The following is a 54,844-nucleotide window of genomic DNA, read 5'->3' as shown; positions in this document are numbered from 1 at the left end:
AGCCAAGCATCGATTGAGAACGCCCTTAAATATCAATACTCAAATGGGCCTTTGGAAGGGACAAATAATAAAATCAAGGTCTTAAAACACACCGCCTATGGTTTTGGCAACTTCAATAACTTCAGATTACGGATACATTTAATGTTTAAATTGAAAAAAGGTGCTTAGCCGTTGCGCGGCTAAGCACCCATAAAAATATTACCAACAACAGTTGACAGAGAACCCTTAATTAATCTCCCATACTAATGTGAAATCAATCATGTTGGTATGGGATAATTTTTATTTTATGAAGGGGTGGTAAATTCTATAATTAGTCCGAATAAAAATCCCAGATTTAAAATTGAAGTGCAACACATAAAAGACTAGACCCAAAAGGCCATGAAGACCTATTCTTAAATCACCACAAGATAAGAAAGAGATGTCTTCATGACCCATAACCAGAATACCATTACTAATCATTACCAACAACTTCAATCTTACGAACGCGGCCTAATTATGGCCCGTCAATCCGATGGCTGGTCTTGCCGCCGAATTGCGCGTGAACTTCATCGCAACCCTAGCACGATCAGTCGTTAATTGAAGCGTGGCACCGGTCGTCAAATTGGTGCTAATCACAAACCCTTTAAGGCGTACTTCGTGGATACCGCGCAGATGGTCTATGACACCCATCGTACGGCCTGTCATGCGGTAAGTTGGGTGTTAAAGGCACCCGAATTCTTCCGTCAACTAGTGATTGAGTTGCGCCGTAAACCACGCGTTTACAGTGTTGATTCCTTTGTACACTGGTTTAAAATGAGCCAACCAGAATTACCATGTCCGTCGACGCCCACGGTCTATCGCGACATTGACGACGGCCGCTTAGGATTAACTAACAGTGAACTGCCAATGAAATTGCGCCGGCGGGTAAAATCATCCCGCAATCCTCACAACCGCATGAATAAGCATGTTTTAGGTCAATCCATTGAAGACCGTCCAAACATCGCCAACGACCGGACTGAAGTCGGTTATTGGGAAGGCGATTTGGTCAAGGGCAAACGGGTCGCTAGTGAGCCAGCCATCATGACATTGACCGAGCGAACTAGTCGCTATGAAATCATTGTTAAAATTGCGAATTATCATGCCGAGACTTGTCGCCAAGCGCTTCAAAGCGTTATCGATGACTATGGGTCTGAACACTTTAAAACTGTGACCTTTGATAATGGTTCGGAGTTTGCAAACCTGTCCCAAGTGACTGGTACAACGGTCTATTTTGCGCACCCATACTCACCCTGGGAACGAGGTGCCAATGAAAATCAGAACCAACTAATCCGGGAGTTTATTCCCCAAGGCCGGTCCATGCGATCCTTAACTATCGCTGGAATTCAAGCTATCCAGAATGTCTTAAATCAACGGCCACGACAGATTCTTGGCTACCAATCAGCTATGGATGTTCTGCCAGACTTTGATTAACTAGACCACGGTTTAGGAATAGGTCGGCGGTGTTGCACTTGATTTGACAATTCGGGTCCGAATAAAAATTTAAAAAAGCCCAAAGCAATCTCTCTTTGTTATGATCCCTTTATGGTTGTCAGATGAAATAATATAATTCATCTGACAACCATAAAGGGATTTTCGTATGCCAAGATCTAGATATTCAGCAGTTGAAAAGTTAGTGCTAATTACTGAGTTCCAGAACTCTAATCTTAGACGAGATCCAGAAGTCACCGAATCAGTGGCGTTAAAGCAGGTCAAACGGATTATGAATAAGCTTGGAATCCGTTGTCAGGTCCGTCAGAAGAAACGTTCACGCATCCAGCAACAGGAACAGTATTTACAAGACAATGTTTTAGACCAACAGTTTAATGCCAGTCGGCCAAATCAGGCCTGGTTGGCCGATTCGACTGAGTTGGTCTATGATGTTAATGGCCAATACAAAATGCGTCTAAGTGGCGTGCTAGATCTTTATGGTCGGCATTTAATTGCCCATAAGTTAAGCGAGAGCAAAACTTCAAATGCGGAGATTCAGATTTTTCAACGAGCCGTTAATTTCGCGGGTGATGTCCATCCCTTAGTGCATACTGACAGAGGCTCAGCGTACACTTCGAGAGCATTTAATCAGTTTTTGATACAGCATGAAGTTACACGCAGTATGTCACGGCCGGGAACGCCATATGATAACGCACCAATGGAACGTTGGTGGAATGAATTTAAGGTACGCTGGATAGAGCGGCGCGCCAGACCGGCCACCTATAAGGAGCTGGTCGCTTTAGTCGAAGAAGGCATCACCTATTTTAATCAATTAGGCCGTTCACCAGCAGGAAACGACCTCACCCCAGTAGAATACTGGAATAAGGCCGTTTAAAATGAATCAAAACTTATATTATTTTAAATGACAACTTGACAGGGACTGATACATTTGACAAATGATTTTATTATAAATAGTTAACCAAGTACAATACAAGTGGAAGCTAAGTTTTCTAAGCTAAAATTCAAATGTTTGTTATCGATTGTTTAGAAATCGAAGGTCTTGATACTTTCGATGGTTAAATCGGCAAACCATTGGCGATCAATATGAAACAATACTTCAGCGTTGGGCTTACGGTTGGTAATGTGATAATAATCGATAATGGTCTCCCCAGTAGTGAGCTCTCCTTTAGTCTCTACTTCAACATTACAACGTTTACTTGTAAACTTCGAAGGATCGATGAGCCAGGCAACTGTACAAGGGTCGTATAATGGGAGACCTTTAAATCCCCAACGGTGACGACCAAATGAAATTCCATAGAAGTCCATAAGGCCACTAATTGTCTGAGCTACTGAATTATCAATGTTATGAATTTTTTCGATTTCGTTAGGAAGTAGCTGTGCTTCAAATGCGACATTTAGCGGTGCTAAAATAATCGGTATTCCGGAATCTAAGACAATTTTCGCAGCTTCTGGATCCACTTGGATATTGAACTCAGTGGTTGGTCCCCAGTTTCCTAGCCCCATACCACCGCCTAAAATAACAATTTGCTTGATGCGAGAACGTAATTCAGGATGCACAGATAGAAATAATGCGATATTTGTGCAAGGCCCTGTGACAACTAGGGTGACTTTCTGTGGATGCTCAGTGAGGATCTTAGCGATTAGCTCGATAGCTGGTATTCCTTGAGAAAAGAAATCGGGGGATGGTAAATCTGCACCATCTAACCCTGTAACACCATGCATACTAACGCCGGAGATTAGGGAGCGCATTAAAGGCTTCGTATTTCCTGAAGCAACTGGAATATCTTGACGTTTCATTAAAGTGAGAAGTGACATCGCGTTGCGTAATGTTTGACTATGACGCTGATTCCCGGCTGAAGTCGTTACGGCGAGTAGGTTAATGTCCTTTGATGCAATGGCAATCATTAAGGCTACAGCGTCATCATGTCCTGGATCACAATCTAAAATAATATCTTCCAAAATTATCAACTCCGATTTATTTTATCTAAAGGAAAACCGAAAACGCTTTTCAACGTAGGCGAAATAAAAAAATATCTAGGTTAGTTCACCATATTAAAAAGATAATCTGCAGCTTCTCTCGTTAATAATTATAATATAATAATCATTTTATGCTAAATGTTATTGATTTAAAATTTTACGATGGTTGTTGTATTGCAACTAATTTAATATACTTCACAGTTTGCGTTAGAAGAACTAAAAAGCATCCAAGTCTACTAAATCAAAAATGATAAATTGATTTAGGATGACCCGGATGCTTCCAATGTTTGTTCGTAATAAATGTATTTACAAAGTGACAATTATTTTACCATTGGGATTACCAATTTCAACACCCAACTGTCCTTTACGAATACCGTCAAGCGTGAAAGACTCCAAGAGATCAATCGGAACATGTAACTGATTGTTCCGAATCATTAAGGAAATGGTGGTGAATGCGTCACTATCGCGATATTCACGTCGAGAGATAACTTGTCTGTAAATAACGTCTGGTTTTAATGTGCGGTCCTTAGGCAAGGTTGTTAGTGAGACGTAGGTGCCAGTAGGCTTAACGATTTGTACTCCAGCAATTGAAGCGCCAAGATTAGTAGCATCGATTAGAATGTCGGCCATGCTTTTGAATTTGGAACTGACGCGTTCGGTATCATACGCGCCAAATTCAGAAGCACCAAGATTTAAAACAGTTTCTCGAGCCGACTCGGCGTCCGTTCCAATAACGTATAATCCTAAAGCGTGTGCCATTTGAACAAGCATTGACCCAACGCCACCAGAAGAGCCCAGAATAACGACTGTTTGCCCCTGTTTAACATGGGCTATGTGGACGAGTGTGTTATATGCGGTAATTCCAGATAGAGGGAGTCCTGCAGCCTCATAAGGGCTATAATTGCTTGGACGTGAGCCAAGATGATCAACTGAAACTTTAAAGTATTCGGCATATGTTCCAATCCCTGGCCGTGCTAAAACGTCGTCGCCGATACTATAATCATGAACTCCTGCTCCCAGCTTAACAATGCGACCAACGCCATCGGTTCCTAAAATTGTCGGAAAAAGTAGCGTCACGTTATTCCGAAATTGTCCATTTCTGACAGCAATATCAAATGCGTTAATGGCAAAGGCAGTTGTTTTGACCAATACTTCTCCAGGCTTAATTTTTGGAATAGGGATATTTAGTTCTTCCATAACGTTGGAATTACCATATTGATTAAGGCCAAATGCTTTCACAAAAGATTACCTCCTAGCCTAGCTTTGTTGAGATTGAATATCTAATAGTGCTTGATAAGCAAGATCATGATCTTCCGTATCGGTTAGACCAGATACGATTAAGCTACCGATTATCCCAGTACTTTCAAGTCCGATTGGGAATCCACCGCCGACAATTGCATAGTCACATCGACTTAATCCATTATTGATGTAGAATTCGTCAGGATTTTCTTCATAAATTGCTTTTTCAAGCAAAGAACTGTGATCAAATTTATCGACAACGTTTGACTTTTTGTGGATCCAGAGGTTGTTCTCGTTCGTCGTTTGGGTTCCGGCGTGGAAGAAAACGACCCGTTTATTTATTTTGATCAGAATGCAAACCTTATCGAAATTTTCTCGACCGACCTTTTTCAAGCTAATGACTAATTTGTCAACGTCATCCAAGTTAAAGTGTGTAAGCAACGCATTTTTCTCTTGTCCAATAATCTTGTTCTGATCAATCATCAAATGACCTCTTTCTATCTTAATTAATCTAAAGGATAAGTAGTGTCAACTTTTTGCGGCAGGCCAGTTTCTAGTGATTTTTTAGCTGCAATTGCGGCCCGCTGTGCCATGATTACATCGCGACCCTGAGCAACCAGTGGTTCATCTTCTAGAATTGCACGAACAAAGGCGTGCATTTCGGCTAAATAAGCTTCATGATAGCGTTGTTTGAAGATTGGTAATGGCTTTGCTAACTCCTCATGCTTATTGTTGTATAACTCAACAGTGCTGTTGCTGACGTTTTCAGCTTTTAGCATCCCCTCAGAGCCGAAAACTTCGACACGTTGGTCGTAGCCGTATACTGCACGCCGACTATTATCGATTAATCCATAAGTGCCGTTTTCAAACTGGAGAACAAGTGCAAGAGTATCAATATCATCAATATCCTTTAATGTTGGATCGATGAGGGTGCCACCCTTAGCGTAAACTTCAGTAATGTTGCTGTTCATCATATAACGAGCCATATCAAAATCATGCATTGTAAAGTCAAACAACAAACCACCAATTCGTTGAATTAAATCATGAGGTAAAAGATCCGGGTCCCGTGAAGTAATCTTAACTACTTGGGGAGTGCCAATCTTCCCCATACGAACATTTTCGTAAATATTCCGAAATTGAGGATCCATCCGGCGATTGAAACCAATTTGAAGTTTAACGCCGGCTTTTTTGACTTCTCGTAAAACGTTTAAGCTGGCTTCTTCTACAAGATTCATGCTTAATGGTTTCTCACAAAAGATATTCTTTCCTGCTTTAGCAGCGGCAGTTACGATTTCTTCGTGAGTGTTGGTAGAAGTGAAAATGAAAACGGTGTCAACTTTTGGATTGTTTAAAATATCGTGATAATCGCGAGTTTGATTTGTAATACCGATGTCATTTAAATGACTTGAAACGTTTTCAATAAAGACATCAGCAACCTGTTCAATTTCAATTTCTGGAATTGTCATCAAATTTTTTAAATGCATTTGTCCTGCGCGACCTAATCCAATGATACCTGCATGTACTTTTTTCATAAATAAAGACCACCTTTAATATTTTTATTAATTAATACACAAGTTAATATTTATCTTCGGGGTTGATCCCACTGGTATCACCATATTTAAACTCCATTTGGATCAACTCAAGTGATTTTCCACGAGTTTCAGGTGCATATTTATACGCGAAGATAAATGACAGAATATTGAAAAATACGAAGATCAAGAATGTCCATGTCATGCCGACTGCACTTAACAGTATTGGAAAAAAATAGCCCACGAGAAAGTTTGCAAACCACAGGAAAAAGGTCGAGACACCCATTCCCAGTCCACGTAGGTTCTGTGGAAATATTTCAGAGAGTAAGAGCCAAACTAATGGTGAGATAAAACCTTGGAAAAACCCCAAAAACATCATGGTGCAAAGAACGACAAGTATTGGTAACAGCGGGCTCTGGCTAAGAAATGCAGAGACACCAACGATTAAGATAAGTGAAGTGGTAGTGCCGATAATACCAGCGATTAGCATGCTTCGTCTATTCACGCGATTCATAATTGACATGCCGATAAAAGTAGCGATAACCGACACTAGACCATTACCTATATTTGCAATTAGAGCGGCATTATGTGCGAATCCGGAATTCGTCAGGATTGTTGTTCCGTAATACATCATGATATTAATGCCAATAAATTGCTGCATTACGCCAAGACCGATTCCAATAAAGACCAGGCGTCGAATCCATGGTGTTGATAGGTCCTTGAAAGTGGCCTGCTTAATCTCGCTTTCTTGATTCAAGGTATCCTGAATCTGGGTGATTTCTTCGTTACATGTTTCGGGATGGGAGCGGATTTTCCTCAGAGAATCAAAGGCATTATCAAGCTGATTGACCATTACTAGCCACCGCGGTGATTCTGGTACAACCATCATACCGAAGAAGAGTGCAACAGCTGGAATCATGCCAAAGCCAATCATATAACGCCAAATATTAGAAATATGGCCAAACCAGTTACCTAAAATAGCATTTACGATAAAGGCTAATAGTTGTCCGGTAACAATCATTAACTCGTTTTGTGTTACTAGACGTCCTCTTATTTCAGGGGTGGATATTTCTGATAGATATGTTGGCACTATAACGGAGGCACCACCCACAGCTAGCCCGAGTAGGACCCGGGAAATGATCATAAACAGTGCGTTCGGCGCAAGAGAACAAGCTAATGTGCAAATAAAGAAAAGCAAGGCTAGGTACTTTAAAAGTCGTTTTCGACCAATTCGGTCTGAGAGGTGTCCTGCGAAGACTGCACCGAATGCAGCACCAAGAGTGATGCCACTCGTGACTAGTCCTTCATTATTAGGCGAGAGGTTTAATTCCGCGGGGGTCGCCATATATCCGATTGCACCGTTAATGACACCGGTATCAACCCCGAATAATAACCCACCGAGTGTTGAAATAAATGCAATATGATTCAGATTACGCCTGGCATTTCGATTAATGGTATTTAAAGTTGGATCTGATAGCGGTACATGATCAGATGAAATACTCTTTTCAACAGACATACGAGTCCCTCCAGTGCTAGATAAGATACTATGATGAATAAATTAAATAGAATCAGCTAACGATAAATTTCAAAGTTAATTACTGAACAAGTGATGATTTGAATTCATTTGCTATTATTTCACTATGGATTGTGAATGTCAACGCTTTTAAAGAAAGCGCTTTTTTATTTTTGAATTTTTGAAAAAATGTGGTTGACAATCCCTTTAATAGTGAGTATTCTTTAAGCGAACACAAAGGTGAGAATTGCTATTAATTAATACAATTTTAGACAAAATTGTATTAATTTCACAAGCGTTTGCTCACTTAAAGAATGCTAATATAAAGGGGCGTCAATATGGATAAAAGCACAAAAATCACAAGCCAAAATATCACAATCGGTATTATCGGTATGGGCCGAATTGGCAATGTACATTATAAAAATTTAATGCGTATTCCTAATGTCACAGTCAAATATATTTGTGATTTAGTTGCAGCCACAGAATGGGCAACCAAATACAAGGCGGCTGGACACATTGTTACAGATTATCATGACGTTTTAGCTGATTCAGAAGTAGAGGCTGTATTAATTTGTGTCCCCACCGATCTACATCCACAGATCACAATGGAGGCTGCCGAAGCGGGAAAAGATATTTTCTGTGAGAAACCCGTTGGATTTGATGATCACGATATTTTGAAAGCGCTTGATACAGTTAAGCGCTGCGGTGTGAAATTTGAAGTTGGGTTTAATCGACGATTTGATAAAAACTTTCGCCGAATCGTAGATCATCGTATCAATGGAGACATCGGTGATGAACAAATTTTAAAGATTACCTCACGTGATCCTGAGCCACCATCGTTGGACTATATCAATCATTCAGGTGGTATTTTCATGGATATGACCATTCATGATTTTGATATGGCACGGTACATTACAGATGCCGAAGTTGATCAAGTCTATGTTACTGGGAACGTATTAGTAGATCCTAAAATTGGAAGTGCTGGTGATATTGATACTGCCATCATTAATTTATCTTTTAAAAATGGCATGATGGGGGTTATTGATAATAGTCGGCAAGCGGTCTATGGATATGATCAACGAATAGAGCTATTTGGATCGAAAGGCATGGCACACGCCGATAATGTTGTTGATAGTACAACGACATATGCTGGAGAAAAGGATGTTAGCGGTGATAAGCCAATGTTTTTCTTCCTTCAACGGTATATTGACGCCTATAGAGATGAAATCGAATCGTTCTTGGATGCTGTTCGCGGGAATCACGAAATCGAGTGTACGTTTGAGGATGGTATTAAGGCGATTCGATTAGCTCAGGCAGCTAAAAAATCATTAGAAACTGGGCAGCCAGCAACTGTAGCAGATATTTAAACTTTACTAGGAGGTTATGGATATGAGTTCAAAAGCAGAAAAAGATATTAAATGGGGAATTGCACCAATCGGTTGGCGAAATGATGATATCCCTTCGATTGGAAAAGACAATAATCTACAACAATTATTGAGTGATATTGTAGTGGCTGGATTTCAAGGGACCGAAGTAGGCGGGTTCTTCCCAGGGCCAGAAAAATTAAATTATGAATTAAAATTGCGTAATCTTGAGATTGCTGGGCAATGGTTTAGCAGCTATATTATTCGAGATGGTATTGAAAAGGCGAGTGAAGCTTTTGAGAAGCATTGTCAGTATTTGAAAGCGATTAACGCTCCAGTAGCGGTGGTTTCAGAGCAAACGTATACCATCCAACGTTCAGATACGGCCAATATTTTTAAGGATAAACCATACTTTACAGATAAAGAATGGGATGAAGTCTGCAAAGGCCTCAATCATTATGGTGAGATTGCCGCCAAATATGGGCTGAAGGTTGCATATCATCATCATATGGGGACTGGTATTCAAACCAAAAAGGAGACAGACCGATTGATGGCGAATACTGATCCAAAGTTAGTTGGATTACTTTATGATACCGGCCATATTGCAGTATCAGATGGTGACTATATGGCATTACTTAATGCGCATATTGACCGAGTTGTCCATGTTCACTTTAAAGATGTTCGGCGATCAAAAGAAGAAGAATGTCGTGCAAAAGGACTAACATTCCAAGGGTCCTTCTTGAATGGGATGTTTACAGTTCCTGGCGATGGTGATTTGGACTTCAAACCTGTCTATGACAAGTTGATTGCTAATAACTACAAAGGTTGGATTGTTGTTGAAGCTGAGCAGGATCCATCAAAAGCCAATCCCTTGGAAATGGCACAAATCGCACATCGATATATCAAACAGCATTTAATTGAAAATTAGCACAGTTAAACGCTGATATCTAGCATTTACTTAGATGATATTTAATCAAAAATGAAGAGGAGATTATTATTATGGCTGAAGCACATGTAACTAAAGTAGGTATTGTTGGTATTGGATTTATTGGATCTGACCATTTACATCGACTAACCAAAACTGTGGCTAATGTCGATGTCACTGCTGTATGTGATATCGTACCTGGCAAAGCACAAAAAGCATTGGACCAACAAGGGTTAACCGCAACAACATACGAAGATTATCATGATCTTGTCAATGATCCTAATGTCGAAGTGGTCGTATGTACGGCGAATAATGAGGCCCATTACGAAATTGTTATGGCTGCACTGAAGGCTGGTAAGTTTACGTTCTGTGAAAAGCCTTTAGCACTTGATGCTAAACAATGCATGGATATTATTGATTCTGAAAAGAAACTTGGGCGTCGGATGTTGCAAGTTGGTTTTATGCGTCACTACGCACCAGAATATGTCCAGATGAAGAAAATGATTGATGATGGTGTCATTGGAAAGCCATTGATGATGGATCAGCGTCACTACAATCAAACACAACCTGAGGAATATGATTCATCACGTTCCATTATTGAAACTGCAATCCATGAAATTGATATCGACCATTGGTTAGTTAACGATGATTATGCCAATATCCGTGTCTTCAGTCCAAAGCAAACCCGGCATGTTCAAAACGCAAAAATTCAAGATCCACAAATTGTAATGATTGAGACTAAATCTGGCATCAACATTATCAATGAAGTTTTTGTCCGCTGCCAATATGGTTATGATATTAAATGCGATGTTATTGGTGAAGAAGGCGTTCTTGAATTGCCAACAGTTCCACAGGTGGCGACCCGCTTGAATGCGCAATACAGTACGGCAATTTTAACGGATTGGAAAGCTCGATTTGAAAGTGCATACGATATTGAATTCCGAGATTTTATTAATCATGTATCGCAAAATGAATCACCAGTAGGTCCATCTGCTTGGGATGGATACATCGCTGCTGTGACTGCAGATGCTGCCTTGAAATCACTTGCCGAAGATGGTGCCAAACAAGACTTAGACTTCCCATCAACACCAGCATTTTATACGGAAAGTGAGAAAGTCTCAGAGTAACTGGGTGACACTGCATTCACTGATGAGGTTCAGGATTTTGTGAATAATGTTATTGTGGGAAAGCAACCTGAAGTAACGGTAGATGACGGTATCAAAGCATTGAAGATTGCCAAGGCTTGTCAACAGTCTGCGAATGTAGGAAAACTAGTTGATATTCAGCTATAGAAGGATGGATGATGGCCTGGTTAGAAAGAAGGTACCATAATGTACGTTAGCGAAAGTACAAACAAAAAGAGCAACTCGCACACAGGTTTCCTCTGGTTGGCGACATTCATAGCCGCAATGGGGTCGTTACTCTTTGGGTATGACACAGGGATCGTTAATGGATCTCTTGAGTTTATGGCGGTAAAAGGACAACTTGATTTAACTGCATTTCAACAAGGAATTGTTTCTTCAGGATTGACTCTTGGGGCCGCTTTTGGTGCGATTATTGGCGGACCATTTGCAGACAAAATTGGGCGAAAAAAGATTTTAACTATCTTAGGTATTATCTTTTCAGTCGGTGCCCTAGGATGTGCATTTGCCACAAACATTAATATTTTAATCGTATTTCGGTTTGTTTTAGGTTTAGCGGTAGGCTCTGCATCGGCTAATGTACCAGTATATATTGCCGAAATTGCACCAACCGAATTACGAGGGAAAATGGTAACAACTGCGCAAGTTATGATTGTTTCTGGCCAATTTGTTGCTTTTGGTGTTAATGCTGCTCTAACGCCATTGGGTGCTCAAAATGCTGCAATTTGGCGCTGGATGTTAGGATTAGGAACTATTCCTGGCATTATCCTTTGGATCGGAATGTACCTTATCCCAGAATCACCAAGATGGTTGGTTTCGCAGGGAAAGATGGATAAGGCATTGGGTGTGTTACGGAGAATTCGTTCGGCTGCCAGTGTGGAATCTGAAATGAAGGAGATTCAGGATAAGGATAAGGCCGATAAGGAACTAAATGCTGAACAAGCAACGTTTAAGGAGCTAATTAGTAAACGCTGGGTTGTACAAATTCTGATTACTGGTGCAATGTTGGGTATCATTCAACAATTTGCCGGAATTAATTCTATTATGTATTATGGTGGTAAAATCATTCAAGAATCTGGATTTGATACAACTGTCGCGGCAATATTAAATGCCGGTAATGGATTCTTGTCGATTGTTGGAGCTGTCTTAGGAATGTTCACGATTGATTGGTTAGGTAGAAGAAAATTAGAGTTTGCAGGCCTAACAATTTGTGGTATTACGCTGGTTTCTGCTGGTGTTATCCATACTGTTGCGCCTAATGCTAGCTGGGCTGGCATTACGATTGTTGTTTTAGTTTATCTTTATATTATTTTCTTCCAGGGTACATTAGGCCCCGTCACCTGGCTGATTAATTCAGAGATTTTCCCACAAAGATATCGTGGAATTGGTACTGGTATTACAATCTTTGTATTATGGATCGGTAATTTTATTGTTGGTCTGTTATCCCCGGTATTATTGGAATGGAATATGTCGAATACGTTTTATATTTTTGCTGTGTGCTGTGTATTAGGTATTATCTTTGTTGCGTTACGAGTACCTGAGACGAAAGGCGTACCGCTAGAAGAAATTGAAAAATACTTCCGGACTAAGTATGATAAATGATTATTTTGCCGGATTTAAAATCTAAGTGCAACACCTAAAAAACTGGAACAAAAAGGCCACGAGGGTATACTCCTACCAAGGTAGACAAGCAAATAATTAAAGCTTGTCTACCTTGGTAGGAGTATACCCTTTATCAGTAAAAGTGGTTGAAGCATTTCTGGAAATTTTCAGAGATGCTTTTATTTGAAACAAAATAATTTTTGAGCGCACTAATCTAAAGCACTCGAAAGTGTTGAAAAAAACTTAAATACTAAAGCTACTAGCTAGTATTTAAGTTTGTGGGATCAACGTAATTGCCTTGCGTTGGTCCTTTTTATAGTCTACATAAGTGGTGCCTTCATCAATCATGACGTAGATAATTCGTAATAATTTATGAGCCAGTGCGACTAGCGCTTTTTGCGCGGTCATGCGACCGTGCAATCGCCAAAAGTAGTCTTTTAAACCGGTTTCCTTGGACTGTTTGGCGGTAAGCGCCGCGCTTACCATGGCTGATTTGAGATAAACATTGCCATGTAAGATATGAGCACCATGTTTGATACCAGCAGATTCATAATTCTCCGGACAGAGACCGGCCCAAGAAGCTAAATGATGAGCATCTGGAAATGGACTTACATCTGAACCAACTTCGGCAATGATTATCTGAGCAATCCGTTGACTGATACCAGGAATGTCTTGTAGGCGAAGATACAAATCATTAAATTCCATAATTTGTTCATCAATTTGAGCATCCAGTTCAGCCAATACCCGCCTAAAATCAGCGAGTAGTTCCATATTCAAGCCCAACAATCTCCGATCGTTGTGTGTCAGAATGCCATCGATCGCAGCAAATAATTGTTCAACACTAGCCTTTATGCGGGTGTGGCGACATTTTGTGATGGCCTGTAAAGTGATGACTTCACCATCTATGAGTAACTTCAGCAGTTTAAGTCCAGTTCCGTTAAAAATATCGGAAATATAGGTCGTTAATTTAATATTTGAGCGTTGTAAAAGATTATGCACTTCATTTTTGGTTGCGGTCATAGATTGGGTAATCTTTTTACGTAATCTAATTGATTCACGTAGTGCTTGGATTGATTTTGGGGGCACAAAACTGGCCGAAACCAGGCCATAACGCGCCAATTCGGATAGCCATTCAGAATCCTTCTGATCAGTTTTTTTACCCGGAATATTTTTGACAATCCGCGGGTTACATAAAATCATCTTGAAGCCGAAAGACTCTAAAATTTGCCAAACCGGTCGCCAATACTGACCGGTGCTTTCCATTAAAACTTGTTCAACATGGTGTTCTTTAAGCCACTCACCACAATTTTTAAGCCGACCAGTAATGGTTTCAAAGCGCTTCGAGATTTTCTTGGGTTTGGTGTTAGCTAAACCCACTAGAACTGGAACCATGATTTGCTTTTGGCGGACATCAATGCCAGCAACACTTTCAGCAACGATTTCCATAAAACTCACCTCCTAATAATCTTGAAAACAGTACCTTCAGTCATTGAGGGTTGAAATTTTATTTACGTGTACGAAACGGCAATTGATTAATCTCATGAACTGAAAGCCATCGGTTTTTTGTACGGGCTAAAGCGAGCACCAATAAGCACACGATGAACACGAAACCGCCTTCGCAGTCATTATAACTGAGAAGGCGGTTGTTTCATATCATGATTACGAGGGTAGAGCGAAGCGGCACCCTCAGATAGTTTTTTGTGCTGAATAGGCAAAAATATAAATATTGGACGTTATGGGCCAAGTTTGCAGGGTTTAAGTGTAAAACTTATAAACATAGTGAAATAATTAACTTTAAATTGATTTTGATATCAAGCAAAAAATGAAACCGATAACCTAAAAACTTTTAACATAAGCTGTATTATCTATATTGCTTATACAAAAGCGTTTTAAACAATTTTAACAAATTTTTTAATAGGGTTGATTTTATTTAGGTAATCGGTTACCATGTAATTGTTGAAAGGGCTTACATAAAAAGGAGGAATATTTAATGACAGATCGAACATTGATTGATCCCAAAAGATTTGCAGAGGGGTTTGCAAGTGCTGTGGCTTCACCAATAGGCGAAAAAGATGATGTTGTGAAAGAAGCTAAGCAGTATTTACTTAATTATTTGACTGCTTTGTATCTTGTAGAAGATTTTAATGCCACTGAGAAGACTAATTTTAATAGCAAAACGGATGTTCATTTTGAAGATATGACTTTTCCTGAATTAATGAAACGTGTACAAAACATGAATAAATACTAGAAATCAATAATTTTTGGAGGAAATTAATTATGACACTTATTTTAAATACTTGGATTTTTGAAGCAGACGTACAAAACGGTGCAAAACAAGAGGATTTAGTTGATCGCGTAGCTGCATTGGGTGCAGATGGTATTGAAGTTCGCCGCGAGTATTTTAAAGACTTTGAAAGCGAACTACCAGAAGTAGCGAAACGTGCTACAGAGCATAATTTAATTGTTAATTATAGTGTTCCAGATGTTTTGTTTGAAGATAATGGCAGTTTAAATCCTAAGCTAGGAGATTACTTTAAAGAAGGTCAGATTTTAGGGCTGGAAAAAATAAAATTTAATATTGGGCACTTTGATAAGTTTACTGGTGATTTGAAAACGGCATTTAGTAATTTACCGTTAAATGAAATTCAATTAAATGTTGAAAATGATCAAACGCAGGTTTCAGGTACTGTTGTAGCTATTAAAACGTTCCTAGACGCTGCACATAAAGCGGGGTTGACAGGATTAGGGTATGTTTATGACCTTGGTAATTGGGCATTTACAGGTGGTGATGCTGTAGCTGCTGCCAAGGAACTTGCACCATATACACACTATATTCATTTGAAGAACACTACAGTAGATAATGGAAAGTTGGGGACCCCCGATGATTTGGATACCGGTATCTTCGACTGGCGTGATTTAATTAACATTTTGCCGTCTGACCAGTCTTATGCATTAGAATATCCGATGGATAGTGATGAAAAAATCAGTAACCAAATTCAACTTTTTAAAAATGAGGTAGGTGCATAAAGTATGAATTCAACGATAATTGCAATACTTTTATTAGTTACGTTTGCACTTTTTATCGGTTACATTCTTAAAGGTGGAAACTTGATGATTGGTTTTTTTGTGATGGCAATTCTATGGGCCATTATTGGGATGGTACCTTTCAGTACAGCTATCCAGAAGATTTTTGCTGAGCCTGCTACAAATTACGGACCTACAATAATTTACATTGTATTTGGTTCATGGTTTGGTAGAGTTTTAGTGGATTCAGGGATTGCTCCCGCTATTTCGGAGACTACCAATAAAGTTGGCCGTAAGAAACCATTACTTGCCGCTGTTTTAGTTTTAATTGTTACAGCATTTATCTTCGTTTCAGCCTATGGGGTTGGCTCAGTTATTGCTATCGGTGTTATTCTTTTACCGATTATGTTATCTGTTGGTGTGCCGCGGGATATTGCATTAGTAGCCTTTTCCATGGCTATCGGTGCACCAATGTATATTAACGTTGTATTGTATAATCAAATTAAGGTGTTTTTTCCAAAGGCAGCTTATAATGCATCATACTTACACTTTGGAATTATCGCTATGGCAGTACAATTGTTAGCTGTTATTTTGTTCTTATTTATTGTCCGTAAGAAGATTAATCCTAGTCAAGCAGCAGAAAATTTGAACACAATTGGAGCTGGGATGGGTGATGATAAAGAAGTTAAATCTGTTCCTAAAATCGCATTTGTTATTCCGATTGTGCCTGTGTTAATGAATATGCTATTCCATTGGGATGCCGTTCCTGCACTGACTTTAGCAACCCTACTAGGTGCATTGTTGACAGGCAATATGAAGAATTATAAACACTTTGTTAACTTCATGAATGAGACTGTTAAACATGCTATTGCTGATATTGCTGGTTTGGTGATGTTTTTGATGTCATTGGCAATGTTTACTGGAGCAGCTTCGTTAAATGCTGCCCGTTTCAAACCTATTTTCGAAGCCATTTTGCCAAGTAGTCACTTAATTTTAGCTATTGCATTAGGTGTTTTAGCGCCATTAGCATTATTCCGTGGTCCATTGCATGTTTGGGGAGCCGGAGCTGCTACGGCTGCAGTGCTCTCTGGAACAGGACTGTTTTCCGATATTTTCTTGTTACCGCTATTATATGTACCAACATTAATGGCAGTTTCTGTAGATATTACCCAATCATGGAATGTTTGGGGATTAGATTATATGAAAGTGCAATCTAAGGACTTCCTAAAATACGGAGTTCCAGTAATGTGGATTGTATCAATCATAAACGAGTTTTTAGTATTCAAATTCTTTGGTTAACAAAGCACAGAAGATAGAAAAAGGAGATTATTAATATGAGTGAAGTTATTACTATCGGCGAACCATTAACGACCTTTGCATCTAGCGAACCAGATATCCCATTAGTAGATGTTGAAAAGTGGCATAAGATTATGGGAGGGGCGGAATTAAATGTTGCCATCGGTGTTCAACGCCTAGGGCACTCTACTCAATATATTTCTCGAGTTGGCGAGGATCCTTTTGGTGAGTATGTTATTAAAACCATTAATAGTCATAATGTTGGTACTGACTATATTTCCAGTGATTCAGACTACTTCACTGGTCACCAGCTGAAAGCATTAGTAACTAAGGGTGATCCAGCAACTTTCAATTTTAGAAAAAATTCTGCGGCGTCACATTTGTCATCTAAAGTAATTGATAAAGTTAACTTGGATGATGTGAAATTTGCACATATGTCGGGTATTTTTCCAGCTATTTCTGATACTGCAGAAGCCAGTTTTAGAAAGTTGTATCAACGGTTAAATGATGCTAATATTCCAACCACGTTTGATCCTAATTTACGACCGACACTTTGGAAAAGCAAAGAGTATATGATCAAAACGATTAATGAACTTGCTGGATATGCTGATATTGTCCTACCGGGTATTGAAGAAGGAAAGATACTGATGGGCTCTGATGACCCAGAGACTGTTGCAGACTTTTATTTGAAAGGTAAACGTACTAAGACAGTAATTGTTAAGATTGGGCCTGAAGGCGCGTTTGTTAAGAATAAAGATGGCGAAAGCTACGTGGTTAAAGGCTTTAAAGTCGAAAAGGTTGTCGATACTGTTGGTGCGGGCGATGGCTTTGCACTAGGTGTTATCACAGCGCTTTTGGAAGGCAAATCGATGAGAAGTGCTGCTTTGCGTGGAAATGCTGTGGGTGCTTTACAAGTACAGACTTTGGGGGATAATGATGGTTATCCGGATCATGATGGTCTGGCGGCATTCTATGCAAAAGAAGGAGTTTCTGAGGATTAATGAAATTACAAGCTGCAATTGATCGTGTTACGTTGGATAGTGCACTTACACTAGCAAAACAACTAGATCCAGTTGTTGATGTTCTCGAATTTGGTACATCGTTGGTAAAAGATTATGGACTAATTGAGTTACAAAAAACAGCAATCAATCTTCAACATGCACAACTACTATTAGATTTAAAAACTAATGATGAAGGTATGTATGAATTTACGCAAGGTTTCAAAACTGAGGCGGATATTTTGACAGCAATGGCTGCTAGTTCTCGAGCAACGCTTGAACAGGTTTATGGTGAGACAATGCGGCAAAAGAAACAAATCTTAATTGATTTATTAGAAGTTGACGATCAGCGAATTGCTCAGCTTACTGATTTAAAGCATGCAATTTTTGGGCTTCATCACTCTAAGGATTCAGGTGCTGGTTTTGACGCTGTTGGTACTGTTGCGCGTTTTCATGAACGGTTTCCACAAGTCAAGCATATTGCAGTGGCGGGTGGAATAGATATTGATCAGGCGAAAGCATTGTCGCATCAAGGGATTGCAGAGGTTATTATCGTTGGTGGTAAAATAAGTGGGGCAAATGATCCACTGATGGCTGCAAAAAAATTTATGGAGGCAATACAATGACTTTGATTGATGAAGTAGTAAAAGAAGTTAGTACAGTGATGGCAAAGGTTAAATCTGAACAGATTGCTCAGGCAGAAGCATTGATTACTAAGGATAAACGAATTTTCATTCTTGGTGCTGGCCGTTCTGGTTTAATGGCTAAAGGTTTTGCAATGCGTTTAATGCACATTGGCTATACTGTTTTTGTGATTGGAGAAACTATTACGCCGTCGATTCAAGCTGGGGATGTTTTAGTCTCTGTCTCTGGCTCTGGTAAGACGGGGAGTGTTTTAGAACTGACTGAGAAGGCAAAACAAGACAGTGTTCGGGTTGTTGCTGTTACAAGTAACGGCGAATCGCCACTAGGAAAATTAGGTGATGCGACAATTGTTGTTCCGGGAGCTACCAAGAGCGGCGATGGAGTTAAATCGATTCAATTACTTAGCACATTGTTTGATCAAAGTGTGCACTTGACGCTGGATGTATTGTGTTTACAGCTTAGTCGAAGAGATCATATTTCAAATGATTCGGCAAAAGCAACACACAGTAATATGGAATAGGGGATGAGAAGTTGACATTACAAAAGCTAGAGTATCTAAATAAAGTTGTTAATTCGGGCGTTGTTTCAGTGGTTCGAGGAGCTACTAAGGACGAAGCTTACAAAACAGCGGAAGCCTGTATTGAAGGGGGGGTTAAAGCAATTGAACTAACTTTTACTGCCCCTCATGCAGATCAGATTATTGGTGAGTTAACTGAAAAATATCACAATGACTCGGAAGTTGTAATTGGGGCAGGAACAGTGCTGGATCAAGCGACAGCACGTATTGCCATAATTGCAGGTGCACAATTTATTGTGAGCCCATCGTTTAATTCAGAAGTTGCTAAACTATGTAATTTATATGCGATCCCTTATGTACCTGGGTGTATGACACCAAATGATGTTCAAGACGCTTTAAGCTATGGGGCAGATGTAATTAAGGTGTTTCCAGGCTCAGTTGTTGGGCAAGGAATGGTGTCGGCTCTTCATGGTCCATTCCCGCAGGCTAATTTTATGATTACCGGTGGTGTTAATCTTGAGAATATGCAAGAATGGTTTGCTAAGGGAGCTGCAGTGCTGGGTGCAGGAAGTAATTTGACCGGTGCTGCAAGTGATGGTGACTACGATACTGTTATTAAAAATGCACAAAAATATCGTGCAGAAATTCGTCGAATTAAAGGATAGTTAAGTAATAAATATTAAAAATCACTCGTATGTTATTGTTGCTGATAAGCAACGGTGCGCAGCGAGTGATTTTTTGATAGAATACATTAGGTAATAAATTATATGTTAGGGATGTAAGGGTAATGCAAAATGATAAACATTCGGCTAACATTAAGGATGTAGCGGCACTAGCGCATGTTTCTACGGCAACTGTATCGCGGTTTCTTAATGGGAATCTTAATAGAATGTCTGAGGCCACTGCAGGGCGTGTTAAAGTTGCTATAGATAAATTAAAATATGTACCAAATTCAGCGGCACGACAAATGACGACTAAATCAAGTAAACTAATCGCGTTAATTGTGGCTAATACAGATGATTATTTCTCTACCGAGTTGTTTAAGGGTGTGAGTTCGATTCTTGAGAGCAATGGGTATATTGGAACCATGTTAGATTCAGATTCAGATTTTCAAAGAGAAAAGAAGTTAATTAGTGCAGTTAACAGCCATACGTTTGATGGCTTGATCATCCAACCCTTTAGCACGATAACAACTATTAATAACATTATGAGAAGAGAAGTTCCGATTGTTATTGTGGATCGGGAAACCCCTCAGGCACCCTGGCCACAGGTAGTTACAAATAATTTTGATGCAGCAAGAGAGGCGACAACTTATTTTGTTGAACACGGTTTTGCACATTTTATTGTACTAACCTCTAACTTATCAGCAGCAACCAATCGGCGAGAACGCTATCGAGGAATATTAGCAGCTGCTAATGATGTGGATGTTTTGGAGGTTTCAGAATCATCCTACAATCATAAAGATATTCATGAACAACTAATTAAATTATTGACAAAATCAAATAATCGAACAGTGATCTTTGCTCTTAAAGAACGATGGTTGCTTGAGTTTGTTCCAAATTTAGTTTTACAAGGCTATATAGATAATGTTAAAGCAACCGCTACGGGGTTTGCGGATACGGCTATGTCAAGACGTTTAGAACCTAGGATGAAGTTAATCTCACAGAACCCTTTTTTGTTGGGAGCAAGTGCGGCTGAAGTTATGGTTGATTCTTTGGCTAAGGAAACTATACAAAGCGATGATGTGATTGTAGTACCAGCGAAGTTTGGATAGGTAACTATTAGTTTCAAAAAAGACCGTTATATATAAGTTTAGTGTCAACGTCAGCGCTTTAAAGTGAATCCCCTGAGTTGGATTAAATCCAAACTCAGGGGGTTTTACTATGTTTCCATATGAAATTAAACAAGAAATATTAACCAAATTCGTACAAGGCGTTTCAATCTCAAAACTCATGAAAGCTTATCATATTAAGGGCCCAGCGATCATCTACCATTGGTATGAACGCTTTAAACTGTTTGAGATTCAAGACTTGATGAATTCATCAAAGAAGACAAGCTATGACTATTCCTTTAAAATCAAGGTAATCAAATGGCGTCAGGAGCAACAAGCTTCTTATCCCGTAACGGCTAAACGTTTCAAAATTAAGAACCCTGTAGCTGTTTGGGATTGGGAGAAGTAATTAATTTCCGGTTGCCTTAATCCTAGGAAAAGATGGTCTTCAAACATGACAAATAAATCAATACCTAAGACCCTTAAGCAGCTTCAAGATGAGAACGAGATCTTACGAGCACGGGTGACTTACTTGGGAAAACTCGAAGTCTTAGTACAGAAAAAATCTCAAACCAAGAGAAAGCCCAAATAATTACTGGGCTAAGACAAGAATTAAGAATTAAACTAGTGGTGGCACTAAAGGCCGCTCAAATGTCTAGTAGTAGCTATCACGACGCTTTAAAACGAAACTATCAACAGCTTTCAACCGACCTCGTTGAAGATATCCGTAAGATTCGGCAGACTAACCCAGACTATGGGTATCGAACTGTAACTTTGAAACTGTGTCGCCAGGGTAAGATCGTGAATCATAAAGCCGTTTTGAGAATTATGAAGGCGAATGGTCTACTATGTCATGTGTTTGATCGACGAACAGCAAAATATAACTCTTACCATGGCAATGTGGGTAAAATCACCCCAAATTCAATCAATCGTCGATTCAAAACAGACCTATCCTTTCAAAAGGTCGTTACCGACGTGACAGAAATGCGCTGGGGTCAGCAGACAACTAAAGAACGGGCCTATTTTACCGGTTACGTGGATCTTTACAGCAGTGAAGTCTTGGAATGGAACTTTTAGTCTCAGTCCAACCGTTGAATTCGTTACAAAGCCATTAGAACGCCTGATTGAAAATCGTTCGGAACTATCATATCGAATGACAATCCATTCAGATCAAGGATTTCAGTATCAAAATAAGCGATACACCAACTTGCTTAAATACGCGAAAGTATTTCAAAGTATGAGTCGAAAGGTCACATGTTTGGACAACGCATCGGCCGAAAGCTTTTTCCATATTTTAAAAGCCGGTACGGTTCATAATAATCATTGAAATTCACTCCAACTATTATTGGGGTTCACTTCAGAATTACTGGCAGCTATCTCTTTTTTGACAATTTGCCATACATAAAAATAGTATTGAGGTTTTTACCCATTAATACCAAATATCATAAACCCAGTTATCAGAAAGTACTGTTTCACCGGCTTGAACTATTATGAAGTGTTTGAGAGTATACGTGTTTATCGTTTCTTTGGTAAACAATTAACAATCTATTACCAAGCCTGAATTGGTATAGTCATTAAAAAAGATAGATATTTAGTTAATAGTAATCATATGCATAATTTTACAACAATGATTTGAGTGGGCTTTAATCAGTTTATAATGAACAAAAGCCTATCAATCAATGCTATTAACGAATTAAACAATAATGATGAAAGGTTTTTCAACGAGTGAAATTTTTCCTTTATACTGAAATGTCTTTCTAAGTGGGCTAACTGTATTGCGAATCATGAGTATGCATGTAATAATAAATTCAATCAATTGATGAAAGCGCTTTAATTAAGGCTACAACAACGTTTGGAGGATGTTATTATGACTCTCGCTAAAGATGATCGTAAATTTTCAGTTTTAATTGCTGGTGGTGGTAGCACTTACACTCCTGGAATTGTTCTTACCTTATTGGATGGACTTGATAAGTTCCCACTCCGTAAATTAAAATTTTACGATAATGATGCTGAACGTCAAAAGAAGATTGCGGATGCAACGGCAATCCTTGTTAAAGAACGTGCACCAGAAATTGAGTTTGAAGCAACAACCAATCCTGCTGAGGCTTTTACGGATGTTGACTTCGTGATGGCACAAATTCGAGTTGGTAAGTATGCAATGCGTAGCCAAGATGAAAAAATCCCATTAAAACATGGTGTAGTTGGTCAAGAAACTACTGGGCCTGGGGGAATTGCATATGGTCTTCGGTCAATTCCAGGAGTAATTGAACTAGTTGATTACATGGAAAAATATTCACCAAATGCTTGGATGTTGAACTATTCAAATCCAGCAGCAATTGTTGCTGAAGCAACTCGCCGTTTACGTCCAAATTCTAGAATTATTAATATCTGTGACATGCCAATCGGCATCATGGATCGGATGGCTGAAATTGTTGGATTAAAGGATCGTAACGAACTTGTCTTCCGTTATTATGGGTTAAATCATTTTGGCTGGTGGACTGATGTACGAGACAAGCAAGGTAACGACTTAATGCCACAATTAAAGAAGTATGTTGCCAAGGACGGCTATTGGATTGGCGGTAAGTATGATGAAGGCACCGAAGAAAGTTGGGAACAGACCTTCAAAAAGGCTGCTGATGTTTATGCATTAGACCCGACTACGTTGCCGAACACTTACTTGAAGTACTACATGTACCCATCATGGGTTGTTGACCATTCAGATCCAAATTGGACTCGTACGGATGAAGTTGAAGCTCATCGTCAAAAATTAGTTTTCGGGGAATGCGCGCGAATTGTTAAGAATGGAACTGCAAAGGACACTGGTTTTAAACCGGATGACCATTCAACCTACATTGTTGATTTGTGTACTGCAATCGCCTATGACACGAAGCAACGGATGTTAGCTATTATTCCCAACGAAGGAGCAATTTCTAACATTGATCCAACTGCAATGGTTGAAGTTCCAGTTCTGTTCGGGGCAAATGGACCAGAACGTTTGGCAATGGGAAAGGCAGCGACGTATCAAACAGGTATGATTACGGAACAAAATAGTGTTGAAAAATTAGCTGTTGATGCCTTACTAGAAAAGTCTTATACGAAATTATGGCAAGCATTTAGCCTGTGCAAGATTGTCCCTGATGCAGGTATCGCAAAAGATATTTTGGATGATATGATCGTTGCAAATAAGGACTACTGGCCAGAACTTAAATAAATTTGGAAAGTAGTGACTAAAGAAAGACTATTGCAATGCTAACGTAGTCTTTCTTTTTATTATAAAAAAGTGAGATGAATAATCATGATGCAGAAACTACAGAAATTTGGGGCTGCAATGTTTGTACCAGTTTTGCTTTTCTCGTTTGCTGGTTTAATTGTTGCCTTTGGTTCTTTGTTTACTAATGTTGCTATTTTTCCAAATTTGGCCAAGACAACGACTACTTGGTATGGAATTTGGTACACCGTTGAAGAAGGCGGGTGGACTATCTTCCGCCAAGTACCATTACTTTTCGTTGTCGGGCTACCAATTGGTTTAGCAAAAAAATCCCAAGGCCGGGCCGCGTTGGAATCATTGGTCACATATTTGACTTTTAATTACTTTGTAGGTGCCATTTTAAGTTTATGGGGCCCAACCTTTGGGGTCGACCACTATGCTGCACCACTTGCAGACAACTCAACCAACGGTGGTTTAACAATGATTGCAGGGATTAAGACACTAGATACTAGTATTGTGGGTGCCTTAGTCGTTGCCGGAGTTGTTGTTTGGCTACACAATAAATATTTTGATAAGAAATTGCCAGAATGGCTAGGTACTTTCCAAGGTTCTTCATTTGTTGTTATTCTTGGATTTATTTCAATGTTTTTATTAGCTTTTGTAACTTGTTTAGTTTGGCCTAAAATACAACTAGGTATTTCAGGATTACAAGGATTTATGAAGAGTTCCGGCGTGATTGGTGTTTGGATCTATTGTTTCTTACAACGGATTCTTATTCCAACAGGCCTACATCACTTTATCTATATTCCATTCCAATACGGCCCAGCAGCCGTTGCTGGTGGGTTGGAACCATATTGGTTAAAGCATTTGTCAGAATTTGCAACAAGTACTGCTCCTATCAAGTCACTGGCTCCAACCATGGGCTTTGAGTTATTTGGCAATGAAAAAGTCTTTGGTATTCCGGCTATTTGTTACGCATTTTACGTTACTGCCAAAAAGAGTCGGAAAAAACAAACTGCTGCTTTATTGATTCCTGCAGGTTTAACGTCAATTGCTGCTGGGATTACTGAGCCAGTTGAATTCACCTTCTTGTTTGCAGCTCCAGTGCTTTGGGTAATTCATTCACTTCTTGCGGCAACGATGGATGCAACAATGTTCGCGTTTGGGATTGTTGGTCAATTTGACGGTGGTTTAATTAACTTCTTAAGTATGAACTGGATTCCGCTTTGGGCTAACCATTGGCATACATGGATGCTTCAAATTGGAATTGGGCTAATCTTCTCAGTGATTTACTTCTTTGTATTCAAGTTTATGATCCAAAACTTCAATTACGCTACTCCAGGTCGCGAAGCTGAAGGTGAAGATACGGTTTTGATCAATAAGAAAGAATATAAGCAAAAAACTGGAAACAATCCCTCTAACCCTTATATCGAACGTGCACAAGCGTACCTCGAAGGTTTGGGCGGCTCAGGTAACATTGAAGATATGACTAGTTGCGCGACTCGTCTTCGTGTTACGGTTAAGGACCCAGAAAAGCTTGCATCTGATGCCATGTTTAAGGCAAATAAAGCTGTAGGTGTGGTTCATCATGGAAAAGCAATTCAAGTTATTGTCGGACTCGATGTTGCACAAGTTCTTGAAAAAATGCAGGATTTGTCAAGCGGACCAATTTCAACCGATGCTAGTGAACAGCCAACGGTTAAAGAATTGACGCCAATTCAGCAAAATGCAACATTAGTAATGGACTCGTTAGGTACGGATCAAAACATTGAAAATGTCGAGGATATTTCAGGTGAATTATTAGTTACAGTTGTTAATCCTGCCGAGGTGGATAATGAACAAATTTTCAAAGACCTTAACTTAGGGATTGAAAAGGTTGTTCTTGATGGAAAAAAAGTAACAATTAGCATGCCAGACTATGAAAAGTATGTGCAAGCAATACTCTCACTGATTTAAAAAATAACTGATGATAAAGATTTGACAGTAGGAGGTCAGGCATTATGGTTGCAAAGAATGGAATATCGCGTTTTCTTAACAAGGTTATCACGGGACTGCATTATGATTTAAAAAAGGCGCTTAATATATATATTGCAGTCTTGATGATTGTGCCAATTGCTTACTTTGCATACATTGCACTGGCACTTACCATGAATAGTACTGGATTAGAAGCGTATTTTAAGCGAAGTCCAATAACGACGGTAATGTTTATCGTTAGTTTAATGGATCTAATCGTGGCATACGTTTTGGCATTTCGTAAGAAGGTACTGCTGTCTAATCGGTTAACGCTAGTTGTTGTATTTGGTATTTTAACGGTAATTCAGTTGCTAGTTGGTAATATGGTTTCCGTTTTTCTCGGGTTGATAGTTCTTTATTTATCAAAATCAATTGAGACCAGCACTAAGCAACACGTAGATCGGCAGTCTTTAACTGTGCTAGTTTGTAGTGTGCCAATTTACTTGATTTGTACCTGGTTGTTCCTAACGATTGGGTTAAAATAGGCAAGGCGAAAAAATTGTAACCTAATCAGCACGGTAATGTTGTGATGATTGGGCTACAATTTTATTTTATGTATGTTCGTAACAAAGTCAAAGAATCTCAAGTTATAAACTAAATTGTCATCATAAGCCTTAACTGAAATCCAGTCATACTATGACCAAAACTACTTTCAATACTATATTGTTATGTGAAAATGGTAAATCGACTTTCAATCGTTCTTTTGAGGACTTTTAGATGGCGGCAGTTAAAAACATTGACGTAATAGTCCGTCAGCGCTTATCGTGTTCGGTATTGAGACGTTCATTATTGAGAATGGAGTAGGATAAAAATGATAAATACAATAATCTTTGATTTTAACGGTACGATGTTTTTTGACGGTAGAATTCAAAAAGAATCTTGGGGTGAATTTTTAAAAGAAGAATTTACTCGTATAATGACTGAATCTGAATTCGAAAAGCATGTTGCTGGGCGCAATAATCGTGACACCTTAGAGTACTATTCTGGGCGAAAAATATCAGATGAAGAATTAGAGGTATTAACGAATAAAAAGGAACAGATCTATCGTGATATGTGCTTGAGCCGTCCTAAAGAGTTTCATCTTGTAGATGGGCTAACAGATTTTTTAAGTGTATGTCTTAAAAATGGGATTAAATTAAACATCGCAACGGCTTCAGAACGACCCAATGTCGAGTTCTTTTTTAAACATTTAGATCTAGAAAAATGGTTTGATGTTGAATCTGTCTCGTTAAATGATGGCACACTTCCAGGGAAGCCCGCGCCAGATATGTTTTTACGGGCTATAGAAAATATTGATTCAAGTCCGTATAATAGTGCAATATTTGAAGATTCTGTTTCAGGAATTCAGGCCGCAAATAGTGCAAATGTGGGAAAAGTTATCTTGGTGGAAGATCCGGACTTAGACGTAGTTAATATGCCATCTAATTTAAGAGCAGATGAAGCAATTCAAAACTACTTTCGTGTTAGCGAAACGCTTATGAAACGTAAGTAGGTTTATTTCAGCGAAAAAACTTCTTTTTTCGCATATTTCGGGCTTTTTGTCTTGCGAAATATATTTCATTAATTGAAACGTGGGATGACTTCTGAAACCGCTTCCGATTGAGAGCGGAACTATTGAAAGCGCTTAAATTGAGAGTAGTATGAAATACGTAATCAAGTGAAATACAAATTGTTCTAGGAGGAATTACTCATGGATGATAGGAAGTTTTCCGTATTAATTGCCGGTGGTGGTAGCACTTACACTCCAGGTATCGTACTGACGTTATTGGACCACATTAAGAAATTTCCATTACGGAAACTAAAGTTTTACGATAACGATGGTGACCGCCAAAAGAAAGTTGCTGATGCATGTCGAATCTTAGTTAAAGAACGCGCTCCTGAAGTTGAATTCGAAGCAACGACCAATCCAGAAGAAGCTTTTACAGATGTTGACTTCGTTATGGCACAAATTCGGGTCGGCAAATACGCGATGCGTAGCCAAGATGAAAAAATTCCTTTAGCACACGGTGTGGTTGGTCAGGAAACTACTGGCCCCGGTGGTATTGCATATGGACTTCGTTCCATCCCTGGTGTTATTGAATTAGTGGATTACATGGAAAAGTATTCACCAAACGCTTGGATGCTTAACTATTCTAACCCAGCGGCGATTGTTGCGGAAGCGACCCGTCGTTTACGTCCAAATTCCAAGATCATTAATATTTGTGATATGCCGATTGACATCATGGATCGGATGGCAGCTATTCTTAAGTTAAAGGATCGTAACGAATTAGTTTTCCGTTATTATGGGTTAAACCACTTTGGGTGGTGGACTGATATCCGTGACAAACAAGGCAATGATCTAATGCCAGCATTGAAAGAATATGTTTCAAAGAATGGCTACTGGGTTGGCGGTGATTACGACAAGAATACCGAATCAAGTTGGGAAGAAACCTTTAAAAAGGCCGCTGATGTTTACGCATTGGATCCAACTACCTTACCAAATACTTACCTGAAGTATTATCTATATCCATCATGGGTTGTAAAACATTCAGATCCTAAATATACACGGACCGATGAAGTTGAAGCATATCGTGAAAAGAATGTCTTTGGTGAGTGTGCTCGAATTGTTAAGAATAAGTCAGCTAAGGACACTAATTTCACGTCAGATCAACATTCAACATATATTGTCGATTTATGTACTGCGATTGCTTATGATACAAAACAACGGATGTTGGCAATTATTCCTAACGAGGGTGCTATTTCAAACATTGATCCAACGGCTACTGTTGAGGTTCCCTGCTTATTCGGGTCAACTGGTGCTGAACGAATTGCCATGGGTAAAGCAGCAACCTTCCAGAAGGGGCTTATTACAGAACAAAATAGTGTTGAAAAATTAGCTGTTGATGCATGGGAACAACACTCATATACCAAACTTTGGGAAGCATTTAGCTTATGCAAGATTGTTCCTGACGCAGGAGTTGCAAAAGACATTCTTGATGACATGATTGTTGCTAACAAAGAATTTTGGCCAGAATTAAAGTAATTCGATAAAAGAGAATAAGTGAAATGGAAAGAGAGCAAACTTAATAGAACTGTGGGTTGCTCTCTTTCTTGTTTTTAGCAATTATTAAAGTGAGATGAATTATTATGATGCAAAAGTTACAACGTTTTGGAGCCGCAATGTTTACGCCAGTATTACTTTTCTCTTTTGCTGGTATTATGACTGCCGTCTGTATCTTAATGACGAACCAACAAATTTTTGGCTCATTAGCAGCACCGACAACAACTTGGTATGGTATTTGGAGTACATTGCAAGCGGGAGCCTTTACAGTCTTTGACATTATCCCGTTACTGTTCGTTGTTGGATTACCCATTGGACTTGCTAAGAAGTCTGGTGGTCGAGCTGCAATGGAGGCAGTTGTTATTTATGCTTCTTGGAACTTTATGATTAATGCCATGTTAACTCATTGGGGTCCGTTATTTGGGGTTAAGAACTTTGTAAAAACTCAGATTGTGGCTAACTCGACTAACAGTGGGTTGACGAATATTATTGGGATTAAGACTCTGGATACTAGTATTGTGGGTGCATTAGTTGTTGCTGGGATCACCGTTTGGCTGCACAATAAGTATTTTGATAAGAAGTTACCAGATTGGTTAGGAACTTTTCAGGGTTCAGCATACATTGTTATCTTAGGATACGTTGCCATGATTCCATTGGCTTTAGTTACTTGCATGGTATGGCCTAAGATTCAGTTAGAAATCGCAGCATTGCAAGGATTTATGAAGACTTCGGGAGTTATTGGTGTGTGGGTGTACTGCTTCTTGGAGCGGGTTCTTATCCCAACCGGGTTACATCACTTTATTTACATTCCATTCATGTATGGACCAGCTGCTGTCGCTGGAGGCTTACAGCCATGGTGGTTTGCTCACTTATCAGCGTTTGCCGCTTCGACAAAACCATTGAAAGTTCTGGCACCACAAATGGGATTTGCAATGTACGGTAATGAAAAAGTGTTTGGTATTTTGGGTATCTGTTTAGCATTTTATGCGACTGCTCGTCCGTCAAAGAAGAAAGCTACTGCTGCCTTATTAATCCCTGCAGGCTTAACTGCGTTGATGGCTGGAATTACCGAACCAGTTGAGCTCACGTTCTTGTTTGCAGCACCAGTACTCTGGGGTGTTCATGCTGTATTGGCCGCCACGATGGATGCATTGATGTATGCATTTGGGATCGTCGGTGAATTTAGTTTAGGTTTGATTGGATTTGCATCAGAGAATTGGATTCCGCTATGGCAACACCACTGGAGTATGTATGTCCTGCAAATTGTTATTGGACTTATATTCTCTGGAATTTATTTCATTGTTTTCAAATTTCTGATTGAGAAGTTTAATTATGCTACTCCGGGTCGTGAAGCAGATACTGAAACTGCCGCTTTAATGACTAAGAAAGAGTATAAGAGTATTAGAGCCGGTGAGAAAAAAGAAAGTACTAAAGCGAATAGTACCGTTGACCCGTACGTTGAACGTGCTACTGCATATTTAGATGCATTAGGTGGTACTGACAATGTTGCTGAAATTACAAGTTGTGCCACACGGTTGCGAATTACAGTTAACGATGAAAGTAAGGTTGCGAGTGACGCTGTATTCAAGGCCAATAAAGCAGTTGGCGTTGTTCGACATGGCAAAGCGTTACAAGTTATTGTTGGATTGGATGTTCCCCAGGTCCTTGAATCAATTCAAGAACTAATGTTTGGTGACAGTGCTGATGAAAAAAATATTCAACAGGCTGCGCCGCAAGTTGCTATGGATCCGATTAGTCAAAATGCTGCATTATTGATGGATTCGATGGGGACTAATGAAAATGTTATTGAGGCAAGTGGTGATGGCTCGAATCTTCAAGTGAAGGTTAAAGATATCAAATTTGTTGATCAGGAATCGGTATTTAAAAGCTTAAATATTGGAGTTCATAATGTTCAAATTGCAATAGATATCGTGACTATATCAATTGAAGGAGCCAATAAGTTAGCTACTAAAATTAATGCACAAGTAAAGTAAAACATCTAATTGACATGTTATGATTATCGTTGTAAATAGACTAGTTAGCAATTAGATTGAGGGATGCGATTTGAACTTAGAAACTCTGGAAAACGAACACTTTAGCGAATTAAATGAAACTGATAAAGAAATTATTCAGTTCATTAATCGAAATCGAGCGATGGTACGGGAATCGAGTTTAGCAGCAGTTGCCACAGAATCATTGTTTTCAAAGTCGTCCATATTTAGAGTTTGTCAAAAATTGGGGTTAACAGGTTTTAGTCAGCTTAAGTATTTATTGCAAGAGGAAGCAAACCAGGTACAAGATGTAAATATTGATTTTGTTTCTCAGACAGTTAAATCAGTATTGTGGATGTCAAATCAATTTAAAAGTACAAAATTGGAAGATATATACAAAATTTTAAGTGATGCTAGTAATGTGTTTATTTATTCAACTGGCTGGGAGCAACAAATTGTTGCACAACAGTTACAACGCAATCTATATTTAGCAGGTAAAATGGCCTTTAGTTTTCCGAGTGCAGTAGATGAAATGAGTTTACAACGAACACACATTGATGCAAATGATGCCTTGATCGTTATTTCTTATAGTGGTATGAATGAAACTGTGCTTAAAATGGTCCAAAATTTTAACTTGCAGGGAGTGAAGACCATTGCATTTACATCATTCCGACAAAATAGACTGTCACAAATAGCCAGCTATAATTTGTATTACGATACAGTGGCTAAAAATGTACAGTATCAGAATCGAAAAGAGCAGTTCTTTTCGGATTTACACGTATTAATTGATTTATTCACTATGGGGCTGATTAACTACATTAGTAAAGCTGATAGTGAATTAGAAAATTAAAGAGGAGCGATGATGATGACTGGTACTCTAAGTAAGAAAATAGCACATTTAATTGCGGAAGGATTTAAGATTGCTCATCTCAATCTTAAACGTTCATATACGGCCTTCATTGCGATTCTTGGAATTATACCAGTTGCCTATTTCTTGTACGTTCTTATGAATGCTAATCAAAAAAGTCAAAGTGTAATTACTGCGTTAAGCAGTAGTCCGTATGCAACGGTAATGTTGATTGTCGCTTTGCTTGATGTAGTATGTGCCTACACGATGTGGAACTTTAAAAAAGTAATATTGCAGCACCATGATGTATTTTGTAGCGTGATGATTGTACTGACAACTATTCAACTGTTGTTAGGAAACGTGATCTTGTTTGTTGTAGGATTGGCCTGTTTGTATTTTTCAAATCAAGTTCCAAAGAAAAAATTTGTTAAGTTTAATAAGGTCAGAGTAATGTTAGGCGTGACGAGTATCTCTTACTTGTTCTGCCTGGCAATCATAATTAAACTATTGGTTCGCTAGGTGTCAAGGGGAGCCAAGTGACTAATGTTTCAGGAGGACGCCTTAATGGGAAAAAGAAATACTTTCTCACAACAGGCCGTGGATTACCTGAGGGATTTGGGTGGATGTTCTAATGTTGATGCGATTATTAATTGTGCATCACGTATACGAGTGACTGTTAAGGATATTGAACTTGTTGCAAATAATCGACAATTTATTGCCGATGGTGCAGTTAATGTCGTTCGACATGGCAAAGCAATTCAAGTAATTGTAGGTCTAGACGTCCCCCAGATACTTAGTGTAATGCGACAACTTATATCAGGACTTGATATATATGATGCTGAGTTAGATGAATATGGATTAACCCCCATTGGGGAAAAAGCGACGATGTTGTATGAATGTTTTGGATTAGATGGTAATGTTCAGCAGATTACAGTAAGCAATAGTCAAATTATTGTCCAAGTTAGGGACGTTTCCTGGGTTGATCCGTTTGATATAATGATGCAATTAGGTATTGGTGTAACAGCAGTGAAAACAATTGAGAATAGAATTTTTGTTGATATCGCTGATGCGACTGATATCGCGCGGCAAATGTTGATGATCAATATGTATAAATCGAAAGAATCTATGCGTAATGACAATAATTAAAAAATTAATTAAAATTACGCCACCAATGGCTGGTGTTTATCACGTGATGTGTAGCAATAGCCATTTAGTTATTGTTATGAAATGTACGGGTAGCAGTATATACGCACCGGTTGCTGGAACAATCTTAGACTTTTCAAAAAAAGACCAAGTAATAAAAATTGTGATTGATGATGCAAAATCGGAGTTGTTAATAGAATTTCCGGAAGTGAGATCTGAAATAGAGACCTTCTATGTTAACAAGGGTGAGAGGATTACCCAAGGATTGAAGTTGGCAGAAATGAAAGCGTTAACCGGGAGCTTGATGGTAACAAAGATTGATTTGAACAAAAAGTATCATTACGAGGTCTGCAAGCGACGATTGAAAATTTGAACGGAGGATTTTATAATGTTTAAACTATTTAAGAAAAATAAATTAGAAGCTGTAGTTGCACCTGCCACGGGACAACTAATTAAAATTGATACAGTTCCAGATGATGTATTTTCTCAAAAAATGATGGGTGATGGATTCGCCGTTCAACCAACTCATGATGAAATTTATTCGCCCATTGCGGGGACTGTCTCAACGGTTTTTCCTACTAAACACGCAGTAGGTATTACAACTGATGAAGGACTGGAAGTATTAGTCCATATGGGCCTTGATACAGTTGAGTTAGAAGGAAAGCCCTTCGAAATGGCTGTTCAGAGCGGTGATAAGGTAAAAACGGATACCAAGCTAGCCGATATGCATCTCGATCAAGTCAGGGCTTCTGGGAAGGATACAACCATTGTTGTAGTTTATACAAACATGGATAAAATAAATAAAATGCCGGAGATTGTGCCACAAGCTGTTAGTCATGGTACTGCTGTTGGCGATATTGAGTATGCTAAAGGATAGATGTACTAATATAAATCCTCCAAAAGGCCTCTAGAGTCAAAACTATTCATAATGCTTTGAACTATCAGACATGTCGAATTCTTGACTATCAATCGGCAATGGAGGTTTTTTCAGGTCAGACTTTGATTAGTTAGGCCCTTATTTAAGAAGAGACTGAAAGTGTTGCATTTGATTTGACAATTCAGGATCTTAAATTAACCACCACATGCTAAATATCCTGTCATGTTATGGGTTGCTGTAATTGACCGTCAGTGCATAAAAGCTAAAAGGACGTTGCTTGGACTTGAACCAAGTGACGTCCTTTTAGCTTTGAAATGAATTTTTTATACTAATCCAGAAAAGCGTCTGTATCCTTTCCACAGGATTGGTACTGCTTAATTAGCCCAAGAGACTTGAAAATAGTTTCTTGATAAGCAATTTTAGCATTCCATTCAACGGTTTCTAGAATGCGGGTTGCTTCATGTAGGTCGGTACAAGTAATTAAAACACCATGACTGTTCAGAAGAAAAATGTTCTCCAATGCATCATCACCAAGTGATAATAGGCTTGCATGCACCTGGTCCGCTAGTTCTTGAGAACAAGCTTCTTTATAGGGCAAACATTTGATTTTGCCTAAAGTTTGATTGACGGCAGTGATCTCAGTAACGTTTGGCATATCTTGTCCAATAGTTGCCCAAAACATTGATTCTTCGGCATGTGAATGGTAAACAACCTTGATACCCGGATTGGCTTCATAGGCGCCGATATGCATGTTAATTTCACGAGTTAGGCGGCCGACACCGTCAATTTGTTGTCCAGATTCCAGATCTACGACGAGAATTTGTGCCCCGGATAATTTACCAAACCAAGCTTCGGACATAAAAGTGGGTGTCATGATCAAATACTGATGATCTTTTTTAACATGAACTGATCCGTAATTAATATCCCGTGGTGCGGTAACCTTGACACTAATATTACCACCAGCAACATTAGTGTTCTTCCGGTTGAACATTTCTCTAGCAACCATGGCTAAGTCACACCGTTCTGCTTCGAAAATATAGGCTTCAGTCATTTTAATCCGATCTCCTTACTTTTACTGCTATGGTCTAAGGTGCGTTTCTTGAGACAGTTCTTTTTATATTGTTCACGCTTGGCGTGACGTTTCGTATCAAACTCGCCAAATAAGATATGATTGCCCTTAAAATAAATCGTCTCGCTTATTATCATGACGACAATACATGCGCTGATACTGTTAGTGCTCATAGCTTCAATAAAAAGGACGACGTCAAGGAATAGCAGAATTGACCAGAATAGTTTTTTCTTGAACATTGTTTTTGTTATATTCATGGTTGTCACCGAGAGTTGTTGTGTTTAGATGTATTACTAAAATTCAATCCATCTAAATCGTTCAGACTAACTTTAGTAGCGTTATTGGATGCGCTAGACTTTGACGTGTTACTAAAGTCCATATCATCAAGATCATCGAGACTGCCTGCGGATGTGGTCGTTGTTTCAGATGGCGCTGCGGTTGTTGACGAAGATTGTGCAGATCCTGCTAGTACGTAGCGCTGACTAGGCAATTTGATCTTATTCTGGTCAATATATAGCCAGATGAATCCAAGCAACCATAAAATGGAGATGCCAATTGCCCACCATTCACCAGTAAATGCTTTTGCAAAGAATAGGCGAAAGTCTGGTCCTTCAAAGGTAGACCAAGATAATTGTTGGCCGGCCTGTACTTTGACAGTACCCGTTGATTTTGCCAGATTTGTGATAATCGGTGCAAAGTAAGTGGCACCATAAAGGAAGATTGGTGTGGTAATAATACCAAGCACCAACATCCGCAATAAGTTTGCACCAGTGAGTAATAATGCTGCGACGACGAATGAGAGATTAATAATACCTGCAAATGGTAGTACTGTATTTCCAGGCAATAGCATTGCAAATACGAGCATTACTGGAACCAAGATGACTACTGTGACCCATAATTCATTTCGACCGGCAAGAATTGGCCAGTCCAGTCCAATAAAGACTTCGCGACCGTTAAAGTGTTTCTTCATAAAGTCACTCATTGCATCGGCAATTGGAGAGAGCGCCTGCATAAATAGCTTTGAAATCATTGGGAATAGGGTCATAGCAGTAGCTGCTTGGATTGCCAAGTTTAGGGATTTGGAAACCGAATAGCCAGCGCCGAAGCCCAGCAATACCCCAATGATAGCTCCCATAACAGTATTATCACCAAAGACGCCGATCTTTTTTTGTAAAGCAGCTGAGTCAAATGGTCGATTCATAGCAGGGATGAAGTCTAGTAGTTTGTTGAGTGGTTGTAAAATAACTGCAAATAGTGTGACAAAGTGTGGAACGGTAACGCCAGGCATACCTGTTAGATCTTCAATATGGCGTTGCCACATATCGCCGGCCTTTAGTTCTAAAACAATCTGAATTCCTGCGACGATAAATCCGTAAAAGACATTGTGTGTGAAATAGAGAACCACTACATAAGTAAAAATTTTGTTCCAGACATTCCACATATCGACATTTAAAGTTTTAGTCCATTTGAATGTGAGCATAATAAAGTTTATGGCTAATAATAATGGGAAAAATAGGAAAGCTGATTTGTATGACCAGGTAATGGCTGCCACCCCAGTCCAGCCAGCATCAATAGCATTGAGGCTCAAGTGAAAAATCTTTGACATGGCTTTGGCAGCGGGAGAAATTGAACCCATCATATAATTAACAACTAGAGTCATGCCGCTAAAGGCAACTCCGAGAGTCAAGGCTGCCAGAACGGATTTCTTGAGCTTCAATCCTGCAATAGTGGCAATGATAAACATAATAAGTGGAACAAAGACAGGACCACCAAGATTCAGCACATAATTAACGATTGTTTTTAAAACGTCCATAATCTAACACCTCCTAGTGTTTATCAACGTTTAAGCCTATGATTGCATATTCTTCAGTGCGATAATGATATCGTGATAAGAAGTTTCTGGGCTTTGTCCAGTAAATATTGGTAATCCGTTAACTGAAGCGATTCCGTAACGATCAACGATTGTTTGAATTTCCTCGTTGGGACGGGCAATCCAGACATAAACATCGTAGTTTGCAAGGATGTCTGGTAACTTCTTAAAATCTGTTGCTTCAACTTCAACGCCTGTAATATGATGATCTTCGAAGAAATCGGTAATATGTTTAACGACTAACTCGCTTGAAGCAACTCCGCTCCCACATGCAACGATAATTTTAGCCATAGTAATGCACTCCTTTTGAATTATTTGAACTTTTCAGATAGATAATTGAACATTTCTTTAGTGTCAGTTATTTGACTAAACTGGGTAGTAAAGTCTTTGTCCTGAATTAATGCCATGAATTTTTGTAAAAGAATCAGTTGATCGTCCGACTTTGTAATTCCGAGGAAAAAGAAAGTACTGGCTTGTTCTTCGGTGTTGTAACCCATCTGCAGCATTTGTATCGGAGCTTTAGTTGTCACAACACAAACGAAGGGACTATTAATGTTTTCGGGATCGGCGTGAGGTAATGCGATTGAGATGTAATCATTCACAATTCCAGTTGGAAATTCATCCTCACGCTTATTCAGGGCTGCTTCGTACGAAGACTTGACGTAGCCACGGGTGTTTAATTTTTTAGCAATCTGCTTGTATAAATCAGTGCGACTTTCGGCATCCACGTCTAGAAAAATTAAGTCAGATTTAAGCATATCTTGATAATTCATAAAAATTCCTTCTTTACTTTTGTAAGCGCATACATTATTCTGCATTTTAGAGCTTGTTGCGACTAGTCGTTAAAAAAATAATTTGATTTAAGTCAGTATGCTAATATGTTAGTAATCGATAAAAATATCTCAAAAATAAATCCATATTGCCAAACTAACTTCCATCAACAATCAGTATATGTTGACATTACGGCGTTTTGTATTCAATTCGACGTAACATGAAACTCATTCAATTTTTTCCTGTTTAATTGTTCAGATTAAGGTGAAAAAATTCAGAATTGTTCAAATGGAGGGCAATATGGTAAGTCGAGATGATCGTGTTTTACACATACTTAAGATATTGAACAAACACCCCAGAATTAGTGTGAAAAGACTAATAGAACTAACTGGCGAAAGCGTTTCTACAATGCGACGCGATCTAATTGTTTTGGAACAGTCGGGAAAGGTCAAAAGGACATTTGGAATGGTCTCTTTATTGGAAAATACCAATATTGAATTTGCGTCACCTTTTCGATATCGGACGCATGTCGAAGAGAAAAAGGTAATTTGTCGATTATTAGCAAGAAGGGTTATCAAAGATAATCAAGCACTGTTCATTGATCCGAGTACAACGACGGCGTATTTACCGAATTACTTATCGGAGCGACAAAACGTCAAGGTGATTACCGACAATCTGCAGTTTGCGATTGCTGCTAATCAAATGACAAATTTAAATCTATTCTTAACTGGTGGTTCGTTACGGCCTAATTCCAATTCATTATTGGGTAATCATACAATTCAAGATATTGCGATGTTTAGACCGCAGTTAGCAATTGTTTCTTGTAGCACGTTGGATAATACGGGGGCGTATATTGCAGATATGGATCAGGCAGATGTTAAGATTGCGATGATGAAAAGTGCTCGTGAAAGCATTCTTGTTGCAGACCACACTAAGTTTCAGTCTGTTAATTCTGACTATATTCGGTTAGCCAGCTTTCCTGCCTGGTCAACGATTGTGACTGATAGAGCACCGAAAGATCAGTTTTTAAAACATATGGCGGCACTCGGTGTTAAAGTCATTTACCCGGGGTCTAAATAAATTTAGTGAAATAATAAATATCGGCCATTAGTTTGTATCACTATATAGTGAATACAGACTAATGGCCGATATTTGCGTTATGCTTAGCGATCAGTGCTTGGGAGCGTCTTATAATAATTTTTATACTTCTGATAAAAGAATGTTTTGTTCTTAATTCCGACTTGTTCCATGATTGTAGCGATAGGTAGTGAGGTAGATGCAATTAGCGTGTGGGCTTGAATTAGTCGTTGCCGAGTTAGAACTTCACTAAAAGTTTGGCCAACTTCAGACTTGAAGATGTTACTTAAATAATTTTTATTATAATTATAGCGATTTGCTAATTCCTCCAAGCTTACGGTCTTATACTCTTCGGCGATTGCTTTTAGGACCTTAATGGCTAGCAGACTAGATTTATTTTCTTGATGAGGGCCATTCAAAGGATATTCACGAACCAATTGGACCAGTAAAATTGATAAATAGGATTTAATAATGCTGTTCGAAAAATCACGCTTTAAATAATACTCATCGATGATCCGGTCTAAAGTTTCCTGGACTTCGTTATTACGCTTTTTGGTAAATACGAGGTAGTTCCGCTTATGGTTACTATCTTCAATAACTTGACTGAGCAAAAAGTCATAAAAAATGTTATTGCTTCTACGAAGGTCATTTAACAGGTTAATACTGATGTTTTTGGTTCTGAAAAGAATGTTTATTAACAAATCATTATCACCTAAAGCCTTGATTGAGTGCGTTGATCCTTCATCTAAAAGCAATAAATCACCGGTATTTAGCGTTATCTTCTTATCACCAACAATTTCAGTTGCATGACCTTGTAGCATATAGTTCATTTCCAAAAAAGTATGAGTGTGAGTTGGATAATCTGCATAGCGATTATGACGACTGATATAAATGTCTTTGTTCTTAAAAAAATAATTACTTAGTACGCGTCCATGTTCCTTTAAAGAAAGCTCCTGGTTAATGGCATAGGGTGGCATGTCTTCAACGAAACAGTGAGACGCTTTTTGCTTTTCTTCAATCAACGTTGTTTGCTTTAAAGCGTTCAAAATACGTGTGTTCATTCACAATCCTCCCTGTAAATATGATACTAATGTACCTTTTAAGAGTTATTGTAGCACCTTCATGGTGGCGGTTACAATGTGCTTGTAAATAAATGAAACCGCTTACCAAAAGGAGGGTATTTAAAATGAGTAGTAACCAAAAAGAATCACACGGCTCAACAATTGCCGTATCAATTACTAATTTTTTGGATTCTGGGTCAATTGTTGCTGGTGCAAGTGGTCTAACACTATGGACTAAAGCCTTGGGATTATCAAGCTTTCAGGTTGGACTACTAGGTGCATTGAGTGCCAATGCATTTGGTTCTGCGATCGGGGCTTTGATTGGTGGTCACTTGTCAGATAAATATGGTCGGAAAGTTATCTATACCTATGACATGCTTGTTTATATGCTAGGGACGATTATTGTGGCAGCCTCAGTTAATTTTCCAATGTTATTAGCCGGCTTCCTGATTACTGGGATTGCGGTCGGCGCTGGGGTTCCTGCATCGTGGACTTATATTTCAGAAACGTCAGAATCAACTAATCGGGCGGAGAACATTGGTATTTCACAATTCGCTTGGTCGTTAGGGCCCGCCATTATTTTTGCAGCCGGTGTTGCCTTATCGCCACTAGGTGTCATGGGTAATCGGATCTTATTCATTTTCTTAACAATTGTTGCCTTTATTGCATGGCGTCTTCAAAGTAAATTGGACGAATCACAAGTCTGGGTTGAACAAAAACAACACGAGCGGGCGACTGGTGAGAAGCCACATCCATATCGTGACTTATTCTCAAATGGCATTAACTTAAAGTCATTGCTATTTTTAATTGGTGTTTACATGTTCTGGAATCTAGTTGCCGGTGCAATGGGCTTCTTTATGCCATACGTTTATGAAACTGCTGGTGGGTTAACAAATCTACAGGCCAACTTACTGCAAGCCGTCCTTTGGATCTTTACCGCAGTTGCCACTTATGTTGGCTTTGCTCGCTATGGTGACCGTGCTAATCACCGGATCTTCTTTGCAGTTGGTGCTGCAATGGCCGTTGTTTCTTGGGTTGTCCTGACATTTGCCGGGATGAACTGGACTAGTCTTTGGATTTTCGTTGCTGTCTGGGGAATTTCCGCAGGGATCGGCGCTCAAGCTTGGTACGCACTATGGGCGACTGAATTATTCCCAACTAAGTATCGTGCGGGCTCTCAAGGCGTGATGTTCTTCGTCGTCCGTGGCTCAGCTGGTATTTGGTCAATTATCTTCCCAACTATTCTGACGACGATGGGCTTCAAAGCTGCCGGAACATTTATGATTGGATTATTGTTAGTTTCGTTGATTATCGGGGTTATTTGGACACCTCAGACTCGCGGTAAATCACTGGAACAAATTACAAAGGAACGTTATGGTGACGAATTTGATGAAAGTGACGCCAAAGATAAGCAGACACCGATTAATTCAAATGCTACTGGAGATGTGAAGTAATGAAATCTTATATTGCCGTAGATATTGGCGCTTCTAGCGGGCGTTTAATGCTCGGCCAGCAAAAGCGTGGCCGGCTAACGTTAAAAGAAGTGCATCGTTTCTCCAATGGATTTGCGATGAAGGATGGTCATGATCGCTGGGATGTTGATCATTTAATCTATGAAATCTTTAAAGGTCTCGAAAAAGTTAAACAGATGGGGATTAAGGATGTTGAGTTAGGAATTGATACTTGGGCAGTTGATTATGTACTTGTCGGTGAAGACGGACATAAACTGGAAGATCCGATTAGCTACCGTGATAAGCGGACACATAATGCGATCCAACAGTTAACTAGCGATTTACCTAAAGAGTACATTTACGAGAAGACCGGTATTCAGTTCCAGGATTTTAACACGCTCTATCAATTGTATAAAGAAAATCATGAATTGCTTGCTAAAACGGACAAAGTTATGATGATGCCAGATTATCTCGGATACGTCTTAACTGGTAATGCAGTGACGGAGATCACTAATGCTTCTACAACGCAAATGTTGAATTTACGAGTTGGACTTTTTGATAAGGACTTATTAGGAACAGTTAATGTAACGCAAGATCAATTTCCACGTTTAGTTGAATCGGGATCAATTTTAGGTAACGTCAGCCATAAATGGCACACCAAGTATGATATTCCAGAAGTTGAAGTGGTAACGGTCGCGACCCATGATACTGCTTCGGCCGTAGTAGGCACACCTGGTGAAGGTGATCGGTGGGCATTTCTTAGTTCAGGAACATGGTCACTACTAGGAACTGAGTTAAATGTACCAGAAAATGGATTACAAGCATTTCATGAGAACTATACGAATGAATGGGGTGCATACGGGACTTATCGATTCCTAAAGAACATTATGGGATTGTGGGTTGCCCAATGTGTTCGTCATGAACTAGGTGATCAGTATAGCTTTGGTGAACTGGCTGACTTGGCGCAACAAGTTAAACCATTCCAACAATTTATTGATATCAATGATGAACGCTTTACTAATCCCGAAAATATGATTAAGGAACTCCAGGATTATTGCCGTGAAACAAAGCAGACGATACCGGAAACACCGGGTGAATTATTCCAGGCAATCTATTCTAATTTGTCTTTGTTCTATGCCAATGAATTGAATAAACTTGACCGTATCTTGGGCTACCACATTGATACACTGAATATTGTTGGTGGCGGAAGTAACGTTGCACTGATGAATCAGTTAACGAGTACCCTAGCTAATATCAAGGTGGTGGCAGGTCCGAGTGAGGCTACTGCAATTGGTAATATTGTCGTTCAAATGATTACTAGTGATGAAGTTGACAATATCGGTGCGGGCCGTCGATTGGTTGCTGAATCATGTGACCTAAAGCGTTATCTGCCAGAGACCAATAAGTATGGCGACATTTTAAAAGAGTATCAACGATTTCTAACAAATAAATCTAAGGAGATGGTTTAAATGGTTCGGTTAGGACAAGTGATGTATTTACACAAAGATGCCTACGAAGAATATGCTAAACGGCACGCGGAATTATGGCCAGAGATGAAGACGGCGCTTAAGAAGTATGGTGCAACGAATTATTCAATTTTCTTAAATAAATTAACTGGCCAAACCTTTGCTTACCTTGAGGTTCCAGATGAAGCGACTTACAACAAGATCGCTGAAACTGATATTTGTAAAAAGTGGTGGAAATATATGGAGCCGTTGATGGATACAAATGAGGACAATAGTCCAGTCACGACTGATTTACAAGAAGTCTTTCATTTAGATTAACCTGAATTACTTATTGAATACGAGGAGGAAATACTAATGGTTAAAACTGACGAAGTCGAAAAAGCTTATCAAGTTGCAAAAGAACGTTACGCTGAAATCGGTGTTGATACTGAGAAGGCCATGGAAGCACTAAAGAAGGTCAAGTTGTCTGTTCATTGTTGGCAAGGTGATGATATTCATGGTTTCTTGAACCCTGATCAAGAATTAACTGGTGGGATCGGTGTTTCGGGTGATTATCCAGGTATTGCGCGGACTCCAGATCAATTAACTGGCGACTTGCACGAAGCATTATCGTTAATTCCTGGGAGTCATAAAGTCGCTTTGCATACTTTGTATGCGGTTACAGATAAGAAAAAAGATTTTAACGAAGTTGGTCCGGAAGACTTCAAATATTGGGTAGATTGGGCTAAACAAGAAGGTATTGGCTTAGATATGAATCCAACCTTCTTCTCCCATCCAATGGTTAAGCATAACTTTACGTTAGCTAGTCCCGAAAAGTCAGTACGAGACTACTGGATTGAAGTTGGTAAGAAATCGCGGGAAATCGCAAATTACTTTGGGCAAGAATTAGGCCAACAATCGGTTAATAACTTCTGGATTCCAGATGGTTTTAAAGATAACCCAATTGATAAACAAGCACCACGGGAACGGTTGATTGAGTCCCTAGATGAAGTCTTTGCCAAGAAGTACGATGAAAAGAATACGATCGAAGCTGTCGAAGGTAAGTTGTTCGGTACGGGGATTGAATCTTATACGGTTGGCTCCCATCTGTTCTATAACAACTATGCCATCAGCCGGGGCAAACTCTGGACGATTGATGCTGGGCACTGGCACCCAACGGAAGATGTTTCGGATAAGTTCTCTGCTTTCATGCCGTTTGGCAAGGGATTAATGTTACACGTTTCACGTCCAGTTCGTTGGGACAGTGACCATGTTGTAATCTTTGACGAAGCTTTACAACGGATTACTCGGTCATTGGTCCGTGATAACGAGTTGGAACGGACTAACATCGGTTTAGACTTCTTTGATGCTACGATCAACCGAGTATCTGCATGGGTTATCGGTGCGCGGGCAACGCAAAAAGCCTTATTACAAGCGATGTTAGCACCAATTGATGATTTGAAGAAAGCTGAATTAAGCTACGACTTTACGAAACGGTTGGCGGTTACTGAAGAATTGAAGTCCTTCCCATTTGGCGCTGTTTGGGATGAATTCTGCTTGAAGAACAATACACCAGTAGGAACTGATTGGCTTGATGAAATTCATAATTATGAACAGAAAGTTCAATTCCCTCGGGACAAAAAAGTAGTTACGGAATAACGACGGTTAGCTACAACAAAAATTAACAAGAAAAGGTTGGCAATGATTATGACAGACTTTATTGATTCACCATATGTACGTGATATGGCACAAACAACGGAAAATTTATATCGACATGGCTGGGACGAACGGAATGGCGGCAACGTGAGTCTACGACTGACTAAAGAGGAAGTTGAAGCCTATGCTGGTACGGATAAAGTTTTACGTCAGATTCCAATTAAATTTGATGCCAGTGAATTAGCGGGCAAGTATTACTTAGTTACGGGAACTGGCCGGTACTTTAAGAATATGGTCGAATTTCCAGAACGCGACATGGGCTTGATTCGAATCAGCGAAGTCGGCAACAGTGTTGATTTAATGTGGGGCTTCAATGATGGTGGTGAACCGACTAGCGAATTTCCATCACACTTAATGAGCCACATTGCTCGGTTGAAGCAAGATCCTGATCAACGGGTTATCATGCATTGCCACCCAACTAACTTGGTTGCAATGACCTTTACGATTCCGTTGTCATCTAAGCGGTTCAGTCGGACGCTATGGAAGATGCATCCAGAATCAATCGTTGTCTTCCCAGAAGGCGTAGGCGTTATCCCATATATGTGCCCAGGAACTAATGAAATCGGTGAAAAGACGGCTGCTAAGATGGCCGACTACCGGGTAGTTGTATGGCCACACCATGGCGTCTTCGCAGCTGGTGACTCTCTAGATGAAACTTATGGGTTAGTTGAAACAGTTGAAAAGTCAGCATTAATCTACACGACGATTCGTGCACAAGGTGGAGAAGTCTTGCAATCGTTGACCGACAAAGATTTCCGTGACTTAATCAAGCGTTTTGACTTGAAAGCCAATGAAGACTTCTTAACACCAGATGCAGTCGGAGCAACGGTTGACTAAGTTTGGCCTGAGAAGAGGGTTATCATGGCAGTTACCAAGTTAGTGATGCCCAATCATGATTGGCTAAAACGATGGTTATTTCTCGGATTATCACTCCTAATTAATTCGATTGGTCATGCATTAACCGTTGTTATGAATTTGGGCAGTGCGGTATGGACAGCTTCAGCAGTAAATCTGTATCATCTATGGCCACTAAGCTTGCGAGCGACATTGTTTACTTGTGGTGTGCTGGTGGTTGTTATAAATGCTATCTTGATTCGCCAAGTCATTTGGCATCGTGTCCTTAGTAATTTATTATTCACTTTACCGTTCAGTTTCTTAATTCAGTGGTTTACCAACTTGATTCAGCGGAGTGGGGTTACTGAGTTACCGCTAGAACTGCGAATTGTCATCGACGTGTTTGGTGTGCTATGTGTTGCGTTAGCGACATCAATTTATCAACGCACAAACCTAGTTTTACACCCGAATGATGACTTTATGCAGATCATAAGATTTCGCTATGTCCGTGGTAATGCCACGGTTGCACAAATGATTCACTATATACCGCCTGTGATTATTATGATGATTACTTTTAGCATTGGTGGGCATCTGTGGGCTGTCAATGTTGGAACAGTTATTTGTTTGTTCTTTCAAGGAACGTTCATTGGCTTTTTCGATAAACATGTTTTTCTTAATTTAAAGCACTATGGATTAGATACGATTCAGCGTGATTGATTATCAAATGGGGACCTAAAGCTCTTTACAGGAGTTCTAGATCTCTTTTTGTATCATTTTTAAAATTAACGGGGTGTGAAGATGCAAAACGAACGACAAGATCTAGACAAGCGACTTCAAAACGCCGTATTTGGGATGCCTTTATTAAGGCCGGATGAGCAACATCGGTGTTTAGGAACTTTTTATGAACGAATTGAATTACGAATTTCATTTGCTGAGGCACTGAGATACGATTGTGTGAGTATCTTGCAGGAGCTTTGGAAAGTTAATACAAACTATCAACTGTTAATAAACGGGCAACTTGATATGGATATCATGGGACAGTATATACAATCCGCAAATCAATATGGTGTGATGTTTGCAATCAAAACTAGCCAATATTATCTTACCGGTTCAAATAATGCAGCAGTGATCTTATGCGCGGACCATGCGTTAGATCGAGCGGTTGTAGATGTGCTAGAACGGTATCCAAAATTGAAATAGCTGGTAGCGGTGTAACTGACAAACTTAATTAATAAAGTTCTCAATAGATGGAGCAACGTAGCACGTGTGGACAGTACAATGCTAAAGTGAAAAAGTACAACGATTACTAAAATTGTCTTAAAAAGCAAATTGTGAGACACTAATATTTAATAGCTATGTAAATACAATTCTATGGATTGTGGCTGGTGTATAGCGCTTGTTAGGGATTACTCGGTCGTAGTTAATTATAATCTGGAAATTTATTAGCATTTGAATGTAAACGGTTACCGTGCTAATATTCATTTATTAAGTAGTGCAAAATTAAATTGTACATGAAATGGGGGCTTTATTATGGTTATGAAACAAACAAAACAACAGAACATACTAGCAGGTGCAGCCGTTATCAAGGTTCTGGAAGCTTGGGGTGTCGATCATTTATATGGTATTCCTGGTGGATCCATTAATTCGATTATGGATGCGTTATCGGCTGAAAAAGATCAGATCCATTATATTCAAGTGCGGCATGAAGAAGTTGGCGCCATGGCGGCTGCGGCTGATGCCAAGCTAACGGGCAAGATTGGAGTTTGCTTCGGTTCGGCAGGACCTGGAGGCACTCATCTTATGAATGGATTATATGATGCTCGCGAAGACCATGTACCAGTGTTAGCGCTCATTGGTCAATTTGGAACTACTGGCATGAATATGGATACGTTCCAAGAAATGAATGAAAATCCAATTTATGCAGATGTGGCCGATTATAATGTTACAGCCGTTAATGCTGCCACCTTACCACATGTTATTGATGAAGCGATTCGACGGGCGTATGCACATCAAGGCGTGGCAGTCGTTCAAATTCCGGTGGACTTGCCGTGGCAAGAAATTGAAGCTGAGGATTGGTATGATTCAGCTAATAGTTATCAAACGCCATTGTTGCCAGAGCCTGCCCCACAGGCAATTACAGAATTAACGCAAATCCTACTAGCAGCGGAGCGACCATTAATTTATTACGGTATTGGTGCACGTAAAGCTAGTCAGGAATTAGAAAAATTAAGTCGAATGTTAAAGATTCCACTAATGAGTACGTATCCAGCAAAAGGCATCGTCCCTGATAATTATCCAGCTTATCTTGGTTCTGCCAATCGGGTGGCCCAGAAGCCAGCAAATGAGGCGTTGGCACAAGCTGATGTTGTCTTGTTCGTTGGTAATAACTATCCGTTTGCAGAAGTCTCCAAGGCGTTTAAAAATACGCGCCATTTCTTACAAATTGATATTGATCCAGCAAAGTTAGGTAAACGGCATAAAACAGATGTTGCAGTGCTCGCTGATGCGCAAAAGACGTTGACCGCAATTTTAGCGCAGGTATCGGAGCGGGAAGTGACGCCTTGGTGGCAAGCTAATTTGGCTAATGTTAAAAATTGGCGTGCTTACCTCACTGCATTGGAAGATAAGCAGCAGGGACCGCTACAAGCCTATCAAGTACTACGTGCGGTTAATCAGATAGCTGAGCCTGATGCCATTTTTTCAATTGATGTCGGGGATATTAATCTGAATGCAAACCGGCATTTGAAATTAACAGATGCTAATCGGCATATTACGTCGAACCTATTTGCAACGATGGGAGTAGGTATTCCGGGTGCGATCGCTGCTAAGCTCAATTATCCTGATCGACAGGTATTTAATCTCGCCGGTGATGGTGGTGCTTCAATGACGATGCAAGATTTAGCAACGCAGGTTCAATACCATTTACCAGTGATTAATGTGGTCTTCACTAATTGTCAGTATGGATTTATTAAAGACGAGCAGGAAGACACTAACAAAAATGATTTTATTGGCGTTGAATTTAATGACATCGATTTTAGCAAAATTGCGGATGGGGTTCATATGAAGGCCTTTCGTATTAATAAAATTGAGCAATTGCCTGAGGTGTTTGAACAAGCGAAGCTGATTGCTCAGCATGAACCGGTACTGATTGATGCCGTGATTACAGGTGATCGCCCATTGCCTGCTGAAAATCTGCACTTAGATTCAGCAACGAGTTCATCGGCTGAAATTGAGACGTTTAAGCAGCGCTATGAAGCTCAGGATCTCCAGCCATTTTCAAGATATTTAAAACAATTTGATTTAGTTGATTTGCGTCATCAAATTGGTCAAGGTGGTTTTTAGCGGCCGCCACTTGGAGAAATGAGCAAATAAGTTAAAATGGTGTACTTTGGCCGTCAAGTCAGTTAGTAAATGCTGGCTTACGATTATTTACAACGGTTATCTGGCGATTAGGGAATAAAATATTACCCCTAATCGCTTTTATATTCGCTAAAGATGTGCTAAAATTGGTAACAATAAAATGAACATAGGAGGTGTTCAGGTGGCTAATACGCAACTGAGTGATGCGACGCATATTATGGCATATATCGCGTTACATACTGATGATCAACTAAAAAGTGAACACATTGCTAGTAGTCTAAATACAGATCCTACGATGGTTCGGAGAATGATGAGCAAGTTAAGAAAAGCAGGCTTGCTAACTTCCGTGCGTGGTGTTGCTAGGCCAACACTAGCTTGTTCACCCAATGATATTACATTGAAAGATATCTACGTCGCAGTAGTAGCTAAGCGTGATTTTTTGAATGTGGATCACAATACCTCAGAGACTTGTCCGGTAGGGTCAGTAATTCCGCGGGTGATGGAAAAATACTACTGTGATATTCAAAATAGTGCTGAGGCTCGCATGTCACGAGTGACGCTCCAAGATATTATTGATGACATCAGTGCAATTCAACAACAGGTCTAATTACAAATAAAAACTTGACAAGGTTCAAGTTTTTATTTAGGATAATGATGTGCTAAAAAAAGTAACAACAAAAAAGAGGTAATGGAAATGACTAAAATTAAAGCAGGACAAGCATTGGCACAAGTACTAGTTGACTGGAAGATTGATCATATCTATGGGATTACAGCTGATTCGATTAATAATACAGTTGATGGTTTTTACCAAGAAAAAGAGCACTTGAACTATATTCAAGTGCGTCATGAAGAGGTAGGGGCTTTAGCTGCTGCTGCAGATGCAAAGTTAACTGGGACGATTGGGGTTAGTTTTGGTTCAGCAGGACCTGGCGCTGTTCATCTTTTAAACGGCTTATACGACGCTAAAATGGATCATGTACCAGTGCTAGCTTTAGTTGGTCAATCGGCAACATCCATTATGAATACCAACTTCTTTCAAGAAATGAATCAAGATCCAATTTTTGCAGACGTGGCTGAATTTCATAAACAGGTGACAACTGCTGAACAGATTCCATACGTGGTTGATGAGGCGATTCGATCGGCATACGCGACCCATTCAGTTTCTGTTGTAATCATTCCAGACGATTTATCTGGTCAAGATATTGAATTTGAGGGCTTTAAAACGGCTTCGCTTAAAGGTAGTCAACAGGTTGTGATGCCAAAGGCCGAAGATGTTCAGCAAACAATATCGGCTTTGAAAGCTGCTAAACAGCCTGTTTTGTGGATTGGCAAAGGTGCGTATAACGCTCGTCGAGAAGTTGTAGCAGTGTCTGAAAAATTCAGTTTGCCAGTCTTGTCAACGGCTCCGGCAACCGGGATTATGCCAACTGATCATCCTAATTTTATGGGTTCGCGCGGTCGGTTGGGAACTAAACCAGCCTTTGAAGTCTCGCAAGCGGCCGATTTAGTTTTATTTGTCGGAACTAATTTTCCATTTGCGCGTTATTTACCACAAGGAATTAAATTTATTCAAGTTAATAATAATTTGGCGGATTTAGGTAAGCAACACGATGCTGACATTACTGTTCTTGCTGACGCCAAACAGTTTTTCAAAGCACTACTTCAATCTGAGGTGACGGTTGAGTCAACTAAGTTTTTAGAAGCGGCTCAGCGAGATAAGCAAAACTGGGATCGGTGGTTAAAGGCAATTGCTGCCGATGATCAAGATGGTTTGACGGCTGAAGGGGTACTAGAAGCAATCAAGGAAAATACTAGTGATGATGCTGTCTTTGGCCTTGATGTTGGCAACAATACGGAATGGGCAATTCGACAGTTACCATTGAATAAGCAACAGACTTTTACCATGTCAGCTTGGTATGGAACGATGGGCTTCGGCTTGCCAGCAGGTTTAGCGGCAAAATTAGATTATCCAGATAAGCAAGTTTGGAGTATTTCGGGTGATGGCGGTTATGCAATGGTGATGCCTGACTTATTAACTGAGGTTAAATATCATTTGCCCGTTATTAATGTTGTTTTGGAAAATAAAGTATTGGGCTTCATCCAACATGAAAAATTATTAGCCAACCAAGCACCTTATGGAATTGACTTAATTGGGGCTGATTGGGCTAAGATGGCCGAAAATATGGGTGCAATTGGGTTCAAAGTAACTAGCCTTAAGGAGCTTAATGCTGCCTTTCAAAAAATCACACAATTACAGCAAGCGGGAAATCAATTGCCAATTGTGATTGATGCCAAGATTAAAAATGTTGACCCAATTGATACTAGTTTTGTTCCAGTAGATCCAGCCAGTTTTGATGCAGATACGATTGCTAAGTATCGTGAGCGATATGGGATTGATGAAACAGATCAACCAGCACTTAGTCAATTATTAGGTGAATTATAAAGGAATTATGAAAAGGAGACTGATATTATGACAGTTATTAATGGCTATGAACAGAGTGATCGTGAACAAAAGTTGGCAATCTTAAATCTACCATCATTGGAAGCAGCTGCTAAAAAAATTATTCCGACTGGTGGCTTTGGCTACATTAGTGGTGGCTCGGAAGACGAATGGACTTTAAAGCAGAACACAGCAGCTTTTAACCATGTTCAAATTGTACCTAGGGCGTTGACGGATATGGAAAAACCAAGTACTCAAACGCAAGTATTTGGTATAGATCTCAAAACGCCTATTATGATGGCTCCAGCGGCTGCTCAAGGACTAGCCCATGCTCGTGGTGAAGCAGCAACCGCTGAAGGTATGGCGCAAGTGGGCGCACTTATGGCTCAGAGTACCTATTCTTCAACGTCAATTGCGGACACCGCTGCGGCTGGTAAAGGCGCACCACAATTCTTCCAGTTATATATGAGTAAGGATTGGGATTTTAATCAAAGTTTGCTTGATGAAGCAGTGAAAGCTGGTGCTAAGGCTATCATTTTGACCGTTGACGCAACGGTTGACGGTTATCGTGAAGCAGATATTATTAATAATTTTCAGTTTCCTATTCCAATGGCTAACTTGACTAAGTTTAGCGAAGGGGATGGTAAGGGGAAAGGAATCATGGAAATTTATGCTGCTGCGGCTCAAAAAATCAGTCTGGCTGATGTTCGGCGTATTACAGAATATACAAATTTACCAGTTATCGTGAAGGGGATTCAGTCACCAGAAGATGCTTTATTAGCAATCGGAGCTGGCGCCCAAGGAATCTATGTTTCCAACCACGGTGGCCGTCAATTAAACGGTGGCCCTGCTTCCTTCGATGTTCTACATGCTATTGCGCAAGCCGTAAGCGGACGCGTACCAATCATTTTTGATAGCGGTGTTCGGCGTGGTTCCCACGTCTTTAAAGCATTGGCGAATGGTGCAGACTTAGTTGCACTAGCTCGGCCCGTTATTTATGGTTTAGCATTAGGTGGTGCGCAAGGTGTTGCTTCCGTCGTAAGTCACCTTAATGAAGAACTACTAGTCGATATGCAGTTAGCAGGAACTAAGACGATTGAAGATGTCAAGCATGCCAAATTACTCAGAAAATAAGAGCAACGTTAAATATAATGGATGAAGTAAAATTGACTTGTTCATTATAATAAGTCGTTGGCACCGGGACCAGTGGAGTAAATTCTGCCGTGACCGGTGTTTTTGTCGTCATGTTATGGCTGCTTTACTTAAGCATCAGTGAAAAAATAACGGATTATTTACAGATTGAATTTTATGAAGGGTTAGGTTTGGAATCAGAATGACTAGTGAACTGTCTTAAAACGTTAAAAAAGCATCTTAAAGTGCTGGAGCCTTGTTTTTTAGTCGTAAAACGGTTACTTAGATGTAACTAGCATATAGTATACTGTACACATGCGCATGTATGTGCATGCCAGTTGCTCTTAGAAGGCTGAGTGTTTCATGAACTTGTTGTGGCTTGCTTCTTTGTTAAACTTTAAAGTTTTCGTAGGCAAGGGATATTTAGAGAACGATTTTTGATTATTGGCCAACAGTGCTTAATATGGTTGAGCTGAATATGAATACTAGTTATTTGGTCTTCACCGAATGACTGACTCCTTGATGTGGACTACGCCGTCAACAATAATAATATCCAACACATAGATTAACTAAATGAACAGATCTAAATTCCTTGAATGGGAGACTTTAATTTGAGTATTGAGAATAATTATTGTAAATTACAACAAGCTCATGATAAAAAGTGCCGAGTGCTATTACGTTTTCATAAAACGAATGGACAGATAACTGAAATGATTGGTTATGTTACCGCGGTGGTACCAAAAGCAATTGCATTTCTGGCAATTACTGGTAATCGTCACCTTATTCAACTCGATCAAGTCATTGAAGTGAATTTGCAGTCGGGAGACCGGCGTTACGTAGTGTGATATTCGAGGGCTTATTGTCGGAATAAGAAATTGGTAATTGTTTAATCTGTCATTTGAGTTAAAGTAACAGCTATCTTTTCTGATAACAACACATCACAGCACTTAAAATGACAGCCACTTAAACCGAAATTGGTTTAGGAAACAACTGGTGGTTCAAATTATGTATCAAGGGCTATTAAATAGGGAACCTTGTGGAGAAATCAACTCATTTTATGGGATTGGTTTCTCTTTTGTTTTAGTTCAAGCGTAGTTAATTAGGTCGCTGAGCACTTCACTTAACGGTGTATAAAAATCGTGATACGATTTGTTTGTAATCTGGAAAGATTATTGTAGTTGTTAAGACATGATTTGTACTCGTGAATTTTATGGGGGTGTTGTAATATGGCAAATTTCTACGGAAATGATCCTTTTTTCAACAATGATATGGATGATGTTTTTAATCAATTGTTTCAGCGCATGGATAATTCGAATTCGGCGCATGCTCGGTATCTAGTTAATGGCCAATCGCTGACGCCTGATGAATTTGCTCAATATAGAGCAACTGGTAAATTACCGCAAAGCAATAAAACCATTGAAGTATCTAAAGATGGGCAACAAGCTGTCAAAAAGGGTGGTATTTTAGAAAAATTAGGTACCAATTTGACGGAGCAAGCTCGTGATGGTTTGTTAGATCCGGTGATTGGGCGTGAGAATGAAATTCAAGAAACGGCTGAAATTTTAAGTCGTAGAACGAAGAATAACCCGATTCTAGTTGGTGATGCAGGTGTAGGAAAGACTGCGGTTGTGGAAGGGTTAGCACAAGCAATTGTGGCCGGCAAAGTTCCAGAAACGATTCAAGATAAAGAAATCTATTCAATTGACTTGTCTTCTTTGGAAGCAGGTACTCAATACCGTGGCTCTTTTGAAGGAAATATTAAACAATTAATAAAAGAAGTTAGAGCAGCTGGCAATATCATTTTATTCTTTGATGAGATTCACCAGATCATTGGTGCGGGTGCTACCGGTGGTGAGGATGGTGGCAAAGGGCTGGCTGATATTATTAAACCGGCCTTATCGCGGGGAGAATTGACTGTGATTGGTGCGACGACTCAAGATGAATATCGTAATACGATCTTGAAGAATGCGGCTTTAGCACGGCGCTTCAATGACGTTGTTATTAATGAACCAACAGCTTCAGATACGTTACGTATCTTACAAGGAGTTAAAAAGTTGTATGAAAAACATCATCATGTTGTATTGCCAGATGATGTTTTAAAGGCAGCCGTAGACTATTCGATTCAATACATTCCACAGCGAACTTTACCGGATAAGGCTATTGATTTAATCGACATGACTGCGGCTCACTTAGCAGCTCGGAATTCACAAACTGATGTTGAGACATTGGATCAACGCGTTAAAAAATTAGAAGCAGCCAAAGAAAACGCTGTTAAAGAGGAGAACTTTACCAAGGCTGCTGATATTAAGAAATCTATTGAAGATACCAAACAAAAGATTAAAAAAACGGATCAAAAAGAGAAAGTTATTGCCACGATTGATGACGTAGCACAGTCAGTTGAGCGCTTAACTGGGATACCAGTTGCTGATATGGGTGCTAATGATATTGAACGCTTAAAAAGTCTTGATAAGCGTCTAAAAAGTAAGGTAAT

The 54,844-nt window shown here is 39.5% G+C and carries 53 protein-coding genes and 1 pseudogene (1 of these 54 only partly in view); 43 read left to right on the top strand and 11 right to left on the bottom strand.

The window, feature by feature from the left end:
* From RXV91_RS09910 to RXV91_RS09900, 3 genes and pseudogenes are all read left to right on the top strand, one after another.
* The coding region (locus RXV91_RS09910; protein ID WP_396426766.1) for a transposase at nucleotides 1-168 on the top strand (168 nt) is incomplete at its 5' end.
* Between the two features lie 258 nt (nucleotides 169-426).
* A pseudogene (locus RXV91_RS09905) lies at nucleotides 427-1,449 on the top strand (IS30 family transposase).
* Between the two features lie 166 nt (nucleotides 1,450-1,615).
* On the top strand, nucleotides 1,616-2,341 hold the full coding sequence (locus RXV91_RS09900) for an IS3 family transposase (RefSeq protein ID WP_316439732.1): 726 nt from the start codon (nucleotides 1,616-1,618) through the stop codon (nucleotides 2,339-2,341).
* A gap of 149 nt (nucleotides 2,342-2,490) precedes the next feature.
* On the opposite strand, the gene rihA is transcribed toward RXV91_RS09900, so the two are convergent.
* From rihA to RXV91_RS09875, 5 genes are all read right to left on the bottom strand, one after another.
* Complete coding sequence (gene rihA / locus RXV91_RS09895; RefSeq protein ID WP_316439731.1) at nucleotides 2,491-3,426, bottom strand: pyrimidine-specific ribonucleoside hydrolase RihA; 936 nt, start codon at nucleotides 3,424-3,426, stop codon at nucleotides 2,491-2,493.
* Nucleotides 3,427-3,750: 324 nt separating this feature from the next.
* Nucleotides 3,751-4,683, bottom strand: a complete 933-nt coding sequence (locus tag RXV91_RS09890) for an NADP-dependent oxidoreductase (RefSeq protein ID WP_316439730.1) — start codon at nucleotides 4,681-4,683, stop codon at nucleotides 3,751-3,753.
* 18 nt (nucleotides 4,684-4,701) lie between these two features.
* Entirely contained in the window at nucleotides 4,702-5,166 is a 465-nt protein-coding gene (locus tag RXV91_RS09885) for a heme-degrading domain-containing protein (RefSeq protein WP_316439729.1), read from the bottom strand.
* A gap of 23 nt (nucleotides 5,167-5,189) precedes the next feature.
* A complete protein-coding gene (iolG, locus tag RXV91_RS09880) occupies nucleotides 5,190-6,215 on the bottom strand; it encodes an inositol 2-dehydrogenase (protein WP_316439728.1) in 1,026 nt (341 codons plus the stop codon).
* Nucleotides 6,216-6,258: 43 nt separating this feature from the next.
* The gene (locus tag RXV91_RS09875) at nucleotides 6,259-7,728 is read right to left on the bottom strand and encodes a sugar porter family MFS transporter (RefSeq protein WP_316439727.1); all 1,470 of its coding nucleotides are present in this window, start codon (nucleotides 7,726-7,728) and stop codon (nucleotides 6,259-6,261) included.
* A gap of 335 nt (nucleotides 7,729-8,063) precedes the next feature.
* Here RXV91_RS09875 and iolG (RXV91_RS09870) point away from each other — a divergent pair, with 335 nt between their 5' ends.
* The 5 genes from iolG (RXV91_RS09870) to RXV91_RS09850 all read left to right on the top strand — a co-directional run bounded on the left by iolG (RXV91_RS09870) (nucleotide 8,064) and on the right by RXV91_RS09850 (nucleotide 12,758).
* On the top strand, nucleotides 8,064-9,092 hold the full coding sequence (gene iolG, locus RXV91_RS09870) for an inositol 2-dehydrogenase (protein WP_316439726.1): 1,029 nt from the start codon (nucleotides 8,064-8,066) through the stop codon (nucleotides 9,090-9,092).
* A 22-nt stretch (nucleotides 9,093-9,114) separates the two neighbouring features.
* Nucleotides 9,115-10,017 carry a myo-inosose-2 dehydratase gene (gene iolE / locus RXV91_RS09865; protein ID WP_316439725.1) on the top strand — a complete coding sequence of 301 codons (903 nt, stop codon included), beginning with the start codon at nucleotides 9,115-9,117 and terminating at the stop codon, nucleotides 10,015-10,017.
* Between the two features lie 71 nt (nucleotides 10,018-10,088).
* Nucleotides 10,089-11,141, top strand: a complete 1,053-nt coding sequence (locus tag RXV91_RS09860) for a Gfo/Idh/MocA family protein (protein WP_011102248.1) — start codon at nucleotides 10,089-10,091, stop codon at nucleotides 11,139-11,141.
* On the top strand, nucleotides 11,142-11,306 hold the full coding sequence (locus tag RXV91_RS09855) for a Gfo/Idh/MocA family oxidoreductase (protein WP_396426765.1): 165 nt from the start codon (nucleotides 11,142-11,144) through the stop codon (nucleotides 11,304-11,306). It begins immediately after the preceding gene.
* Between the two features lie 39 nt (nucleotides 11,307-11,345).
* Nucleotides 11,346-12,758, top strand: a complete 1,413-nt coding sequence (locus RXV91_RS09850) for a sugar porter family MFS transporter (RefSeq protein WP_316439722.1) — start codon at nucleotides 11,346-11,348, stop codon at nucleotides 12,756-12,758.
* Between the two features lie 270 nt (nucleotides 12,759-13,028).
* On the opposite strand, the gene RXV91_RS09845 is transcribed toward RXV91_RS09850, so the two are convergent.
* A complete protein-coding gene (locus RXV91_RS09845) occupies nucleotides 13,029-14,204 on the bottom strand; it encodes an IS110 family transposase (RefSeq protein WP_316439721.1) in 1,176 nt (391 codons plus the stop codon).
* Nucleotides 14,205-14,748: 544 nt separating this feature from the next.
* Between RXV91_RS09845 and RXV91_RS09840 the strand changes: the two genes are divergently transcribed.
* From RXV91_RS09840 to RXV91_RS09740, 21 genes are all read left to right on the top strand, one after another.
* On the top strand, nucleotides 14,749-15,006 hold the full coding sequence (locus tag RXV91_RS09840) for a hypothetical protein (protein ID WP_316439720.1): 258 nt from the start codon (nucleotides 14,749-14,751) through the stop codon (nucleotides 15,004-15,006).
* A gap of 29 nt (nucleotides 15,007-15,035) precedes the next feature.
* Entirely contained in the window at nucleotides 15,036-15,785 is a 750-nt protein-coding gene (locus tag RXV91_RS09835) for a sugar phosphate isomerase/epimerase (protein ID WP_316439719.1), read from the top strand.
* A 3-nt stretch (nucleotides 15,786-15,788) separates the two neighbouring features.
* Entirely contained in the window at nucleotides 15,789-17,081 is a 1,293-nt protein-coding gene (locus RXV91_RS09830; RefSeq protein WP_316439718.1) for a gluconate:proton symporter, read from the top strand.
* A 35-nt stretch (nucleotides 17,082-17,116) separates the two neighbouring features.
* On the top strand, nucleotides 17,117-18,079 hold the full coding sequence (locus RXV91_RS09825; RefSeq protein ID WP_316439717.1) for a sugar kinase: 963 nt from the start codon (nucleotides 17,117-17,119) through the stop codon (nucleotides 18,077-18,079).
* A complete protein-coding gene (locus RXV91_RS09820) occupies nucleotides 18,079-18,702 on the top strand; it encodes an orotidine 5'-phosphate decarboxylase / HUMPS family protein (RefSeq protein ID WP_275091325.1) in 624 nt (207 codons plus the stop codon). The genes RXV91_RS09825 and RXV91_RS09820 overlap by 1 nt, the downstream gene beginning before the upstream one ends.
* On the top strand, nucleotides 18,699-19,241 hold the full coding sequence (gene hxlB, locus RXV91_RS09815; RefSeq protein ID WP_275091324.1) for a 6-phospho-3-hexuloisomerase: 543 nt from the start codon (nucleotides 18,699-18,701) through the stop codon (nucleotides 19,239-19,241). The genes RXV91_RS09820 and hxlB overlap by 4 nt, the downstream gene beginning before the upstream one ends.
* Nucleotides 19,242-19,252: 11 nt before the next feature.
* Nucleotides 19,253-19,903, top strand: a complete 651-nt coding sequence (locus RXV91_RS09810; protein WP_316439716.1) for a bifunctional 2-keto-4-hydroxyglutarate aldolase/2-keto-3-deoxy-6-phosphogluconate aldolase — start codon at nucleotides 19,253-19,255, stop codon at nucleotides 19,901-19,903.
* Nucleotides 19,904-20,025: 122 nt separating this feature from the next.
* On the top strand, nucleotides 20,026-21,012 hold the full coding sequence (locus RXV91_RS09805) for a LacI family DNA-binding transcriptional regulator (protein ID WP_316439715.1): 987 nt from the start codon (nucleotides 20,026-20,028) through the stop codon (nucleotides 21,010-21,012).
* A gap of 109 nt (nucleotides 21,013-21,121) precedes the next feature.
* A complete protein-coding gene (locus RXV91_RS09800; RefSeq protein WP_316439714.1) occupies nucleotides 21,122-21,418 on the top strand; it encodes a helix-turn-helix domain-containing protein in 297 nt (98 codons plus the stop codon).
* Nucleotides 21,419-21,660: 242 nt separating this feature from the next.
* The gene (locus RXV91_RS09795; RefSeq protein ID WP_316439713.1) at nucleotides 21,661-22,086 is read left to right on the top strand and encodes an IS3 family transposase; all 426 of its coding nucleotides are present in this window, start codon (nucleotides 21,661-21,663) and stop codon (nucleotides 22,084-22,086) included.
* A 790-nt stretch (nucleotides 22,087-22,876) separates the two neighbouring features.
* The gene (locus RXV91_RS09790) at nucleotides 22,877-24,220 is read left to right on the top strand and encodes a 6-phospho-alpha-glucosidase (RefSeq protein WP_316439712.1); all 1,344 of its coding nucleotides are present in this window, start codon (nucleotides 22,877-22,879) and stop codon (nucleotides 24,218-24,220) included.
* An 84-nt stretch (nucleotides 24,221-24,304) separates the two neighbouring features.
* Nucleotides 24,305-26,173, top strand: coding sequence for an alpha-glucoside-specific PTS transporter subunit IIBC (locus RXV91_RS09785; protein ID WP_316439711.1), 1,869 nt, complete (start codon nucleotides 24,305-24,307; stop codon nucleotides 26,171-26,173).
* 44 nt (nucleotides 26,174-26,217) lie between these two features.
* Nucleotides 26,218-26,715, top strand: coding sequence for a hypothetical protein (locus RXV91_RS09780; RefSeq protein ID WP_316439710.1), 498 nt, complete (start codon nucleotides 26,218-26,220; stop codon nucleotides 26,713-26,715).
* A 326-nt stretch (nucleotides 26,716-27,041) separates the two neighbouring features.
* Entirely contained in the window at nucleotides 27,042-27,722 is a 681-nt protein-coding gene (locus RXV91_RS09775; RefSeq protein WP_316439709.1) for an HAD family hydrolase, read from the top strand.
* A 198-nt stretch (nucleotides 27,723-27,920) separates the two neighbouring features.
* A complete protein-coding gene (locus RXV91_RS09770) occupies nucleotides 27,921-29,252 on the top strand; it encodes a 6-phospho-alpha-glucosidase (RefSeq protein ID WP_316439708.1) in 1,332 nt (443 codons plus the stop codon).
* Between the two features lie 104 nt (nucleotides 29,253-29,356).
* Entirely contained in the window at nucleotides 29,357-31,264 is a 1,908-nt protein-coding gene (locus tag RXV91_RS09765) for an alpha-glucoside-specific PTS transporter subunit IIBC (protein WP_316439707.1), read from the top strand.
* Between the two features lie 70 nt (nucleotides 31,265-31,334).
* Nucleotides 31,335-32,111: a MurR/RpiR family transcriptional regulator gene (locus RXV91_RS09760; protein ID WP_316439706.1), complete on the top strand. Its 777-nt coding sequence runs from the start codon at nucleotides 31,335-31,337 to the stop codon at nucleotides 32,109-32,111.
* A gap of 9 nt (nucleotides 32,112-32,120) precedes the next feature.
* Complete coding sequence (locus RXV91_RS09755; RefSeq protein ID WP_316439705.1) at nucleotides 32,121-32,627, top strand: hypothetical protein; 507 nt, start codon at nucleotides 32,121-32,123, stop codon at nucleotides 32,625-32,627.
* 45 nt (nucleotides 32,628-32,672) lie between these two features.
* Nucleotides 32,673-33,254, top strand: coding sequence for a PTS transporter subunit EIIB (locus RXV91_RS09750; RefSeq protein WP_316439704.1), 582 nt, complete (start codon nucleotides 32,673-32,675; stop codon nucleotides 33,252-33,254).
* Entirely contained in the window at nucleotides 33,241-33,624 is a 384-nt protein-coding gene (locus RXV91_RS09745) for a hypothetical protein (RefSeq protein WP_316439703.1), read from the top strand. Before RXV91_RS09750 ends, RXV91_RS09745 begins: the two co-directional genes overlap by 14 nt.
* 15 nt (nucleotides 33,625-33,639) lie before the next feature.
* Nucleotides 33,640-34,128 (top strand): PTS glucose transporter subunit IIA, encoded by a 489-nt coding sequence (locus RXV91_RS09740; protein ID WP_316439702.1) that lies wholly within the window; start codon nucleotides 33,640-33,642, stop codon nucleotides 34,126-34,128.
* 328 nt (nucleotides 34,129-34,456) lie between these two features.
* On the opposite strand, the gene RXV91_RS09735 is transcribed toward RXV91_RS09740, so the two are convergent.
* From RXV91_RS09735 to RXV91_RS09720, 4 genes are all read right to left on the bottom strand, one after another.
* Nucleotides 34,457-35,179: a class II aldolase/adducin family protein gene (locus tag RXV91_RS09735; RefSeq protein ID WP_128531414.1), complete on the bottom strand. Its 723-nt coding sequence runs from the start codon at nucleotides 35,177-35,179 to the stop codon at nucleotides 34,457-34,459.
* A gap of 280 nt (nucleotides 35,180-35,459) precedes the next feature.
* On the bottom strand, nucleotides 35,460-37,010 hold the full coding sequence (locus tag RXV91_RS09730; protein WP_316439701.1) for a PTS transporter subunit IIC: 1,551 nt from the start codon (nucleotides 37,008-37,010) through the stop codon (nucleotides 35,460-35,462).
* Between the two features lie 36 nt (nucleotides 37,011-37,046).
* Entirely contained in the window at nucleotides 37,047-37,358 is a 312-nt protein-coding gene (locus tag RXV91_RS09725) for a PTS sugar transporter subunit IIB (RefSeq protein WP_316439700.1), read from the bottom strand.
* A gap of 20 nt (nucleotides 37,359-37,378) precedes the next feature.
* The gene (locus RXV91_RS09720) at nucleotides 37,379-37,840 is read right to left on the bottom strand and encodes a PTS sugar transporter subunit IIA (protein ID WP_316439699.1); all 462 of its coding nucleotides are present in this window, start codon (nucleotides 37,838-37,840) and stop codon (nucleotides 37,379-37,381) included.
* 286 nt (nucleotides 37,841-38,126) lie between these two features.
* On the opposite strand from RXV91_RS09720, the gene RXV91_RS09715 reads away from it, so the two are divergent.
* Nucleotides 38,127-38,918, top strand: coding sequence for a DeoR/GlpR family DNA-binding transcription regulator (locus tag RXV91_RS09715; RefSeq protein ID WP_223843862.1), 792 nt, complete (start codon nucleotides 38,127-38,129; stop codon nucleotides 38,916-38,918).
* Between the two features lie 83 nt (nucleotides 38,919-39,001).
* Here the strand turns inward: RXV91_RS09715 and RXV91_RS09710 are convergent, their stop codons facing one another.
* Nucleotides 39,002-39,976 carry a helix-turn-helix domain-containing protein gene (locus RXV91_RS09710; RefSeq protein WP_316439698.1) on the bottom strand — a complete coding sequence of 325 codons (975 nt, stop codon included), beginning with the start codon at nucleotides 39,974-39,976 and terminating at the stop codon, nucleotides 39,002-39,004.
* Nucleotides 39,977-40,101: 125 nt separating this feature from the next.
* Between RXV91_RS09710 and RXV91_RS09705 the strand changes: the two genes are divergently transcribed.
* The 13 genes from RXV91_RS09705 to RXV91_RS09645 form a co-directional block, all read left to right on the top strand.
* The gene (locus RXV91_RS09705) at nucleotides 40,102-41,430 is read left to right on the top strand and encodes an MFS transporter (protein ID WP_316439697.1); all 1,329 of its coding nucleotides are present in this window, start codon (nucleotides 40,102-40,104) and stop codon (nucleotides 41,428-41,430) included.
* On the top strand, nucleotides 41,430-42,896 hold the full coding sequence (rhaB, locus tag RXV91_RS09700) for a rhamnulokinase (protein WP_316439696.1): 1,467 nt from the start codon (nucleotides 41,430-41,432) through the stop codon (nucleotides 42,894-42,896). The genes RXV91_RS09705 and rhaB overlap by 1 nt, the downstream gene beginning before the upstream one ends.
* Entirely contained in the window at nucleotides 42,897-43,211 is a 315-nt protein-coding gene (gene rhaM, locus RXV91_RS09695; RefSeq protein WP_053267320.1) for an L-rhamnose mutarotase, read from the top strand.
* Nucleotides 43,212-43,247: 36 nt separating this feature from the next.
* A complete protein-coding gene (locus RXV91_RS09690) occupies nucleotides 43,248-44,531 on the top strand; it encodes an L-rhamnose isomerase (protein WP_316439695.1) in 1,284 nt (427 codons plus the stop codon).
* A 42-nt stretch (nucleotides 44,532-44,573) separates the two neighbouring features.
* Nucleotides 44,574-45,425 carry a rhamnulose-1-phosphate aldolase gene (gene rhaD / locus RXV91_RS09685; RefSeq protein WP_021729905.1) on the top strand — a complete coding sequence of 284 codons (852 nt, stop codon included), beginning with the start codon at nucleotides 44,574-44,576 and terminating at the stop codon, nucleotides 45,423-45,425.
* 24 nt (nucleotides 45,426-45,449) lie between these two features.
* Nucleotides 45,450-46,139: a DUF6198 family protein gene (locus tag RXV91_RS09680; RefSeq protein WP_316439694.1), complete on the top strand. Its 690-nt coding sequence runs from the start codon at nucleotides 45,450-45,452 to the stop codon at nucleotides 46,137-46,139.
* Between the two features lie 81 nt (nucleotides 46,140-46,220).
* Entirely contained in the window at nucleotides 46,221-46,622 is a 402-nt protein-coding gene (locus RXV91_RS09675; RefSeq protein ID WP_316439693.1) for a YueI family protein, read from the top strand.
* A gap of 330 nt (nucleotides 46,623-46,952) precedes the next feature.
* Nucleotides 46,953-48,764 (top strand): pyruvate oxidase, encoded by a 1,812-nt coding sequence (spxB, locus tag RXV91_RS09670; protein ID WP_316439692.1) that lies wholly within the window; start codon nucleotides 46,953-46,955, stop codon nucleotides 48,762-48,764.
* 199 nt (nucleotides 48,765-48,963) lie between these two features.
* The gene (locus tag RXV91_RS09665; RefSeq protein WP_316439691.1) at nucleotides 48,964-49,389 is read left to right on the top strand and encodes an Rrf2 family transcriptional regulator; all 426 of its coding nucleotides are present in this window, start codon (nucleotides 48,964-48,966) and stop codon (nucleotides 49,387-49,389) included.
* Nucleotides 49,390-49,470: 81 nt separating this feature from the next.
* Entirely contained in the window at nucleotides 49,471-51,225 is a 1,755-nt protein-coding gene (gene spxB, locus RXV91_RS09660; protein ID WP_316439690.1) for a pyruvate oxidase, read from the top strand.
* Between the two features lie 27 nt (nucleotides 51,226-51,252).
* Entirely contained in the window at nucleotides 51,253-52,356 is a 1,104-nt protein-coding gene (locus tag RXV91_RS09655; RefSeq protein WP_316439689.1) for a lactate oxidase, read from the top strand.
* Nucleotides 52,357-52,949: 593 nt separating this feature from the next.
* On the top strand, nucleotides 52,950-53,198 hold the full coding sequence (locus RXV91_RS09650) for a hypothetical protein (protein WP_316439688.1): 249 nt from the start codon (nucleotides 52,950-52,952) through the stop codon (nucleotides 53,196-53,198).
* Nucleotides 53,199-53,579: 381 nt separating this feature from the next.
* On the top strand, nucleotides 53,580-54,844 hold the 5' portion of the coding sequence (locus RXV91_RS09645; protein ID WP_316439687.1) for an ATP-dependent Clp protease ATP-binding subunit. Its footprint extends 850 nt past the window's final position; 1,265 of the gene's 2,115 nt are visible here — the first part of the coding sequence; the start codon lies at nucleotides 53,580-53,582; the stop codon falls past the right edge of the window.

Source organism: Lactiplantibacillus sp. DA1 (assembly GCF_032681335.1).
Classification (GTDB): Bacteria; Bacillota; Bacilli; order Lactobacillales; family Lactobacillaceae; genus Lactiplantibacillus.
The sequence above is the reverse complement of the archived record's forward strand: the minus strand, read 5'-3'. Positions and strand labels throughout refer to the sequence as shown.

Excerpts from the sequence above, each read along its gene's own strand:
- RXV91_RS09900 (WP_316439732.1), top strand. The coding sequence starts at position 1,616 with ATGCCAAGATCTAGATATTCAGCAGTTGAAAAGTTAGTGCTAATTACT.
- RXV91_RS09885 (WP_316439729.1), bottom strand. The coding sequence starts at position 5,166 with ATGATTGATCAGAACAAGATTATTGGACAAGAGAAAAATGCGTTGCTT.
- iolG (WP_316439728.1), bottom strand. The coding sequence starts at position 6,215 with ATGAAAAAAGTACATGCAGGTATCATTGGATTAGGTCGCGCAGGACAA.
- RXV91_RS09875 (WP_316439727.1), bottom strand. The coding sequence starts at position 7,728 with ATGTCTGTTGAAAAGAGTATTTCATCTGATCATGTACCGCTATCAGAT.
- iolG (WP_316439726.1), top strand. The coding sequence starts at position 8,064 with ATGGATAAAAGCACAAAAATCACAAGCCAAAATATCACAATCGGTATT.
- iolE (WP_316439725.1), top strand. The coding sequence starts at position 9,115 with ATGAGTTCAAAAGCAGAAAAAGATATTAAATGGGGAATTGCACCAATC.
- RXV91_RS09860 (WP_011102248.1), top strand. The coding sequence starts at position 10,089 with ATGGCTGAAGCACATGTAACTAAAGTAGGTATTGTTGGTATTGGATTT.
- RXV91_RS09850 (WP_316439722.1), top strand. The coding sequence starts at position 11,346 with ATGTACGTTAGCGAAAGTACAAACAAAAAGAGCAACTCGCACACAGGT.
- RXV91_RS09845 (WP_316439721.1), bottom strand. The coding sequence starts at position 14,204 with ATGGAAATCGTTGCTGAAAGTGTTGCTGGCATTGATGTCCGCCAAAAG.
- RXV91_RS09840 (WP_316439720.1), top strand. The coding sequence starts at position 14,749 with ATGACAGATCGAACATTGATTGATCCCAAAAGATTTGCAGAGGGGTTT.
- RXV91_RS09835 (WP_316439719.1), top strand. The coding sequence starts at position 15,036 with ATGACACTTATTTTAAATACTTGGATTTTTGAAGCAGACGTACAAAAC.
- RXV91_RS09830 (WP_316439718.1), top strand. The coding sequence starts at position 15,789 with ATGAATTCAACGATAATTGCAATACTTTTATTAGTTACGTTTGCACTT.
- RXV91_RS09825 (WP_316439717.1), top strand. The coding sequence starts at position 17,117 with ATGAGTGAAGTTATTACTATCGGCGAACCATTAACGACCTTTGCATCT.
- RXV91_RS09820 (WP_275091325.1), top strand. The coding sequence starts at position 18,079 with ATGAAATTACAAGCTGCAATTGATCGTGTTACGTTGGATAGTGCACTT.
- hxlB (WP_275091324.1), top strand. The coding sequence starts at position 18,699 with ATGACTTTGATTGATGAAGTAGTAAAAGAAGTTAGTACAGTGATGGCA.
- RXV91_RS09805 (WP_316439715.1), top strand. The coding sequence starts at position 20,026 with ATGCAAAATGATAAACATTCGGCTAACATTAAGGATGTAGCGGCACTA.
- RXV91_RS09800 (WP_316439714.1), top strand. The coding sequence starts at position 21,122 with ATGTTTCCATATGAAATTAAACAAGAAATATTAACCAAATTCGTACAA.
- RXV91_RS09795 (WP_316439713.1), top strand. The coding sequence starts at position 21,661 with ATGTCTAGTAGTAGCTATCACGACGCTTTAAAACGAAACTATCAACAG.
- RXV91_RS09790 (WP_316439712.1), top strand. The coding sequence starts at position 22,877 with ATGACTCTCGCTAAAGATGATCGTAAATTTTCAGTTTTAATTGCTGGT.
- RXV91_RS09785 (WP_316439711.1), top strand. The coding sequence starts at position 24,305 with ATGATGCAGAAACTACAGAAATTTGGGGCTGCAATGTTTGTACCAGTT.
- RXV91_RS09780 (WP_316439710.1), top strand. The coding sequence starts at position 26,218 with ATGGTTGCAAAGAATGGAATATCGCGTTTTCTTAACAAGGTTATCACG.
- RXV91_RS09775 (WP_316439709.1), top strand. The coding sequence starts at position 27,042 with ATGATAAATACAATAATCTTTGATTTTAACGGTACGATGTTTTTTGAC.
- RXV91_RS09770 (WP_316439708.1), top strand. The coding sequence starts at position 27,921 with ATGGATGATAGGAAGTTTTCCGTATTAATTGCCGGTGGTGGTAGCACT.
- RXV91_RS09765 (WP_316439707.1), top strand. The coding sequence starts at position 29,357 with ATGATGCAAAAGTTACAACGTTTTGGAGCCGCAATGTTTACGCCAGTA.
- RXV91_RS09755 (WP_316439705.1), top strand. The coding sequence starts at position 32,121 with ATGATGATGACTGGTACTCTAAGTAAGAAAATAGCACATTTAATTGCG.
- RXV91_RS09750 (WP_316439704.1), top strand. The coding sequence starts at position 32,673 with ATGGGAAAAAGAAATACTTTCTCACAACAGGCCGTGGATTACCTGAGG.
- RXV91_RS09745 (WP_316439703.1), top strand. The coding sequence starts at position 33,241 with ATGACAATAATTAAAAAATTAATTAAAATTACGCCACCAATGGCTGGT.
- RXV91_RS09740 (WP_316439702.1), top strand. The coding sequence starts at position 33,640 with ATGTTTAAACTATTTAAGAAAAATAAATTAGAAGCTGTAGTTGCACCT.
- RXV91_RS09735 (WP_128531414.1), bottom strand. The coding sequence starts at position 35,179 with ATGACTGAAGCCTATATTTTCGAAGCAGAACGGTGTGACTTAGCCATG.
- RXV91_RS09730 (WP_316439701.1), bottom strand. The coding sequence starts at position 37,010 with ATGGACGTTTTAAAAACAATCGTTAATTATGTGCTGAATCTTGGTGGT.
- RXV91_RS09725 (WP_316439700.1), bottom strand. The coding sequence starts at position 37,358 with ATGGCTAAAATTATCGTTGCATGTGGGAGCGGAGTTGCTTCAAGCGAG.
- RXV91_RS09720 (WP_316439699.1), bottom strand. The coding sequence starts at position 37,840 with ATGAATTATCAAGATATGCTTAAATCTGACTTAATTTTTCTAGACGTG.
- RXV91_RS09715 (WP_223843862.1), top strand. The coding sequence starts at position 38,127 with ATGGAGGGCAATATGGTAAGTCGAGATGATCGTGTTTTACACATACTT.
- RXV91_RS09710 (WP_316439698.1), bottom strand. The coding sequence starts at position 39,976 with ATGAACACACGTATTTTGAACGCTTTAAAGCAAACAACGTTGATTGAA.
- RXV91_RS09705 (WP_316439697.1), top strand. The coding sequence starts at position 40,102 with ATGAGTAGTAACCAAAAAGAATCACACGGCTCAACAATTGCCGTATCA.
- rhaB (WP_316439696.1), top strand. The coding sequence starts at position 41,430 with ATGAAATCTTATATTGCCGTAGATATTGGCGCTTCTAGCGGGCGTTTA.
- rhaM (WP_053267320.1), top strand. The coding sequence starts at position 42,897 with ATGGTTCGGTTAGGACAAGTGATGTATTTACACAAAGATGCCTACGAA.
- RXV91_RS09690 (WP_316439695.1), top strand. The coding sequence starts at position 43,248 with ATGGTTAAAACTGACGAAGTCGAAAAAGCTTATCAAGTTGCAAAAGAA.
- rhaD (WP_021729905.1), top strand. The coding sequence starts at position 44,574 with ATGATTATGACAGACTTTATTGATTCACCATATGTACGTGATATGGCA.
- RXV91_RS09680 (WP_316439694.1), top strand. The coding sequence starts at position 45,450 with ATGGCAGTTACCAAGTTAGTGATGCCCAATCATGATTGGCTAAAACGA.
- RXV91_RS09675 (WP_316439693.1), top strand. The coding sequence starts at position 46,221 with ATGCAAAACGAACGACAAGATCTAGACAAGCGACTTCAAAACGCCGTA.
- spxB (WP_316439692.1), top strand. The coding sequence starts at position 46,953 with ATGGTTATGAAACAAACAAAACAACAGAACATACTAGCAGGTGCAGCC.
- spxB (WP_316439690.1), top strand. The coding sequence starts at position 49,471 with ATGGAAATGACTAAAATTAAAGCAGGACAAGCATTGGCACAAGTACTA.
- RXV91_RS09655 (WP_316439689.1), top strand. The coding sequence starts at position 51,253 with ATGACAGTTATTAATGGCTATGAACAGAGTGATCGTGAACAAAAGTTG.
- RXV91_RS09650 (WP_316439688.1), top strand. The coding sequence starts at position 52,950 with ATGGGAGACTTTAATTTGAGTATTGAGAATAATTATTGTAAATTACAA.